Annotated in this window: 52 protein-coding genes, 1 rRNA gene, 4 pseudogenes and 1 riboswitch (1 of these 58 running past the window's edge); of the genes and pseudogenes, 37 read left to right on the top strand and 20 right to left on the bottom strand. The window is 73.7% G+C overall.

The genetic code is table 11. From position 1 onward, the window contains the following. Positions 1–145 precede the first annotated feature (145 nt). From rrf to GTY84_RS14525, 11 genes and pseudogenes are all read left to right on the top strand, one after another. A 5S ribosomal RNA gene (gene rrf / locus GTY84_RS14475) occupies positions 146–262 on the top strand. Between the two features lie 112 nt (positions 263–374). Continuing rightward, complete coding sequence (locus GTY84_RS14480; protein ID WP_161226673.1) at positions 375–998, top strand: CDP-alcohol phosphatidyltransferase family protein; 624 nt, start codon at positions 375–377, stop codon at positions 996–998. A 101-nt stretch (positions 999–1,099) separates the two neighbouring features. After that, entirely contained in the window at positions 1,100–3,595 is a 2,496-nt protein-coding gene (locus GTY84_RS14485; protein ID WP_161226674.1) for a mannose-1-phosphate guanyltransferase, read from the top strand. A 212-nt stretch (positions 3,596–3,807) separates the two neighbouring features. Next, entirely contained in the window at positions 3,808–4,707 is a 900-nt protein-coding gene (locus GTY84_RS14490) for a DUF881 domain-containing protein (RefSeq protein WP_202551145.1), read from the top strand. Next, positions 4,704–5,036: a small basic family protein gene (locus tag GTY84_RS14495; RefSeq protein WP_003977440.1), complete on the top strand. Its 333-nt coding sequence runs from the start codon at positions 4,704–4,706 to the stop codon at positions 5,034–5,036. Before GTY84_RS14490 ends, GTY84_RS14495 begins: the two co-directional genes overlap by 4 nt. Positions 5,037–5,041: 5 nt before the next feature. Then, the gene (locus GTY84_RS14500; protein WP_161226675.1) at positions 5,042–5,875 is read left to right on the top strand and encodes a DUF881 domain-containing protein; all 834 of its coding nucleotides are present in this window, start codon (positions 5,042–5,044) and stop codon (positions 5,873–5,875) included. Between the two features lie 61 nt (positions 5,876–5,936). After that, positions 5,937–6,863: an FHA domain-containing protein gene (locus GTY84_RS14505; protein ID WP_161226676.1), complete on the top strand. Its 927-nt coding sequence runs from the start codon at positions 5,937–5,939 to the stop codon at positions 6,861–6,863. A 40-nt stretch (positions 6,864–6,903) separates the two neighbouring features. After that, positions 6,904–7,641 carry a MerR family transcriptional regulator gene (locus GTY84_RS14510; RefSeq protein WP_161226677.1) on the top strand — a complete coding sequence of 246 codons (738 nt, stop codon included), beginning with the start codon at positions 6,904–6,906 and terminating at the stop codon, positions 7,639–7,641. A 98-nt stretch (positions 7,642–7,739) separates the two neighbouring features. Then, positions 7,740–8,213: a bifunctional nuclease family protein gene (locus GTY84_RS14515; protein WP_161226678.1), complete on the top strand. Its 474-nt coding sequence runs from the start codon at positions 7,740–7,742 to the stop codon at positions 8,211–8,213. A 160-nt stretch (positions 8,214–8,373) separates the two neighbouring features. Continuing rightward, positions 8,374–9,021, top strand: a complete 648-nt coding sequence (locus GTY84_RS14520; RefSeq protein ID WP_161226679.1) for a MerR family transcriptional regulator — start codon at positions 8,374–8,376, stop codon at positions 9,019–9,021. Positions 9,022–9,103: 82 nt separating this feature from the next. Continuing rightward, positions 9,104–10,498: pseudogene (locus GTY84_RS14525) on the top strand (DNA polymerase IV); the annotation flags it as partial. A gap of 269 nt (positions 10,499–10,767) precedes the next feature. Here the strand turns inward: GTY84_RS14525 and GTY84_RS14530 are convergent. Further along, positions 10,768–11,145, bottom strand: a complete 378-nt coding sequence (locus GTY84_RS14530; RefSeq protein WP_345943432.1) for a PRC-barrel domain-containing protein — start codon at positions 11,143–11,145, stop codon at positions 10,768–10,770. Positions 11,146–11,302: 157 nt separating this feature from the next. Further along, positions 11,303–11,398: riboswitch (glycine riboswitch) on the top strand. Positions 11,399–11,578: 180 nt separating this feature from the next. On the opposite strand from GTY84_RS14530, the gene gcvP reads away from it, so the two are divergent. After that, positions 11,579–14,464 (top strand): aminomethyl-transferring glycine dehydrogenase, encoded by a 2,886-nt coding sequence (gene gcvP / locus GTY84_RS14535; RefSeq protein ID WP_161226682.1) that lies wholly within the window; start codon positions 11,579–11,581, stop codon positions 14,462–14,464. Between the two features lie 131 nt (positions 14,465–14,595). Here the strand turns inward: gcvP and GTY84_RS14540 are convergent, their stop codons facing one another. Together GTY84_RS14540 and GTY84_RS14545 are read right to left on the bottom strand one after the other, a co-directional pair. Beyond that, a complete protein-coding gene (locus GTY84_RS14540) occupies positions 14,596–14,799 on the bottom strand; it encodes a DUF5999 family protein (RefSeq protein ID WP_161226683.1) in 204 nt (67 codons plus the stop codon). A 314-nt stretch (positions 14,800–15,113) separates the two neighbouring features. Beyond that, positions 15,114–15,710 (bottom strand): hypothetical protein, encoded by a 597-nt coding sequence (locus tag GTY84_RS14545; RefSeq protein ID WP_161226684.1) that lies wholly within the window; start codon positions 15,708–15,710, stop codon positions 15,114–15,116. 565 nt (positions 15,711–16,275) lie between these two features. Here GTY84_RS14545 and GTY84_RS14550 point away from each other — a divergent pair. Both GTY84_RS14550 and GTY84_RS14555 read left to right on the top strand, forming a co-directional pair. Beyond that, a complete protein-coding gene (locus GTY84_RS14550) occupies positions 16,276–17,793 on the top strand; it encodes a glutamate--cysteine ligase (RefSeq protein WP_161226685.1) in 1,518 nt (505 codons plus the stop codon). Positions 17,794–18,313: 520 nt separating this feature from the next. Next, positions 18,314–19,054, top strand: coding sequence for a type II CAAX endopeptidase family protein (locus GTY84_RS14555; RefSeq protein ID WP_161226946.1), 741 nt, complete (start codon positions 18,314–18,316; stop codon positions 19,052–19,054). A 145-nt stretch (positions 19,055–19,199) separates the two neighbouring features. On the opposite strand, the gene GTY84_RS14560 is transcribed toward GTY84_RS14555, so the two are convergent. After that, positions 19,200–20,009 carry a PhzF family phenazine biosynthesis protein gene (locus GTY84_RS14560; protein WP_161226686.1) on the bottom strand — a complete coding sequence of 270 codons (810 nt, stop codon included), beginning with the start codon at positions 20,007–20,009 and terminating at the stop codon, positions 19,200–19,202. Positions 20,010–20,164: 155 nt separating this feature from the next. Here GTY84_RS14560 and GTY84_RS14565 point away from each other — a divergent pair, with 155 nt between their 5' ends. From GTY84_RS14565 to GTY84_RS14575, 3 genes are all read left to right on the top strand, one after another. Further along, on the top strand, positions 20,165–20,989 hold the full coding sequence (locus tag GTY84_RS14565; protein ID WP_237532279.1) for a HEAT repeat domain-containing protein: 825 nt from the start codon (positions 20,165–20,167) through the stop codon (positions 20,987–20,989). 6 nt (positions 20,990–20,995) lie between these two features. Continuing rightward, positions 20,996–22,000 carry a MerR family transcriptional regulator gene (locus GTY84_RS14570; protein WP_161226687.1) on the top strand — a complete coding sequence of 335 codons (1,005 nt, stop codon included), beginning with the start codon at positions 20,996–20,998 and terminating at the stop codon, positions 21,998–22,000. Positions 22,001–22,183: 183 nt separating this feature from the next. Continuing rightward, positions 22,184–22,615 carry a VOC family protein gene (locus GTY84_RS14575; protein ID WP_161226688.1) on the top strand — a complete coding sequence of 144 codons (432 nt, stop codon included), beginning with the start codon at positions 22,184–22,186 and terminating at the stop codon, positions 22,613–22,615. Positions 22,616–23,107: 492 nt separating this feature from the next. Here the strand turns inward: GTY84_RS14575 and GTY84_RS14580 are convergent, their stop codons facing one another. Together GTY84_RS14580 and GTY84_RS14585 are read right to left on the bottom strand one after the other, a co-directional pair. Beyond that, on the bottom strand, positions 23,108–23,533 hold the full coding sequence (locus tag GTY84_RS14580) for a VOC family protein (RefSeq protein WP_161226689.1): 426 nt from the start codon (positions 23,531–23,533) through the stop codon (positions 23,108–23,110). Between the two features lie 76 nt (positions 23,534–23,609). Further along, positions 23,610–24,275 (bottom strand): annotated as a pseudogene (locus GTY84_RS14585) (GNAT family N-acetyltransferase); the annotation flags it as partial. Here GTY84_RS14585 and GTY84_RS14590 point away from each other — a divergent pair. Further along, positions 24,260–24,946 (top strand): annotated as a pseudogene (locus GTY84_RS14590) (transposase); the annotation flags it as partial. The pseudogenes GTY84_RS14585 and GTY84_RS14590 overlap by 16 nt on opposite strands. Before the next feature lie 18 nt (positions 24,947–24,964). On the opposite strand, the gene GTY84_RS14595 reads toward GTY84_RS14590, so the two are convergent. Further along, a complete protein-coding gene (locus tag GTY84_RS14595) occupies positions 24,965–25,204 on the bottom strand; it encodes a hypothetical protein (protein ID WP_202551147.1) in 240 nt (79 codons plus the stop codon). Between the two features lie 433 nt (positions 25,205–25,637). On the opposite strand from GTY84_RS14595, the gene GTY84_RS14600 reads away from it, so the two are divergent. The 5 genes from GTY84_RS14600 to GTY84_RS14620 all read left to right on the top strand — a co-directional run bounded on the left by GTY84_RS14600 (position 25,638) and on the right by GTY84_RS14620 (position 29,533). Continuing rightward, a complete protein-coding gene (locus GTY84_RS14600) occupies positions 25,638–25,796 on the top strand; it encodes a hypothetical protein (protein WP_161226690.1) in 159 nt (52 codons plus the stop codon). Positions 25,797–25,811: 15 nt separating this feature from the next. Then, positions 25,812–26,369 carry a DUF3291 domain-containing protein gene (locus GTY84_RS14605; RefSeq protein ID WP_161226691.1) on the top strand — a complete coding sequence of 186 codons (558 nt, stop codon included), beginning with the start codon at positions 25,812–25,814 and terminating at the stop codon, positions 26,367–26,369. 194 nt (positions 26,370–26,563) lie between these two features. Next, positions 26,564–27,199, top strand: a complete 636-nt coding sequence (locus GTY84_RS14610; protein ID WP_161226692.1) for a PadR family transcriptional regulator — start codon at positions 26,564–26,566, stop codon at positions 27,197–27,199. A 709-nt stretch (positions 27,200–27,908) separates the two neighbouring features. Continuing rightward, a complete protein-coding gene (locus GTY84_RS14615; protein ID WP_161226693.1) occupies positions 27,909–28,448 on the top strand; it encodes a Clp protease N-terminal domain-containing protein in 540 nt (179 codons plus the stop codon). Between the two features lie 92 nt (positions 28,449–28,540). Beyond that, entirely contained in the window at positions 28,541–29,533 is a 993-nt protein-coding gene (locus GTY84_RS14620; protein WP_202551160.1) for an EamA family transporter, read from the top strand. Positions 29,534–30,013: 480 nt separating this feature from the next. Here GTY84_RS14620 and GTY84_RS14625 read toward each other — a convergent pair whose 3' ends face one another. Next, positions 30,014–30,793, bottom strand: a complete 780-nt coding sequence (locus GTY84_RS14625) for a pyridoxamine 5'-phosphate oxidase family protein (RefSeq protein WP_161226695.1) — start codon at positions 30,791–30,793, stop codon at positions 30,014–30,016. Positions 30,794–30,828: 35 nt separating this feature from the next. Between GTY84_RS14625 and GTY84_RS14630 the strand changes: the two genes are divergently transcribed. Next, positions 30,829–32,160 carry an aminotransferase class I/II-fold pyridoxal phosphate-dependent enzyme gene (locus GTY84_RS14630; RefSeq protein WP_345943433.1) on the top strand — a complete coding sequence of 444 codons (1,332 nt, stop codon included), beginning with the start codon at positions 30,829–30,831 and terminating at the stop codon, positions 32,158–32,160. Positions 32,161–32,213: 53 nt separating this feature from the next. Here GTY84_RS14630 and GTY84_RS14635 read toward each other — a convergent pair whose 3' ends face one another. Further along, positions 32,214–33,338, bottom strand: a complete 1,125-nt coding sequence (locus tag GTY84_RS14635) for a DMT family transporter (RefSeq protein WP_161226697.1) — start codon at positions 33,336–33,338, stop codon at positions 32,214–32,216. Positions 33,339–33,413: 75 nt separating this feature from the next. Here GTY84_RS14635 and GTY84_RS14640 point away from each other — a divergent pair, with 75 nt between their 5' ends. Further along, complete coding sequence (locus tag GTY84_RS14640) at positions 33,414–34,316, top strand: LysR family transcriptional regulator (protein ID WP_161226698.1); 903 nt, start codon at positions 33,414–33,416, stop codon at positions 34,314–34,316. Positions 34,317–34,431: 115 nt separating this feature from the next. Here GTY84_RS14640 and GTY84_RS14645 read toward each other — a convergent pair whose 3' ends face one another. The 7 genes from GTY84_RS14645 to GTY84_RS14675 all read right to left on the bottom strand — a co-directional run bounded on the left by GTY84_RS14645 (position 34,432) and on the right by GTY84_RS14675 (position 41,154). Further along, the gene (locus GTY84_RS14645) at positions 34,432–34,947 is read right to left on the bottom strand and encodes a lytic polysaccharide monooxygenase auxiliary activity family 9 protein (protein ID WP_161226699.1); all 516 of its coding nucleotides are present in this window, start codon (positions 34,945–34,947) and stop codon (positions 34,432–34,434) included. A gap of 808 nt (positions 34,948–35,755) precedes the next feature. Further along, on the bottom strand, positions 35,756–36,109 hold the full coding sequence (locus tag GTY84_RS14650) for a hypothetical protein (RefSeq protein WP_161226700.1): 354 nt from the start codon (positions 36,107–36,109) through the stop codon (positions 35,756–35,758). After that, complete coding sequence (locus GTY84_RS14655; protein WP_345943434.1) at positions 36,106–36,630, bottom strand: DUF6232 family protein; 525 nt, start codon at positions 36,628–36,630, stop codon at positions 36,106–36,108. Before GTY84_RS14655 ends, GTY84_RS14650 begins: the two co-directional genes overlap by 4 nt. Before the next feature lie 513 nt (positions 36,631–37,143). Then, positions 37,144–37,899, bottom strand: a complete 756-nt coding sequence (locus GTY84_RS14660) for an ATP-binding cassette domain-containing protein (RefSeq protein ID WP_161226701.1) — start codon at positions 37,897–37,899, stop codon at positions 37,144–37,146. Next, complete coding sequence (locus GTY84_RS14665; protein WP_161226702.1) at positions 37,896–38,963, bottom strand: iron chelate uptake ABC transporter family permease subunit; 1,068 nt, start codon at positions 38,961–38,963, stop codon at positions 37,896–37,898. Before GTY84_RS14665 ends, GTY84_RS14660 begins: the two co-directional genes overlap by 4 nt. Then, the gene (locus tag GTY84_RS14670; RefSeq protein ID WP_161226703.1) at positions 38,956–39,987 is read right to left on the bottom strand and encodes an iron chelate uptake ABC transporter family permease subunit; all 1,032 of its coding nucleotides are present in this window, start codon (positions 39,985–39,987) and stop codon (positions 38,956–38,958) included. The genes GTY84_RS14665 and GTY84_RS14670 overlap by 8 nt, the downstream gene beginning before the upstream one ends. Positions 39,988–40,146: 159 nt before the next feature. Then, positions 40,147–41,154 (bottom strand): ABC transporter substrate-binding protein, encoded by a 1,008-nt coding sequence (locus tag GTY84_RS14675; RefSeq protein WP_161226704.1) that lies wholly within the window; start codon positions 41,152–41,154, stop codon positions 40,147–40,149. Between the two features lie 578 nt (positions 41,155–41,732). Between GTY84_RS14675 and GTY84_RS14680 the strand changes: the two genes are divergently transcribed. The 8 genes from GTY84_RS14680 (at position 41,733) to GTY84_RS14715 (ending at position 49,031) form a co-directional block, all read left to right on the top strand. Then, positions 41,733–42,488 (top strand): HipA family kinase, encoded by a 756-nt coding sequence (locus tag GTY84_RS14680; RefSeq protein WP_161226951.1) that lies wholly within the window; start codon positions 41,733–41,735, stop codon positions 42,486–42,488. Then, the gene (locus GTY84_RS14685; RefSeq protein ID WP_161226705.1) at positions 42,485–42,868 is read left to right on the top strand and encodes a DUF3037 domain-containing protein; all 384 of its coding nucleotides are present in this window, start codon (positions 42,485–42,487) and stop codon (positions 42,866–42,868) included. Before GTY84_RS14680 ends, GTY84_RS14685 begins: the two co-directional genes overlap by 4 nt. 339 nt (positions 42,869–43,207) lie before the next feature. Further along, positions 43,208–43,669, top strand: coding sequence for a hypothetical protein (locus tag GTY84_RS14690; RefSeq protein ID WP_161226706.1), 462 nt, complete (start codon positions 43,208–43,210; stop codon positions 43,667–43,669). A gap of 380 nt (positions 43,670–44,049) precedes the next feature. Beyond that, positions 44,050–44,811, top strand: a complete 762-nt coding sequence (gene fabG, locus GTY84_RS14695) for a 3-oxoacyl-ACP reductase FabG (protein WP_161226707.1) — start codon at positions 44,050–44,052, stop codon at positions 44,809–44,811. Positions 44,812–44,823: 12 nt separating this feature from the next. Further along, complete coding sequence (locus GTY84_RS14700) at positions 44,824–45,591, top strand: SDR family oxidoreductase (RefSeq protein ID WP_161226708.1); 768 nt, start codon at positions 44,824–44,826, stop codon at positions 45,589–45,591. 175 nt (positions 45,592–45,766) lie between these two features. Next, on the top strand, positions 45,767–47,353 hold the full coding sequence (locus GTY84_RS14705) for an ABC transporter substrate-binding protein (protein ID WP_161226709.1): 1,587 nt from the start codon (positions 45,767–45,769) through the stop codon (positions 47,351–47,353). Positions 47,354–47,478: 125 nt separating this feature from the next. After that, positions 47,479–48,162: a uracil-DNA glycosylase gene (gene ung, locus GTY84_RS14710; protein WP_161226710.1), complete on the top strand. Its 684-nt coding sequence runs from the start codon at positions 47,479–47,481 to the stop codon at positions 48,160–48,162. A gap of 245 nt (positions 48,163–48,407) precedes the next feature. Further along, the gene (locus GTY84_RS14715) at positions 48,408–49,031 is read left to right on the top strand and encodes a hypothetical protein (RefSeq protein WP_161226711.1); all 624 of its coding nucleotides are present in this window, start codon (positions 48,408–48,410) and stop codon (positions 49,029–49,031) included. 235 nt (positions 49,032–49,266) lie between these two features. On the opposite strand, the gene GTY84_RS33005 is transcribed toward GTY84_RS14715, so the two are convergent. Continuing rightward, complete coding sequence (locus tag GTY84_RS33005; RefSeq protein WP_202551149.1) at positions 49,267–49,449, bottom strand: hypothetical protein; 183 nt, start codon at positions 49,447–49,449, stop codon at positions 49,267–49,269. Positions 49,450–49,879: 430 nt separating this feature from the next. Then, positions 49,880–50,392: a DinB family protein gene (locus GTY84_RS14725; protein WP_161226713.1), complete on the bottom strand. Its 513-nt coding sequence runs from the start codon at positions 50,390–50,392 to the stop codon at positions 49,880–49,882. 335 nt (positions 50,393–50,727) lie between these two features. Between GTY84_RS14725 and GTY84_RS14730 the strand changes: the two genes are divergently transcribed. After that, a complete protein-coding gene (locus tag GTY84_RS14730) occupies positions 50,728–51,633 on the top strand; it encodes a Gfo/Idh/MocA family oxidoreductase (RefSeq protein WP_161226714.1) in 906 nt (301 codons plus the stop codon). Here GTY84_RS14730 and lnt read toward each other — a convergent pair. Then, the gene (gene lnt, locus GTY84_RS14735) at positions 51,557–53,131 is read right to left on the bottom strand and encodes an apolipoprotein N-acyltransferase (RefSeq protein WP_161226715.1); all 1,575 of its coding nucleotides are present in this window, start codon (positions 53,129–53,131) and stop codon (positions 51,557–51,559) included. The genes GTY84_RS14730 and lnt overlap by 77 nt on opposite strands. 147 nt (positions 53,132–53,278) lie before the next feature. Between lnt and GTY84_RS14740 the strand changes: the two are divergent. The 3 genes and pseudogenes from GTY84_RS14740 to GTY84_RS14750 form a co-directional block, all read left to right on the top strand. Beyond that, positions 53,279–53,795 (top strand): annotated as a pseudogene (locus GTY84_RS14740) (DUF4291 family protein); the annotation flags it as partial. Positions 53,796–53,979: 184 nt separating this feature from the next. Then, entirely contained in the window at positions 53,980–54,720 is a 741-nt protein-coding gene (locus tag GTY84_RS14745) for an SDR family oxidoreductase (protein ID WP_161226952.1), read from the top strand. Between the two features lie 692 nt (positions 54,721–55,412). Beyond that, on the top strand, positions 55,413–55,793 hold the full coding sequence (locus tag GTY84_RS14750; protein WP_161226716.1) for a hypothetical protein: 381 nt from the start codon (positions 55,413–55,415) through the stop codon (positions 55,791–55,793). Positions 55,794–55,975: 182 nt separating this feature from the next. On the opposite strand, the gene GTY84_RS34950 is transcribed toward GTY84_RS14750, so the two are convergent. Beyond that, positions 55,976–56,060: the final stretch of a transposase gene (locus GTY84_RS34950; RefSeq protein WP_345943435.1), read on the bottom strand. 446 nt of this gene lie beyond the right edge of the window; the window shows 85 of its 531 coding nt (coding positions 447–531); its start codon lies beyond the right edge, outside the window; the stop codon is at positions 55,976–55,978.

Here is a 56,060-nt window from a genome sequence, read left to right on the forward strand (position 1 = left end):
AGATATGGAAGCACCGTGAGGTGTGGAGTTGACTGGTACTAATAGGCCGAGGGCTTGTCCTCAGTTGCTCGCGTCCACTGTGTTGGTTCTGAAACCACGAACGACCGGCCCCTGATTTGGGGTTGCGGGTTGTGTTTCATAGTGTTTCGGTGGTCATAGCGTAGGGGAAACGCCCGGTTACATTCCGAACCCGGAAGCTAAGCTCTACAGCGCCGATGGTACTGCAGGGGGGACCCTGTGGGAGAGTAGGACGCCGCCGAACTCCTTTTGAATAAGCTCCGGCTCCCGGGTCAAGAACCCGGGAGCCGGAGCTTTTTTGCGTTGGGGTAGGGTCAGGGGGCATCATCGGCCCTTTCCGTCCAGGAGGCTCCCGCGTGGAGGTCCAGGAGACCCGCGTGCAGACCGACCGGGTCCTCACCATCCCGAACATCCTCAGCATGGCGCGTCTCCTCGGCGTACCCCTCTTCCTGTGGCTGATTCTCCGGCCGGAGTTCGGTGGCCCGAAGAGCGATGGCTGGGCACTTCTGGTGCTCGCGCTGAGCGGTGTCAGTGACTACCTGGACGGCAAGCTCGCCCGGCGCTGGAACCAGATCAGCAGCCTCGGCCGGCTCCTCGACCCAGCGGCCGACCGCCTCTACATCCTGTCGACGCTGCTCGGCCTCACCTGGCGCGAGATCCTGCCCCTCTGGCTGACCCTCGTCCTGCTGGCGCGGGAGGCCGTCCTGCTGGTGATGGTCGGCGTGCTCCGGCGCCACGGATACCCGCCGCCGCAGGTGAACTTCCTCGGCAAGGCGGCCACCTTCAATCTCATGTACGCCTTCCCGTTGCTCCTGCTCAGCGACGGGGGCGGATGGATCGCGTCACTCGCCGCCGTTTTCGGCTGGGCGTTCGCCGGATGGGGTACAACCCTGTACTGGTGGGCAGGAGTGCTCTACGTGGTGCAGGTCCGCCGTCTCATCCGTGCGGACACCACGGCCGACCGAACTCGTCGAACGTGAGGCCCCCTGGCAGCCGGATGGCCCGCGCCCCCGATGTGCGGGACAATCAGGACGGGTGAAGTCGGCTGGACCGTCATCTCTTGGAGGAGGACGCTTCCGACATGAAGGCCGTCGTGATGGCCGGAGGCGAGGGCACACGCCTTCGCCCCATGACCTCAAGCATGCCCAAGCCGCTCCTGCCGGTCGTCAACCGGCCGATCATGGAGCACGTGCTGCGGCTGCTCAAGCGGCATGGGCTCAACGAGACCGTGGTCACCGTCCAGTTCCTGGCCTCGCTGGTCAAGAACTACTTCGGTGACGGCGAAGAGCTCGGCATGGAACTCACCTATGCCAACGAGGAGAAGCCACTCGGTACCGCGGGAAGCGTCAAGAACGCCGAAGCGGCCCTGAAGGACGATGCTTTCCTCGTCATCTCCGGCGACGCCCTGACCGACTTCGACCTGACCGACCTCATCACCTTCCACAAGGAGAAGGGCGCGCTCGTCACCGTCTGTCTGACGCGCGTGCCCAACCCGCTGGAATTCGGCATCACCATCGTCGACGAAGAGGGAAAGGTCGAACGCTTCCTGGAGAAGCCGACCTGGGGTCAGGTCTTCTCGGACACCGTCAACACCGGCATCTACGTCATGGAGCCCGAGGTCTTCGACTACGTCGACCCCGATGTGCCCGTGGACTGGTCCGGTGACGTCTTCCCGCAGCTCATGAAGGAGGGCAAGCCCGTCTACGGCTATGTCGCCGAGGGCTACTGGGAGGACGTGGGCACCCACGAGAGCTATGTGAAGGCCCAGGCCGACGTCCTGGAGGGCAAGGTCGACGTCGACATCGACGGCTTCGAGATCTCCCCCGGCGTCTGGGTCGCCGAGGGCGCCGAGGTGCACCCCGACGCGGTGCTCCGCGGCCCCCTCTACATCGGTGACTACGCCAAGGTCGAGGCCGGCGCGGAGATCCGCGAGCACACCGTCGTGGGCTCCAACGTGGTCGTCAAGAGCGGTGCCTTCCTCCACAAGGCCGTCGTCCACGACAACGTGTACGTCGGACCGCACAGCAACCTCCGCGGCTGCGTCGTCGGCAAGAACACGGACATCATGCGCGCGGCCCGGGTCGAGGACGGCGCGGTCATCGGCGACGAGTGCCTGGTCGGTGAGGAATCGATCATCCAGGGCAATGTGCGCGTCTACCCCTTCAAGACCATCGAGGCCGGCGCCTTCGTCAACACCTCGGTGATCTGGGAGTCGCGGGGCCAGGCGCACCTCTTCGGCGCCCGTGGGGTCTCCGGCATCCTCAACGTGGAGATCACGCCGGAGCTGGCCGTCCGGCTCGCCGGCGCCTACGCGACCACCCTGAAGAAGGGGTCCACCGTCACCACCGCCCGCGACCACTCCCGGGGCGCCCGGGCCCTCAAGCGGGCGGTGATCTCGGCCCTCCAGGCGAGCGCCATCGACGTGCGGGACCTGGAGAACGTGCCGCTGCCCGTGGCGCGGCAGCAGACCGCGCGGGGCAGCGCCGGCGGGATCATGATCCGCACCACGACCGGGGTCCCGGACTCGGTCGACATCATGTTCTTCGACGGCCGGGGCGCCGACCTGTCCCAGGGCAGTCAGCGCAAGCTCGACCGGGTGTTCGCGCGGCAGGAGTACCGGCGGGCGTTCCCCGGTGAGATCGGTGACCTCCACTTCCCCGCCAGCGTCTTCGACTCGTACACCGGATCGCTGCTGCGCAACGTCGACACCACCGGGATCGCGGAGTCGGGCCTCAAGGTCGTCGTCGACGCCTCCAACGGCAGCGCCGGGCTGGTACTGCCCAGCCTGCTGGGCAAGCTGGGCGTCGACTCGCTGACCATCAACCCCGGCCTGGACGAGGCCCGGCCGACCGAGACCGGCGAGATGCGGCGCTCGGGGCTGGTGCGCCTCGGCGAGATCGTGGCGTCCTCCCGGGCCGCGTTCGGCGTGCGGTTCGACCCGGTCGGGGAGCGGCTCTCGCTCGTCGACGAGAAGGGATGGATCATCGAGGACGACCGGGCCCTGCTGGTGATGCTGGACCTGGTCGCGGCCGAACGGCGCAGCGGGCGGGTGGCGCTGCCGGTGACCACCACCAGGATCGCCGAGCAGGTGGCCGCCTACCACGGCACCCAGGTCGAGTGGACCACCACCTCGCCCGACGACCTGACCCGGGTCGGCGGCGAGGAGGGCACCATCTTCGGCGGCGACGGCAAGGGCGGCTTCATCGTCCCCGAGTTCAGCCGCGTCTACGACGGCACGGCCGCCTTCGTCCGGCTCATCGGTCTGGTGGCCAGGACACAGCTCACCCTGAGCCAGATCGACGCGCGCATCCCCGGGGCCCACGTCCTCAAGCGGGACCTGGCGACACCGTGGGCGGTCAAGGGACTGGTGATGCGGAGGGTCGTGGAGGCCGCCGGGGACCGGTTCGTGGACACCACCGACGGGGTGCGCGTGGTCGAGTCCGACGGCCGCTGGGTCATGGTCCTGCCGGACCCGGCCGAGGCGGTCACCCACCTGTGGGCCGAGGGCCCCGACGACGCCTCCGCGCGGGCCCTGCTGGACGAGTGGGCGGCGATCGTGGAGAGCGCCGGCCAGTAGGCGGCCCGCTCCGTCCCGCCCTCCGCGGCGGGGCCGGAGCCCGGGGCCGGGGCCCGCCCGGGGCGGCCCGGCCCCGCACCTCCTTCCGATGCCCGGACCGGCCCGTTCCGGCCCCGCCCGGCCCTCCCCGCCGGTGCCGGCGGGACGCTCCCGAGCGCCCCGCCCGGTGCGCGGGTGGGGCCATTCGGAGGTAGGGGCGTCGGCGTGCGACGATGTGCGGCATGCCGCAGCAACCCCCCGTTCGGAGCACCCCCACGCGGCCCGTACGCCCCGACGCCTCCATGTCGTTGCTGACCAACGTCATGGACCACAGCCTGGACGACGGATACGCCGAAGCCGCCGCGCGCAAGCGCGCCGAGGGCGCCGGCGGACTCCCCAGGACCCTGCGCGCCAAGCTCGGGCTCGCCACCGGTCTGGTCCTCGCCGCCCTGGTCGTCACCGTCGGCGCGGCACAGGCCCGGGTCTCGGCCCCCGTCATCGCCAAGGAGCGCGAGGAGCTGATCGACCGCGTCGAGGGGGAGACCGCGGCGGCCGACGAGCTGGAGCGGAAGGTCGACGAGCTGCGCGCCGAGGTCGGCGCCCGGCAGCGGGAGGCCCTCGCGAGCACCGGCGACGACGCCTCCGATCTGATGGGCGTACTGTCCGGTGCCGTGGCCGTGCGGGGCCCCGGGGTGAAGCTGGTCGTCGACGACGCCAAGGACGTCTCCGCCGGCGACGGACGGCCGCGCGGCACCTCCGGGTTCGCCGACACCGGCCGGGTCCGGGACCGGGACATGCAGCGGGTGGTCAACGGGCTCTGGGAGGCGGGCGCCGAGGCCGTCTCGATCAACGGGCGGCGGCTGACCGCGCTGTCCGCGATCAGGGCCGCCGGTGACGCCGTACTGGTCGACAACAAGCCGCTGGTGCCGCCGTACACGGTGCTCGCGCTGGGGGACGGGGAGCGGCTCCGCGACGGCTTCCGGGACAGCGCCGACGGGCTCTATCTGAACGCCCTCCAGCAGAACTACGGCATCCGGACGGCTCTCTCCGCCAAGGACGACCTCCGGCTCCCGGCCGCACCGAGCGTGATCGTACGTACCGCACAGCCGATAACCGAGAAGGGCACATCGTGATCGCCGTACTGGGCCTCGTCGTGGGAGTCGTGGCCGGACTGCTGGTCCGGCCGGAGGTGCCGGCGGCCGTCGAACCCTATCTGCCGATCGCCGTGGTCGCGGCGCTCGACGCCGTCTTCGGCGGGCTGAGGGCCATGCTCGACGGCATCTTCGACGACAAGGTCTTCGTGGTGTCGTTCCTGTCGAACGTCGTGGTCGCCGCGCTGATCGTGTTCCTGGGCGACAAGCTGGGCGTGGGGGCGCAGCTCTCCACGGGCGTCGTGGTCGTCCTCGGCATCCGGATCTTCTCCAACGCGGCGGCCATCCGTCGGCACGTGTTCCGGGCGTGAGGCCGATGAGCGATCACGACGGACTGCCCGCGCATCCCCTGCGCAAGGAACTGCCCGCGGAGGTGCCCCCGCCGCCGTCCCCGCCGGACGAGGACGGGGGCGGTGCCGGAACGCCGCTGACCGGCCGTCAGCGGCTGGCCGCCGGGTTGTGGCCGCCGCGCGTCACCCGGGCCCAACTCATCGTCGCCCTGCTGTTGTTCGGCCTGGGCTTCGGCCTGGCCGTGCAGGTGGCGTCCAACAGCGACAGCGGCAGCGCCCTGCGCGGGGCCCGCCAGGAGGATCTCGTCCGCATCCTCGATGAACTCGACGACCGGACCCAACGTCTTGAAGACGAGAAGCAGGGCCTCGAGAAGCAGCGGGACGAGCTGGCCAACAGCTCGGACCAGGCGGAGGAGGCCCGCAGGCAGACGCTGGAGAAGGAGCGGCAACTCGGTGTCCTGGCGGGCACCGTGGCCGCGAAGGGACCCGGCATCACGATGACGATCGAGGACACGAAGGGCATGGTCGAGGCGGACATGCTGCTCGACGCGATCCAGGAGCTCCGCGCGGCCGGCGCGGAGGCGATCCAGGTCAACGGCGTACGGGTGGTGGCCGGCACCTATCTGACGGACACCGACACGAGCGTGGCCGTCGACGGGAACAAGATCACCCCGCCCTATCGTTTCCAGGTCATCGGCGAGCCGCGGGACCTGGAACCGGCGCTCAACATCCCGGGAGGCGTGGTGCAGACTCTGGAGAAGGAACAGGCCACCGTCACCGTCGAGCGCTCCACCGGCATTGTCGTGGACGCCTTGCGAGCAGCGAAGCGGCCTGACTACGCTCGGTCGTCCTCCCGGTGAACCGGGGGTGCATGGTGATCGTCGGACGAGGGCATGAGGTTGCGGGGGGTCGACGCACCGATTGGGTGGTGCGTGGTGGAAACTGTCCGGTGGAGACGGACGTTGTAAGAGTGTCCGGGTCGGCCAGTGCGGTCAGTCAGGGTTCGTCCTGCCCCACGGGCGGGTCTGTTTCGGTCAAGGGGAATCGCCCGTGAAGTTGTTTGCGAAGTTGTTCGGCAAGAGCGCGCGAGAGGGCAGCGACAACGCCACCGCCCGCCATAGCGCACAGCCCGACGCGGAAGGGCCGCGTCCGCTGTTCCGGGACCAGGTCGGCGGCGGTGCCGCCGGTGGTCACGGCGCGTCGTCCGTTGACCCCGCTCAGTCCGGCGGCATAGGTTTCGGTCAGCCGCAGGCCCCCGGCGCGTACGCGCCCGGCGCCCCGGCGGGGCAGCCGCGGCAGGGGGGTGCGCCCGTGTCGGCCCTGGTGTGCACGAGGTGCGGTCACCAGAACGCGGAGAACAGCCGCTTCTGCTCCAACTGCGGCGCGCCGCTGCGCCCCGGCGCGATCCCGGAGCGTGCCTCCGAGACGACGTCGACGATCTCCATCTCGGGCCTGGAGGCGTACGACGCCGAGGCCACCGGGCAGACCGCGATGCCGTCGCTGTCCCCCGAGGCACAGGCCGCCGTGGACGCCCTGCCGCTGGGCTCGGCGCTCCTGGTGGTGCGCCGCGGTCCGAACTCGGGCAGCCGCTTCCTGCTGGACGGGGAGCTGACCACCGCGGGGCGTCATCCGCAGAGCGACATCTTCCTGGACGACGTCACGGTCTCCCGTCGGCACGTGGAGTTCCGGCGCGGTCCGGACGGCTCGTTCACGGTGGCCGACGTCGGCAGCCTGAACGGCACGTACGTCAACCGCGAGCGGATCGACCAGGTCGCCCTGTCCAACGGTGACGAGGTGCAGATCGGCAAGTACCGGCTGGTCTTCCACGCGAGCCAGCGAGGTTACTGACCGGCCCCCGGGCTCCGTCCGGGGACCCCAGGGAAGGGCCATGCGTCAAACACCGAGCGGCGGTGCCGGACACGGCGCCGCCGCCACGGACCGGGGACTGATGAGCATCGGCGCGGTGCTGAACGCGCTGCGCGACGAGTTCCCGGACGTCACGATCTCCAAGATCCGGTTCCTGGAGGCGGAGGGGCTCGTCGAACCGCGGCGGACCCCGGCCGGCTACCGCAAGTTCGACGCGCGCGACGTCGAGCGCCTCGGCCATGTGCTGCGCATGCAGCGGGACCACTACCTGCCGCTGAAGGTCATCCGGGAGCACCTGGACGCCGTGGAGCGCGGCGAGGCGGTGCGGCTGCCCGCGCTGGGGCGGCCGCGGGAGGGCGAGGAGGCGCACGAGGCCGCCGAGGGGCCCACGGCGGCGCGCATCGGGCGGGCCGAGCTGCTGGCCGCCGCCGGGATCGAGGAGCGGGAACTGGCCGAATGGGAGTCGTACGGGCTCGTCGTCCCACTGGCCGACGGGGTGTACGACGCCGAGGCGGTCACCGTGGCCTCGCTCGTCGTCCAGCTCGGGCGCTTCGGGATCGAGCCCCGGCACCTGAGGGTGATGAAGGCCGCCGCGGACCGGGAGGCCGGCCTGGTGGACCAGGTGGTCGCCCCGCTCAAGCGCCACCGCAACCCGCAGACCAGGGCCCTCGCCGAGGCCCGCACCAAGGAGCTGGCCGGCCTGGCCGTGCGGCTGCACGCCGCGCTGGTGCGCAGCGCGCTCGGGGTCCGGCTGCCCTGAGCCGGTCCGCCCGGAACAGGACGGACCTGTGGGCCGTTTCGCCCACCCGTTCCCGGTCCGACTACCCAAACGTCCCGGGCACGGCCTAGGGTTGCTGTGTGAACGAGCTCGATGTCGTAGGTGTCCGGGTCGAGATGCCCTCCAACCAACCGATCGTGCTGTTGCGCGAGGTGGGCGGCGACCGCTACCTCCCCATCTGGATCGGGCCGGGGGAGGCGACGGCCATCGCCTTCGCCCAGCAGGGCATGGCCCCCGCCCGGCCGCTGACCCACGACCTGTTCAAGGACGTGCTGGAGGCCGTCGGCCAGGAGCTCACCGAGGTGCGCATCACGGACCTGCGCGAGGGGGTCTTCTTCGCCGAACTGGTCTTCGCCAGCGGGGTCGAGGTCAGCGCGCGGCCGTCCGACGCGATAGCGCTGGCCCTGCGCACCGGTACCCCGATCTACGGCACCGACGAGGTGCTGGACGACGCGGGCATCGCGATCCCGGACGAGCAGGAGGACGAGGTCGAGAAGTTCCGCGAGTTCCTCGACCAGATCTCGCCGGAGGACTTCGGCAGCGGTAACCAGTGACCGCCCCCGCCGGGCCGCATTCGACTAGCCTTTCCCGGTGGTGGGTCACGCGAAACCACTCGAAGGGTGATTATCACTCGGCGTGCCGAGTGTGGCGATCGTTGACGCACCCTTGGTGACTGCCTACCGTCGAGGAGGCAGGTCAAGGACGGAGGTCGGCGTGAGGATCAGCGGCGACGGTACGGCCGGGGACACCACCCCCGGCCGAGGTCTCGGGGTGGGCGGTCCCTACGGGCTCCACCAGGGCGCGGCCGACCCCGTTCCGCAGCGGTCCCCGGCCGTGCCGGGCAGCGGAGGGGCGACGGCCATGACGTCCGAGCAGATCGGCTACCGCGGCCCGACGGCCTGCGCGGCAGCGGGCATCACCTATCGGCAGCTCGACTACTGGGCCCGTACGGGCCTCGTCGAGCCCAGTGTGCGGCCGGCCCACGGGTCCGGCACCCAGCGCCTGTACAGCTTCCGCGACGTCGTCGTGCTGAAGATCGTCAAGCGGTTCCTGGACACCGGGGTGTCGCTGCAGAACATCCGCACCACCGTCCGGCACCTGCGGGACCGGGGCTTCAGGGACCTGGAGCGGATGACGCTGATGTGCGACGGCGCCACGGTCTACGAGTGCACCTCGCCGGACGAGGTGCACTCCCTGCTCCAGGGCGGCCAGGGCATCTTCGGCATCGCCGTGGGCGTGGTCTGGCGGGATGTCGAGAGCGCGCTGTCCCAGCTGCACGGCGAGCGGGTGGACACCGGGGAGACCCTGGTCGGCCACCACCCCGCGGACGAGCTGGCCCGGCGCCGCAACCGGGCGGTGTGAGCCCGGGGGCGGCCCGGTGACCGCCCTTGGGCGCGGGGCCGCCCCGGTGCCGTTGTCAGTGCCGTGGGGCAGCATCGGAGGAGTGAGAACCGCACCCACGATCCTGCACCTCGACATGGACGCCTTCTACGCCTCGGTGGAACAGGCGTCCAAGCCGAGCCTGCGCGGGAAGGCCGTGGTCGTGGGCGGGCTCGGACCGCGCGGCGTGGTGGCCACGGCGTCCTACGAGGCCAGGGTCTTCGGGGTGCACTCGGCGATGCCGATGGGCCAGGCCCGCCGGCTCGCGCCGCACGCGGCGTACCTCGTCCCGCGCTTCGCGCTGTACCGCTCGGTCAGCGAGCAGGTGATGCGGCTGCTGCGGCTGCTGTCGCCGCTCGTGGAGCCGCTGAGCCTGGACGAGGCGTTCGTGGACCTGGAGGCCGCCGGAGCGGCCCGGGACGAGGCGTCGGCGCGGCTGGCGGGGGAGAAGCTGCGCCGGGACATCCGGGCGGTCACCGGGCTGACCGGGTCCGTGGGGCTGGCCGCCTCCAAGATGCTCGCCAAGATCGCCTCCGAGGAGGCCAAGCCCGACGGGCTGGTGCTGGTCCGTCCCGGCACCGAGCGGTCCCTGCTGGAGCCGATGCCCGTGCGCACCCTGCCCGGCGTGGGACCGGCCACCGGCGACCACCTGCGCCGGGCGGGCATCGCCACGGTCGGGGAGCTGGCCGAGGCGGGCGAGGACGAGCTGGTCCGGCTGCTGGGCAGGGCCCACGGGCACGCGCTGTACGCCATGGCGCTGGCGCGCGACGAGCGGCCGGTGGTGGCCGAGCGGGAGACCAAGTCGGTGTCGGTCGAGGACACCTACGACGTGGACATCCACGACCGGGTGCGGGTCGGCACGGAGGTGCGGCGGCTGGCCGAGCGGTGCGTGCGCAGGCTGCGCGGGTCCGGGCTGTCCGGGCGGACCATCGTGCTCAAGGTGCGGCGCTACGACTTCTCCACGCTGACCCGCTCCGAGACGCTGCGCGGGCCGACGGACGATCCGGCGGTGGTGCGGGAGGCGGCGGCCCGGCTGCTGGACTCCGTGGACACCACCGGAGGGGTGCGGCTGCTCGGCGTGGGGGTCACCGGGCTCGCCGACTACACGCAGGAGGACCTGTTCGCCCAGGCCGCGGGCGAGCGCGCGGCGGAGGCCGAGGAGGAGGCGGACGAGGGGCCCGCCGAGGAGCGGCCGGAGGTCCCCGCCGAGCGCCGCTGGCCGTCGGGGCACGATGTGCGCCACGCGGAGCACGGGCACGGGTGGGTGCAGGGCAGCGGCGTCGGGAGGGTCACCGTGCGCTTCGAGACGCCGTACTCGCCGCCCGGCCGGGTGCGGACCTTCGCCGTGGACGACCCCGGCCTGGCACCGGCCGAACCGCTGCCGCTGGTCGAGACGGTTCCGTCGGCCGGGCAGGAGTACCCGGCCGGACCGGGGTCCCCTCTGGCCGTACCGGCCTCCGGCGGGTCCGGGGGCGGCCGGGACGGGGGCTGGGCGCGGGACGACGGGGGGAGGACGCCGTACGGCGACGGGCACTCACTGCCACCGGACGGCCGGGCAGGCGCGCCGGCGCCCGGCGGCGCGGGGAGCGCGCCGGACGGCGGAGCCGGGGGAGAGGGCGCCGGGGCGGCCGCGGACCGGGGGAGCGGTGCCCCGGGGCGGGGCGACGCGGGGGGCGGCGCACGGGGGCGCGGGGGAGGCGGCGCCGGGGGAGGTGAGGACCGCGGAGGTCAGGACTCCTCGTTGCCCCGGCCCGCCAGCTTCCCGAAGTCGCGGTCCGGCGGCAGGGGGCCGGCGGCCACGTCGAGACCGTAGTGGTGGTAGAGCTGGAGCTCCTGCTCCGGCGAGAGGTGGCGCCCGACGCCGAAGTCCGGGGCCTCCTTGATCAGGGCCCGGTCGAAGGGCACCCGCAGGGTGCCGTCCACCAGCTCGCTGGGCTCCAGGGGCACGAAGGCGTCCCGGCTGAACAGGCCGGTGCGGATGGCCGCCCACTCGGGCAGCCCGGTGGCGTCGTCGAGATAGACCTCGTCGACGGTGCCGATCCGGGTCCCGCCGCGGTCGAACGCCTTGCGGCCGATCAGACTGCGCGGATCTATGTCGGTACGCACGGGCCCTCCACTGGGTCGCACCGGGGTCGCGGACCGTCCGGTGAAACATCCTTTCGGTCATACGAAAGTGCACTTTGGCCCGGTCGGCCACTCGGCGGCGGTCCGGGTGCTCGAAGGGTTGTTCGACGTTCTCGCTGGTAAGCTGGCAGGTGGCCGCTGACCCCGTGCGGGAGAGTCCTCCAGACACCATCGGAGGCGCCGAAGGAGCAACTCCTCCCCGGAATCTCTCAGGCCCACGTACCGCACGGACGAGGTCACTCTGGAAAGCAGGGCGGGTGTCGACGGCGTCCGCCCTCACCGACGGTGAAAGCCGGTGACCGTCCCAGGACGGCCCCCGGTGAAACTCTCAGGTTGAGATGACAGAGGGGGAGGCCGTCCGGGCACCCGAGCCGTGGTGCCCTCGCAGGTCGCGTCAGACCAGGAGGCCTCCGCAATGACCGCCCACCGCATTCCGCTCGCCCGGCTCGAACAGGCCGCGCCGTTCGAGCAGCGTCACATCGGCCCCGACCACGAGGCCCGGGCCAAGATGCTCGCGCAGGTCGGCTACGGCTCGCTGGACGACCTCACGGCCGCCGCCGTGCCGGACGTCATCAAGAACGCCGAGGCGCTGAACCTGCCGGAGGCCCGCTCCGAGGCCGAGGTGCTGGCTGAACTGCGCTCCCTGGCCGAGCGCAACCAGGTCCTCGACTCCATGATCGGCCTCGGCTACTACGGCACCTTCACCCCGCCGGTCATCCTGCGCAACGTCATGGAGAACCCGGCCTGGTACACCGCCTACACGCCGTACCAGCCGGAGATCTCCCAGGGCCGCCTGGAGGCCCTGCTCAACTTCCAGACGATGGTCGCCGACCTCACCGGGCTGCCCACCTCCGGCGCCTCGCTGCTCGACGAGGGCACCGCCGCCGCCGAGGCGATGGCTCTCTCCCGGCGCATGGGCAGGAACAAGAAGGGCCTGTTCCTCGTCGACGCGGACGCCCTGCCGCAGACCGTCGCCGTCATCCGCACCCGCGCCGAACCCACCGGTGTCGAGGTCGTCGTCGCCGACCTCAGCGACGGCATCCCCGCCGAGGTCGCCGAGCGGGAGATCAACGGCGTCCTGCTCCAGTACCCGGGTGCCTCCGGTGCCGTCCGCGACCTCGGGCCCGTGATCGACCGGGCCCACGAACTCGGCGCCCTCGTCACCGTCGCCGCCGACCTCCTCGCCCTCACCCTGCTGACCCCGCCCGGCGAGCTGGGCGCCGACATCGCCGTCGGCACCACGCAGCGCTTCGGCGTCCCGATGGGCTTCGGCGGCCCGCACGCCGGCTACATGGCCGTCCACGAGAAGTTCGCCCGCAGCCTGCCCGGCCGCCTCGTCGGCGTCTCCGTCGACGCCGACGGCGACCGCGCCTACCGGCTCGCCCTGCAGACCCGCGAGCAGCACATCCGCCGCGAGAAGGCCACCAGCAACATCTGCACCGCGCAGGTCCTGCTCGCCGTCATGGCCGGCATGTACGCCGTCTACCACGGGCCCGAGGGGCTGCGCTCCATCGCCCGGCGCACCCACCGCTACGCGGCCCTCACCGCCGCCGGGCTCGCCGCGGGCGGTGTGGAGATCGTCCACGGCGCCTACTTCGACACGGTCACCGCGCGGGTGCCGGGCCGGGCCGCCGAGATCGTGAACGCCGCCCGTGACAACGGCCTCAACCTGTGGCGGGCCGACGCCGACCACGTCTCCTTCGCCTGCGACGAGACCACCACGCGCGCCCAGGTCGGCGGCGTGTGGAGCGCCTTCGGCGTCGAGGCGGACATCGAGGAGCTGGACGCGTCCGCCGCCGACGCGCTCCCCGGTGAGCTGCTGCGCTCCGACGACTTCCTCACCCACCCCGTCTTCCACCAGCACCGCTCCGAGACCGCGATGCTGCGCTACCTGCGCCGCCTCGCGGACCGGGACTACGCCCTGGACCGCGGCATGATCCCGCTGGGCTCGTGCACCATGAAGCTCAACGCGACCACCGAGATGGAGCCGGTCACCTGGCCCGAGTTCGGCGCGCTGCACCCCTTCGCCCCCGCCGAGCAGGCACAGGGCTATCTGACGCTCATCCGCGAGCTGGAGGAGCGGCTCGCGGAGGTCACCGGGTACGACACGGTCTCGCTCCAGCCCAACGCCGGTTCGCAGGGCGAGTTCGCCGGTCTGCTCGCGGTGCGCGGCTACCACCGCGCCAACGGCGAAGAGAAGCGCACGGTCTGCCTGATCCCCTCCTCCGCGCACGGCACCAACGCGGCCAGCGCCGTGATGGCCGGCATGAAGGTCGTCGTGGTCCGGACCGCCGAGGACGGCGAGGTCGACGTCGAGGACCTGCGGGCCAAGATCGAGAAGCACCGCGACGAGCTGGCCGTGCTGATGATCACCTACCCCTCCACCCACGGCGTCTTCGAGGAGCACGTCGCCGACATCTGCGCCCGGGTCCACGACGCGGGCGGCCAGGTCTACGTGGACGGCGCCAACCTCAACGCCCTGGTCGGCCTCGCCAAGCCGGGCCACTTCGGCGGGGACGTCTCCCACCTGAACCTGCACAAGACGTTCTGCATCCCGCACGGCGGCGGCGGCCCCGGCGTCGGCCCGGTGGCCGTGCGCTCGCACCTGGCGCCGTACCTGCCGAACCACCCGCTCCAGGCCGCGGCCGGTCCGGCGACGGGTGTGGGCCCGGTCTCGGCGGCCCCGTGGGGCTCGGCGGGCATCCTGCCCATCTCCTGGTCGTACGTCCGGCTGATGGGCGGCGAGGGGCTCAAGCGGGCCACCCAGGTGGCCGTGCTGTCCGCCAACTACATCGCCAAGCGGCTGGAGCCGCACTTCCCGGTCCTCTACACCGGACCGGGAAGTCTGGTCGCCCACGAGTGCATCATCGACCTGCGCGAGCTGACCCGGACGACCGGGGTGAGCGTCGACGACGTCGCCAAGCGGCTCATCGACTACGGCTTCCACGCGCCGACGATGTCCTTCCCGGTGCCCGGCACGCTGATGATCGAGCCGACCGAGTCCGAGGACCTGGCCGAGCTGGACCGCTTCTGCGACGCCATGATCGCCATCCGCGCGGAGATCGAGAAGGTCGGCTCCGGCGCCTGGCCGGCCGAGGACAACCCGCTGCGCGCCGCTCCGCACACCGCCGCCGCCCTCGGCGGTGACTGGGACCACGCCTACTCGCGCGAGGAGGCCGTTTTCCCGGCCGGGGTGAGTGCCGCGGACAAGTACTGGCCGCCGGTGCGCCGCGTCGACCAGGCCTACGGCGACCGCAACCTCGTCTGCTCCTGCCCGCCGCTGGAGGCGTACGAGGACTGACGGACCGGACGGGCGCCGGTACCGCCGGACGGGCGGGACGGGTGCCGTCCACCACGGGGTGAGGGCCCCGCCGCGCCGGACGGCGCGGCGGGGCCCTCACCCGTTCGGAGCACCGGGCGGGACCCCGGTGCTCAGGCGGCCGCCACCAGCCCCGTGCCGAGGGGCCTGCGCGGGGCGATGGCCCGCCCGTCCGGCAGCAGTTCGCCGGTGTCCTCGAAGAGGACGACGCCGTTGCACAGCAGGCTCCAGCCCTGTTCCGGGTGGTGCGCCACGAGGCGCGCGGACTCCCGGTCCGCGGAGTCGGCTGTCGGGCAGGCTGGCTGGTGCTGGCACATGGGCGGGATCTCTCGCTCCGAGGTGATGGGTGGGTGTGCTGTCCGGTCCGTTCCGCGGCGTGAAGCGTCGTTCATGGCCGCCACCCCCGTGGTGATGAGTCGGTCGGAACCCCAGTGTTGCCCCGCGGGCGCCGATCCGCAGGCATTTCGGCGGACCGCTGCCCACCCGTGGGGAACGTGTCACCCCGGCGGGCGGCCCGGTCCCGCCGCATCCTCCGTCCGGGTGGTGCGGGATGGCCCGGAGGGACTACGCCACACGGTCCGCCGGCCGCCGGGGACGTCGCCCCGGCGGCCGGCGCCGTGACCGGATCACCTCACCGCGGTGCTCCTGCCGGGGTGTGCAGGAGCGGGGTCCGGGTCACCCGGTGGGTCAGGACCGGCAACAGCTCGGCGACCTGGTGCGGCCGGTGGGCGGCGATGCCCGGAGGGGCCGGCGCCAGCGGGACGAGCAGATCGGCGGGGGCGGGGCGGCCGGTGCCGGCGTCGGTGGCGCAGTCGCCGTGCAGCCACAGCGTGAGCATGTACAGGCCGGGCACGGACAGCAGCCGCGGCTGGTAGGGCTCGGGCAGCGACTCCGCCTGGCGCAGGGCGTGTTCGGTCGAGGTGACGTAGGGGCCCTCGAAGAAGTGCGAGAACCTCCAGCCGTCCGCGGTCAGGACGGTCTCCGCCGCCGCCACCGCGACCTCGCCCCGGCGGAGCAGGAAGCGCCAGCCGGTGAGCCGGGTCCGGGTCACACCCTCGGCGGTGGCCGCCTCCAGGACGTGGACGGGCAGGGCCAGTTCGGGCACGGCCGGGCCCCGGCCGTCGAGCAGGGCGGGGGTGCGGGCCTCGCGGGCCGCGGCGGGCGACGAGAGCGCCGTCCGGACGGTGCGCAGGGCGGGCGCGGGAGCCGGGGGGACATGCAGCGGCATGATGGGTCGCCTCTCATTCGAAGGCACGGCGGCACGAGGGGAGAGCGGGGCGGACGACGCTGTCAGCTCACGAGGTGGGGACGGGAGGAGCCCGGGGTCCGGGAGAGCTGAGGGGGACGGGGCCTGCCGGGCGCCGGTGCCGTCGACAGGATCGGTCCCTCGACCGCGGACGCCGGTCTGCTGCCGTATGCGGGAAGTTTATACGACACGTGTTCGGAACGGGTTTCGGGTAGCCGTTCCCGGTAAGGAGAACAAGTGCGCATCAGGTCGTCGATTTGCGGGATAAATCCAGATTTCCGAACGGGTGTGAGGCGATGACCTCGGGGAATGTTCACCGAACGGTCGGCCGAATGTCGGCGACATTTTACGCGATTTACGGGTCGGGACCCCGGAATCCGTATCCCCGTCATGCCCGGTGAATGTGCCACCGGTCACCCGGACACAGCGTAGCGGCTGCCGGGGCCGCGTGGGGACGTTATCGATCGCCCGGGCTGGGCATCATCCACCCTGACCGGCGCACCGGCCGCCGGATCAGCCCCGCACCGTCAGGAGAAGGGACGCTTCCATGGGCGAGAAGGTCGTGGCGGGTCAGTTCGACCTGTCCGATCGACAGCGCTACCGCGACAAGCTCCAGCGGTGCCTGACGGGTCTGGAACGGCTCCTTGCGGAGAAACGATTCGACCGCCCCAAGAACCTGATGGGGCTGGAGATCGAACTGAATCTCGTGGGTGCCGACGGGATGCCGAGAATGTTGAATGCGCAAGTCCTCGAACGGATCGCGAGCCGTGACTTCCAGACGGAACTCGCGATGTTCAATCTGGAAGTGAACGTGGCACCGCACCGGCTCGGCGGCCGGGTATTCGACCGGCTCGCCGAGGAGATCCGCACGTCACTGGCGTATGCGGACCGGAAGGCCGGCGAGATCGACGCGGGAATCGCGATGATCGGAATTCTGCCGACCCTCGACCGGGACGACCTGGTCTCCTCCAACCTCTCCGCCGTCGACCGCTACGCCCTGCTCAACGACCAGATGGTGGCGGCCCGCGGAGAGGAATTCACCCTCGACATCGACGGCATCGAGCGCCTCGTCTGCACATCGAAGTCCATCGCCCCCGAAGCCGCGTGTACCTCCGTACAACTCCATCTCCAGGTCACCCCCGACCGTTTCGCGGACGTGTGGAACGCGGCGCAGGCCGTCGCGGGCCCGCAGATCGCCCTCGGCGCCAACGCGCCGTTCCTGTTCGGCCGGGAGCTGTGGCGCGAGTCCCGGCCGCCGCTGTTCCAGCAGTCCACCGACACCCGGCCGCCGGAGCTCCAGGCCCAGGGGGTGCGCCCGCGCACCTGGTTCGGCGAGCGCTGGGTGACCTCGGCGTACGACCTGTTCGAGGAGAACCGGCGGTACTACCCGGCGCTGCTGCCGATCTGCGACGACGAGGACCCGCTGGAGGTGCTGGACGCGGGCGGCGTCCCCCGGCTCGCCGAACTCGTCCTGCACAACGGCACGGTCTACCGCTGGAACCGCCCGGTGTACGACGTAGCCGACGGCGTGCCCCATCTGCGCGTCGAGAACCGGGTCCTGCCCGCGGGGCCGACCGTGGTCGACGTCATCGCCAACGCCGCCTTCTACTACGGCGTCGTGCGCGCCCTGGCGGAGGAGCCCCGGCCGGTGTGGACCCGGCTGCCCTTCGAGGCGGCGGCCGCCAACTTCGACGCCGCGTGCCGCCACGGCATCGAGGCCCGCTTCGAATGGCCCCGGCGGGGCAGGCTGGGGGGCACCACCCGGGTCGACGCGGCCGTCCTGGTCCGTGACGAACTGCTGCCGCTGGCCGCCGCCGGGCTGGACGCCTGGGGCGTGGAGCCCGCCGACCGGGACCTCTACCTCGGGGTGATCGAGGAGCGGTGCCGCCGCCGGGTCAACGGCGCGACCTGGCAGGCGGCCACCTTCCACCACGCCCGGGAGACCGGGCTGACCAGGGAGGAGGCGCTGGCCGCCACGACACGGCGGTACCGGGAGCTGATGCACGACGGCGCGCCGGTGCACCAGTGGCCGGTGGGCGTCTTCGAGGCGACCCCGTCGCGCTGAGGACCGGCGACGGGCGCGTGCCGCCCGGCTGTCGGAGGCCGGGCCCGGCAGGGCCGCGCCCGTACCGGCCCCGGTGCCCGTACCGGCCCCGGTGCCCGTACCGGCCCCGGTGCCCGTACCGGNGCCCGTACCGGCCCCGGTGCCCGTACCGGCCCCGGTGCCCGTACCGGCCCCGGTGCCCGTACCGGGCCCGTGCCCGCACCGGCCCCCCTGTCCGCACTCGCCCCGTGCCCGCACCGGCGCCCGGATGCCGGGACGGGAGGAGACGGCGCGGGCGCGAACGCGCCCGGACGGGCCGGGGCGGCGGGGCGGTGCCCGGCGGCCGACCCGTCCGGGCGCCGCGGGGCGGTGCCGGTGCGTTTCGCCGGGCCCGGTGTCCGGCGGCCCATACTGATCGGGCAAGCTGTGATGCCCGGACGAGGCACGTGCGCATGGCGGAGGCGGAACGGTGGCGGAAACATCCCCTGGGCGGGCCTACCCGGAGGAGTCCCTCCCCGTGGACGGGACGGTCCGGCGCCGGATGCTGCGCGACGAGACGGTGCTGGTGCTGGCCCTCTCGCTCGGCGCGAGCGGCGTCTCCGCCCTGATCAGTTTCATCGGCTCGGTCACCCGGCCCGGCGGCCTCAAGGACCAGGCCGCCACCCTCAACGCCTCCGCCGCCCCGGGCCGCCCCTGGCTGGATCTGGCCTGGCAGCTGTTCGGGATCACCACGGCCCTCGTCCCCGTCGCGCTCGTCGCCCACTTCCTGCTGCGCGAACGGCAGAGCCTGCGCACGCTCGGTTTCGACCGCACCCGGCCCCGGACCGACCTCGGCCGGGGCGCGCTGGTCGCCGCCGCCATCGGCAGCACCGGCATCGCCTTCTACCTGGCCGCACGCGGCCTCGGGTTCAACCTCACCGTCGTGCCCGAGGCGCTGCCCTCCGTCTGGTGGAAGTACCCCGTGCTGATCCTCTCCGCGGTGCAGAACTCGGTGCTGGAGGAGGTCATCGTCGTCGGCTACCTGCTGCGCCGCCTCGACCAGCTCGGCTGGTCGCCGCGCGCGTCGATGGCGGGCAGTGCGGTGCTGCGCGGGTCGTACCACCTCTACCAGGGCATCGGCGGCTTCATCGGCAACGTGGTGATGGGCGTCGTCTTCGTGTACCTGTACCGCCGGTGGGGCCGGGTGGGCCCGCTCGTCGTGGCGCACTCGCTGCTCGACATCGGGGCCTTCGTGGGATACGGCCTGCTGGCCGGCAAGGTGGGCTGGCTGCCCACGGCCTGACGGGGCGGCGACGGCCGGCCCGGCGGGGCGCGTACGGCCGCGCGGTGCTCCCCGGGGCGTACGCGCCGCCCCGGGGTACGCCCCGTGCCCCGTTCACGGGTCCGGGGCTCCCGTCCCGCCGCCGGGCCCCTTCCGGGGACGGTGCTCAGGCCAGGAGTTCGCCGTCGATGACCGTCACCGCGTGCCCGCCGAGCAGGGTGCGGTCGCCGCGCACCTCCGTACGGACCCGGCCCGTACGGGCCGAGAGCTGCACCCCGGTCAGCACGGGGCGGCGCAGGCGCTGGGACCAGTAGGGGGCGAGCGCCGTGTGGGCGCTGCCGGTGACGGGGTCCTCGTCGATGCCGACCTTGGGGAAGAAGCAGCGGGAGACGAAGTCGTGGTCCCCGGACGGGTCCTGGGCGGCGGCGGTGACGATGACGCCGCGGTCCGAGAGCACCGCCAGCGCCCTGAGGTCCGGCGCCAGAGCGCGGACCGTGCGCTCGTCCACGACCTCGACCAGCAGGTCCCCGACGCCCGGCCCGGTGTCCAGGACGGTGAGGGGCTCGGCCCCCAGCGCCCCGGTGAGGCCGGGCGGTGCCGCCACGGGGGTGAGGGGGGCGGTGGGGAAGTCGAGGGTGATCATGCCGTCGTCCCCGGGCAGGGCGGCCACCACACCGCTGCGGGTGGCGAACCGCACCGGGCCCTCGTGGACGCCGGTGGTCCGCAGCACGTGGGCGGTGGCCAGCGTGGCGTGGCCGCACATGGCCACCTCGGTGACGGGTGTGAACCAGCGCAGTGCCCAGTCGGCGTCCCCGCCCTCGGGCAGACGGTGGGCGAACGCCGTCTCGGCGTGGTTGACCTCCCGAGCGATCCGCTGGAGCCGGTCGTCGTCGGGGAAGTCGTCCAGGAGCAGGACTCCGGCGGGGTTTCCGGTGAAGGGCCGGTCGGTGAAGGCGTCGACGATTCGAATGCGCATGCACTGACGCTAGAGCCTGCGCGGCCCACCGTGCGGGGGAGGGTGCGTCCTCGCGCCTCCGGGCGACCGGATCAGGCCGTGCGGCGCGGCCCGTGGGCGCCGCTTGACCCTGACACCGTGACAAGGTCTTCACTGGGGTCCAGGAGGTGGTCCCGATGACCATGCCCCCACGGGGCCCACGCCCGAAGACCCGCACGGACCAGGGCGCGCAGGGCCGGACCGGCCCGGCCGCGCTCGGCCGCGTCGACGCGCACCACCGCACGGACGCGGACACGCGACGCCGGACCGGCACGGACACACGGCGGAGCACTCCCGCGCACCGCCACACGGACACCGACGCCCGGCGGGCGCTCCGGGCACTGGAGCACGGCGACCCGTCGGTCCGGCTGAAGGCGGCGATGGCGGTGGGGACCGCACCGGACCCGCGGTTCGTGGAACCGCTCGTCATCCGGTGCGGGATCGAACCCGAGTTCTTCGTGCGGGAGACCCTGACCTGGGCACTCACCCGGCACGCCGACGAGGCGACGGTGCCCCGGCTCATCGCCGAGCTCGGCCAGGACCGGCCGCAGGCGCGGAGCCAGGCGCTGCACACGCTGTCCAAGATCGGGGACCGGCGGGCCTGGCCGGCGCTCACCCGGGAGCTGCTGGCCGACCCCGACGAGGAGGTGGCGCGGGCCGCCTGGCGCGCGGCGGTCGCCCTCGTGCCGGAGGGCGGACGGGCGGAACTGGCCGGGGTCCTCGCCACGCGGTTGGGGCGCGGGGAGCACCGGACGCGGGCGAGCCTCAGCCGGGCACTGGTCGCGCTCGGGGAGGTGGTGCTGCCGGTACTGGCCGCCGCGACGGGCGATCCCGACCCGCGGGTGCGGCACCACGCCGTCGCGACGGAACGGCTGTGGCACGATCCCGAGGCGGGGTTCGAGTCCGCCGTCGAGGAGGCGAAGCGCGTCGTGGCCCTCGGCGGGACCGGGCGGGAGGAGTGACGGGGCGTGCGGATCGGTGAGGTGGCGCGGCGCTCCGGGGTCAGCGCCCGGATGCTCCGGCACTACGAGTCGCTGGGCCTGGTGCGGCCGAGCGGACGCACCGGCGGCGGCTACCGGGAGTACTCCGACGAGGACATCCGGCGGATCTTCCACGTCGAGAGCCTGCGGTCGCTGGGGCTGTCCCTGCGGGACGTCGGCCGCGCGCTGGACGATCCCTCCTTCGAACCGTCCGCGCTGGTCGGCGACCTCGTCCGGCGCACGGCCGAGCGCGTCGCGGCGGAGACGGAACTGCTCACCCTGCTGCGCCGGATCGCCGCGTCCGGGCCCACGGGCTGGGACGACGTGCTGCGCAGCGTCGCGCTGCTCCGGGCGCTGGGCTCGGGGAGCGCCGGGACGCGCCAGAGCGCGGCGCTGTCCTCGGCCGACGAGGCGTCCGTACCGGTGGAGGCCCTGGCCCAGGCGCTGCTGGACGAGGCGGACCCGCATGTCGCCGGGGCCCTGCGATGGGCCCTGGCGCACGGGGGCGGCGACGCGGCGGCCGCGCTCGCCCGGGGCCTCGGCTCGCCCGACGCGGAGGTGCGCGGGCGGGCCGTCCGGGCGGTCGTCGAGATCCCGGGCGCGGAGGCGACCGCGCTGCTGCGCGCGGCCCTGGCCGATCCCGACCGCACGGTCCGGGGGCGGGCGGCGCTGGCGCTCGGCGCGCGCGGTGCGGCCGAGGCGGTGCCGGTGCTCGTCGAACTGGTGGTGGAGGGTGTGCTCGACGTCGACGCGGCCGACGCGCTGAGCGCTCTGGCGGCCGACCCGGCGCTCGCGGAACGCGTCGCCGCCGCCCTCGTCGGCCGCCTCGCCGAGGACACCGCCGGGCCGTCGGTCCGACGGCGGCTGACCCAGGCGCTCGCGGACGTCCCCGGCCCCACGGCGTCCCGTGCCCTCGCCCGTCTGTCCGGCGACGGGGACCGCGCCGTCGCCCTCACCGCGGCGTACGTCCTGCGGCTGCGGAAGACCCGCTGACCGCGGCGTGGCAGCGGCGGGGCGCTGGGCCGAGCGGGCCGGGCGGCCGTGGGGCGGCGGGGCGGTGGGCCGTGGGGCCGGGCTCGGTGACGGGCGCGGACACCGCCCCGGCTGCTGCTTTCGGGCCGCCCGGCGGTGGGAATTCCGGTTCAGCCGTTGGTCCCGCGCCACTACGGTGGGGCCATGGACTCGGTCAGGCAGTTCCAGGTCACCTTCGACTGCGCGGAGCCCGCGCGGGTCGGCCGCTTCTGGTGCGCGGTGCTGGGGTACGACCCAGTGGTGCCCCGAGGGTTCGACACCTGGGAGGCGTACGAGGGTTCGCTCCCGGCGGGTGACCGGGGGGCGTGGTTCGCCTGTGCCGACCCCACCGGAGTGGGCCCGCGGCTGTACCTCCAGCGTGTTCCCGAGGGCAAGACGGTGAAGAACCGGCTCCACCTGGACGTGCGGGTCGGCACCGGCCTGGTGGGTGGGGAACGCCTCGCGGCACTGGAGGCGGAGTGCGCGCGGCTGGTCGGGCTGGGCGGGGAGCGGGTGGTGCTGCTGCCCGCCGACGGGGAGAACGAGTCGTGTCTCGTCATGCGGGACGTCGAGGGCAACGAGTTCTGCCTCGACTGAGGCGGCCGCGACCGCGACCGGGCCCGCCCGGACCGCGGGGGCGCCTGGGCGGCTGGACGCGGTGGGGACCGAGCGGGTGCGCCGCCGGGGACAGGACCGCGGAGGGGGCCGCGAGGGGTACGTCCACCGTGGGCGCCGGGAGGCCGGGCTCTGTTCCCGGTGGCTGCCGTCGTCCGTCGTCCGTCGTCCGTCGTCCGTCGTCCGTCGTCCGTTGTCCGTCGTCCGGGGCCGGTGGGGCGGAGCGGGCGCCGGGGCTTTACCGGTCGGCTTGTCGTGGCGGGGGATCCGCGACGGGGCGCCGCCGCCCTCCGCGCACACGCCCACGCTGCTCACGGCCCGTGGGCGTTCCCACCGGGACTTCAGAGGGGGCCGGGAAGCCCGGTGAGAACGCCGTCGGCCGTCACCGTGCGCGCCGGGGCCATGGGGTCCGTCGGGCGGGCCGTCGCGCACTCTCCCCGCCGGAGCGGGCGTTCGCGCCCGGGATTCCCACGATCAGTCGAGGCAGAACTCGTTGCCCTCGATGTCCAGCATCGGAATGCACGCGTCGTGGCCGTCGTACAGCGTGCGGACGTGGACCGCGCCGAGCGGGACGAGCCGGGCGCACTCCGCCTCCAGCGTGGCGAGGCGTTCCCCGCCCACCAGGCCGGTCCCGACCCGCACGTCCAGGTGCAGCCGGTTCTTCACCGACTTCCCCTCCGGAACGCGCCGGAAGCGCAGACGCGGGCCCACGCCGGTGGGGTCGGCGCAGGCGCACCACGCGTCCCGTTCCCCGGGCGGTCGCGTGTCCCGGTAGGCGTCCCACGAGGCGAATCCCTCCGGCGGCGCGAGGACGTATCCGAGCACCTCGCACCAGAAGCGCGCCAGGCGCGCGGGTTCCGCGCAGTCGACGGTGACCTGGAACCGCTTGATCGGCGTCATCGGGCCAGGGTAGGGGCGCTGTCCCGTCGACGGGCAGGGCCGGGGGCGGCGTGGGCGGCTCCCCCGGCCCGTCCGCTCAGCTCCAGGTCATGTTGATCTCACCGCCGAAGGCGACGTATCCGGCGCGACGGAAGGCCTCGGCCATCGGTACGTTGCCGAGGTCCGTGGACGCGCGGACACGGGGGACATTCCGCTCGGCGAGGACGCGGGTGCCCTCGGCGAGCAGATCGTCGACGTGGCCGTTACCGCGGTGGGCGGGGAGGACGGCGATGTAGGCGATGATCGCGTTGTAGCCGTTGTGCGCGGGCAGGACGAACCCCACCGGTTCCCCGTCGGGCAGTGTCGCGATCCGCCACCAGTCCCGAGGGCTCGTGTACTGGGCGAGTTCGTCCTCGTAGTGCCTGGTGGCCGCCTCCCGGGGGGACATCCGGGTCAGGTCGGCGCGGCCGTGGGCGTCCAGCGTGCCGTCCAGGACCAGGGCCATCAGGGACACGAGTTCCCCGGCGTCGACGACCCGCCGGAAGGCGAGCCGTCCGGTGGTCCCGGGGAGGGGGGATTCCGGACGCCATTCCAGACGCAGCCGTTCGACGAGGGGCCGGGCACCGGTCCGTTCCAGCACGGCGAGGCGGCTCTCGACGGCTTGCCGGGACGGCGTGTCCCCGCGCCAGTCCGGCGGGACGAACCGGCTGTACTCCGGGGGAGGCGAACCCGGCGCGAGGGTGGCGGCCGTGGCGGTTGCAACACCCGGCTGTCCTCGCCCTGCTGGAGCGGTTCGGGTCACCGGCCCAGATCCGCAAGGCAGGCCGCCGGCGGCTGGTCACGCTGCTGCGGCCGAAGGCGCCGCGGATGGCCGAGCGACTGGTGGAAGACATATTCACCGCGCTGGACGAGCAGACCGTGGTGGTTCCCGGCACCGAAGCGGCCGCCCTAATCGTCCCGAGCCTGGCCGGCTCGCTCGCCGCCGTCCTCGACCAGCGCAAGCTCCTGGCCAGCCGGATCGAGGAACTGCTGAAGGCCCACCCTCTTTCCCAGGTCCTGATCTCAATGCCGGGCGTCGGGATCAGGACCGGAGCCAGGATCCTCATCGAGGTCGGCGACGGCAGCAGCTTCCCCTCCGCCGCCCACCTCGCCGCCTACGCAGGGCTCGCCCCGGCAACCCGCAATTCGGGCTCCTCGATCCGAGGCGAACAGCCATCCCGGAGGGGAAACAAGCAGCTCAAACGGGCCTTCTTTCTCTCCGCGTTCGCAGCCCTGGGAGACCCGGCCTCCAGGGCCTACTACGACAAGAAGGTCAGCCAGGGCAAGCACCACACCCAGGCTCTGCTCTGCCTCGCCCGACGCCGGGCCGACGTCCTCTTCGCGATGCTCCGCGACGGAACCTTCTACGAGCCTCAACCCGCCACCGCCAGATGAGGAGGTCAAACCGATCTGTCAGTCCTCCGGCCGCAACCACTGACGAGCCGCCTCAAGCCGCCGGTCGTAATCAGGCGCGAACAGCTCGGGCAGCGCCTTGTCCAACGTCCCGGCGATCCGATGGATCGGCGCCCAGACCGCCGGATCGTCGACGACACGACTGAGGTCCGTCATCTGGAGCTTCTCCAGCCAATGCGACAGCACCAGCGCCTCATCAGCCGTGAGCTCGATCGTGATCTGACTATCGCCCATGCCCATCCCTACACCTCGGCCCCCACCCTCGACCACCCGAACCTACTGGCCTCCGGCCTTGACCAAATACATAGGGGCACCCCCCCCGGGCGGCGGACCCGTGCGCGGCGCACGGAAGCGTCCGGCGCTTCGGGCGCGGGGCGGGCCGGTGGGGCCGGGAGACGGCGGCCGTCCGGAACCGTGACGACGGATCCCGTTGCCGTGACGACGGGCGTGGTGGGCGGACCGATGCCCCCGGGTCGCCGAGGGCCGCTGCGGACTCCGGGCCGCGCCGCCGCCCCGGCCCCCGTGAGACCCGTCCGGGAGGCCATTCGGGCAGGGAGAACGCAACTTCGACAGGACCTCCGGAGGCGGCTACCTTCACCCGCGTTCCCCGTCGATCGTGAACGGCCGCACCGGAGTTCCCCGGCCGAGCCGCCCGCGACGGGGCGCGTCGGCCGTGCCCCGGGCGTCCTCGCCGCCGCACGAGCCGTCCGAGCCGCACGAGCCGTCCGAGCCGCACGAGTCGGCCGAGCCGCACGAGTCGGCCGAGCCGCACGAGTCGGCCGAGCCGTTCGCGCCGCCCGAGTCGGCCCGGACGGCACCGGGCACCCACTGAACCAGGGAGATACGCATGCCCCGTCTCGCTCTGTACACCTTCGGCGTCCTGAAGTCGCCGCTCGCCGATCCCGCCCCGCTCACGCGCGAGTTGCACGACAGGGGGGAGGTCGTCTACCGGGCGATCGGCGGGCAGTCCGGATACCTCGCGCACGCCGAAGCGGCGGACGGCGGCAGGGGAACGCACTTCGAGCTGGACTGGGGCGCGTGGGGGGAGTTCGCCGTACCGGCCTGGTACGGCAGGGGCCGTACCGCGGGGACCACCGCCCTGGCCGCGACCCTCTCGCTCTGGACCGGCCTGCGCCCCGCCTTCCGCGCCGTGCACAGCGGCCCGCACCGTGAGGCGCTGAACCGGCGTCACGACTGGTTCGAGAGGACCGGGCACCCGGCCCACGTGTGCTGGTGGGACGCCGACGGCGGGACACCGACCTGGCAGGACGGCGTGTCCCGGCTGGAACACCTCCACGCCCACGGCCCCGCGCCGCACGCCTTCACCCTCCGCCACGCGTTCGCCCCCGACGGAACGCCGACCAGGGCCACGGACGCCGGGCCGCGCGGTGACCGCGGCCGCTGATCGGAAAGCCGGAACGGTCCGGGCCCGCCGTTCGCCCGTTCGCCCGTTCGCTCGGTCGGACGGTCGGACGGTCGGACGGTGGGGGACAGGGGGCGGTGCGGGCCTGGGGCGCTCCTGGCGGGGTTGTCGATGCGACTTCTCCGATATATCGTTGAAGCATCGCGACAGATCGACGATTGAATGGAGTGGTGACCATGCGCAGCCATGGATACGAGCGGGGGCACGGCGGACACGAGTGCGGGGGCGGTCCGCATGGGCGGCGGTTCGAGGGCGGGCGCGCGGCGTTCGGGCCCTTCGGGCCGGGTGGCCCGGGCGGACCCGGAGGGCCCTTCGGGCCGGGCTTCGGTGCCGGGCCCTGGGGCGGCCGGGGCCGTGGCGGGCCCAGGGGCAGGGCGCGGCGCGGTGACGTACGCGCGTCGATCCTCGCCCTGCTCAAGGAGCGGCCCATGCACGGCTACGAGATGATCCGGGAGATCACCGAGCGCAGCGGCGGGGCGTGGAAGCCCAGCCCCGGTTCGGTGTACCCCACCCTCCAACTGCTGGAGGACGAGGGGCTGATCGTCAGCGAGAGCGAGGGCGGCAAGAAGCTGTTCTCCCTCACCGACACCGGCCGCACGGCCGCCGAAGAGGTGTCCGAGGCGCCCTGGGAGGAGGCCTCGCGCGGCGTCGACTGGGAGGCGCTGCACGACGTCCGGCAGGCCGGGTTCGGGCTGATGGAGGCCTTCGGCCAGGTCTGGAAGGCCGGCAGCAAGGAGCAGCGGGAGAAGGCCCTCGCGGTCATCGGCGACGCCCGCAAGAAGCTGTACCTCATCCTGGCCGACGAGGACTGACCCGCCGGGGCCCCTGCCCCGGATCCCGGATGCCGGGGCGCGGTGTGCAGAGTGCCCGCGGCGGCGAGACGGTGAGACGGACAGTCGTGGTCCGCCCTCGGGGGTGGGGATGGGGCTCCCCGGGGTGGGGATGCGGCCCCCGGACGGATCCCTCGCCCGGATCGGCGCCGCGTTCTCCGGAACGGAGCGGAGCGGAGCGGAAGGCGCCGCGCGGTCCCGGGGCTGGAACGGGCCGACGCGCGGGACGCGCCGGGGCGTCGGCCGCCGCGCCGGTCCCGGGCCCACGGTCCTTTTGGCCCCGGCACGGCGCCCGGGCTCGTCCCTCGACTTCCGCGCCTCCGCACGGTTCCCGGCCCGCGCCCAGCGCTCCGAAGCGCCCTCCCGTGGGCCGGGAACCCCGGGTACGCCCCGGGCCCGCAAGCCGCCGTCGCCCGTCGGCGGCGCCCCGTGTCTCAGGGCTCCCCCCGTCCGGGAGCGGGCCTGCCCCGCCCGGACCGGCAGCCCGGCGGCGCGCCGCCGGATGCGCGAGGGGTCGTACGAGGAGCGGTGACCGGGGGCGAGGCAAGGCGGCGCGCGACCGTCGGGGGGAATCGGCGTGATCTCATCCGCGAGGAGGATATTCCGGACGGCCTGATCCCCTCCCCGTGGGACGCGCGAATGCTCCCCGCCGGGGATGTGCCGGGCCGGAAGGGCTGGTGAGGTGGGTGGTGTGCAACCCCGTATCCCCCGGCAGCCGGCCGTCGCGCAGGACGGCCCTCGCCCGGCAGGCAATGACGCCGATGTCCGGTTCGGTGCCGCGCTGGCACCCGTGGTCTCCGGTGCGCGCCGAAGAGCCGTGCGGGACGGGGACCGGCAGATCGACACGGCTCATCTGCTGCACTCCCTCCTGGAGTACGACCCCGAGGCGTGCGCCGTCCTCGGGGAGGGACCGCGGCCGGCCCGTCTCCTCGGCTATCTCGTGCAGCGCAGCATCGGCTACGGGCTCCGCTGGCAGAGCGCCGTCGAGGACTCCGCAGCCCTGCCGGTGGTGATCGGCGCCGACGGCTTCTCGCCACTGGCCGCCGCCGCGATGGAGTACGCGGCCCGGCGCGCCGAGGGGCGCGGGGCGGCGTGGGCCTGCGGTCTCGATCTGCTGGCCGCTCTCGTCATGGACCCGCAGGCGCGGGCCGTGGAGGTGCTCGGCCGGGCCGCCCTCGCCCCCGACGAGATCCTGACCCGCGTCCTGGAGCGGCTCGAACCGACCCCCTGACCCGGCCCGGCGGCTCGCCGGGGCCGCCGCCACGAGTCAGGTGCCACGGGGGTGACGCTCATGTCGTCCCCTGTCATCATGTGCCCGTGCACATGTCTGACAGCGTCCGCGGCGGTCCGCGGAACGGCGTGGGGCTCGGCCTCGCGCTCGGTTCCGCGGTCGCGTTCGGCGGTTCCGGGGTGGCGGCCAAGCCGCTGATCGAAGCGGGGCTCGACCCGCTGCACGTGGTGTGGCTGCGGGTCGCGGGCGCGGCGCTGGTGATGCTGCCGCTCGCCGTGCGCCACCGCGCGCTGGTCCGGCGCTGCCCCGGGCTGCTGGCCGGGTTCGGGCTGTTCGCCGTCGCCGGGGTCCAGGCCTGCTACTTCGCCGCGATCTCCCGCATCCCCGTCGGGGTCGCGCTGCTCGTCGAGTACCTGGCGCCCGCGCTGGTGCTGGGCTGGGTGCGGTTCGTCCAGCGGCGGCCGGTGACACGGGCCGCCGCGTTCGGGGTGGTGCTCGCGGTGGGCGGGCTCGCCTGCGTCGTGGAGGTCTGGTCCGGGCTCGGCTTCGACGCGCTCGGGCTGCTGCTCGCGCTCGGCGCCGCCTGCTGCCAGGTCGGCTACTTCGTCCTGGCCGACCGGGGCGGCGACGCCGGGGACGCGGCGCCCGACCCGCTCGGCGTCATCGCGTACGGGCTGCTCGTCGGAGCGGTGGTGCTCACTGCGGTCGCCCGCCCCTGGGACATGGACTGGTCGCTGCTCGCGGGCTCCGTCCCGATGGACGGCACCCCCGTCGTCGCCGGGCTGCTGCTGGCCTGGATCGTCCTCGTCGCCACGGTGCTCGCCTACGTCAGCGGCGTGCTCTCGGTGCGGCGGCTCTCGCCGCAGGTCGCGGGGGTGGTGGCGTGTCTGGAGGCGGTCATCGCCACCGTCCTGGCCTGGGTGCTGCTCGGTGAGCACCTGTCGACGCCGCAGATCATCGGCGGGGGAGTGGTCCTCGCGGGAGCCCTCATCGCCCAGTCGTCGGCGCCCGCGCGGGGCTCGTCCGAGCCGGTGGCCGGCGGAGGGCCCGAACGGGAGCTGTCCGGGCGGAGCACGGCGGCCTGAGCGCACCGCGCGGGGGCCGCCGCCGGCCACCCCCCGTCGACGACGCCTCGATCCCCCCTCGTGCGACCGGCCGGCGTCGGCGGGGTCCTCCGGGCCGGGCGCGTCCCGCGATCCGGGTTCCCGAGGGCCGCGCCGTTCCGCGTTCCCCCCCCGCGTTGCCGCGTCGCCGTGTCGCCGAGGGGCCGGGTGATCGGTCGGCCCCGGCCGGCCGACGGGCGTGGGCCGCTGACGGCGACCGACCGTGGCCCGGACCGGCCGCTGGTGCCGTCCGGCTTTTGGGCCCGATCGGCCGTGGACCACCACTCGCCGTGGGCCGGGACCAGCCGTGGACCGTCACGGGCCGCGGATCACCACCGGCTCCGCCACCCCCGGTCGCCGCGCCGGCCGCACCGACGTCCGCCGCCTCAGCGCCCCCGCGCTCCCCGTCGCCGCCCGCCCCGCACCCTACGAAGCCCGTGCGCCCGCCGGGAGCCCCCCGGCTCAGATCACGTCGGAGGGGACCAGCGCCGCCAGATAGTCCGGCACCGGGGTCCCGGGGGCCAGGCGGGGGTCGGGCACGGGGGTGCCGTAACCCTTGCGCAGGGGCAGCAGGCCCGCCCAGTGGGGGAGGCCGTAGTCCTCGGGCTCGTCGTTCACCCCGCCGGTGCGGAGCTTGGCCGAGACCTCGTCCAGGTCGAGGCGGATGACGGCGGTGGCCGCCAGCTCCCTGCGGTCGGCCGGCCGGCAGTCGGCCGACCGGCCCGGCACCGCGTGGTCGACGAGGGCGTCCAGGGCGACGTTCCGCTCCTCGGGGTCGGTCACCTCGTGAGCGGTGCCGTGCACCATGACCGAGCGGTAGTTGACCGAGTGGTGGAAGCCCGAGCGGGCCAGCACCAGCGCGTCCACGTGCGTCACCGTCAGGCACACCGGCAGCCCCGGGTCGGCCCGGCCGGTCATCAGCAGCGGGCGCGAGCCCGTCGAGCCGTGCACGTAGAGGCGCTCGCCGACCCGGGCGTACAGCGTCGGCAGCACCACGGGCGCGCCGTCGCGCACGAAGCCGAGGTGGCAGACGTATCCCTCGTCGAGTATCGCGTGCACCACCTCCCTGTCGTACGAGGCCCGGCCCGGGGAGCGGGAGGGCACCGTGCGGTCGGTGGGGGTGTAGGCGGCCGGTCCGGGCGGTGCCGTCCCGGCGCGCGGTGGCCGGGCGGGCGCCGGGTGTCCGCCGGGCGCGGTGCCGTCCGCGCGTGGGCCGGGTGCCGCCGGTTCCTGGGTACCCATGGCGTCCTCCATTGCACTAGTGCATAATGTTGTTTGTGCTAGGAGAGTATCGGATCACGGGGCGGGGCGCGGCGGAGATTTCCGCGAGCGTCGAACGAGCTGTGGGCGCGGGGCGGTTGGAGCCCGGGCAGGCCCTGCCGCCGATGCGGGAGCTGGCCGAGCGGCTCGGGGTGAACCCCAACACCGTCGCCGCCGCCTACCGCACGCTGCGCGAGCGCGGAGTCATCGAGACGGCCGGGCGGCGGGGCAGCCGGGTGCGGGCGAAGCCGGCCACCACCGGGCGGGGCTTCATCCGGGTCGAGGTGACCGAGGGGGTGCGCGACGTGTCCGAGGGCAATCCGGACCCGGCGCTGCTGCCGCCACTGGGTCCGGCGTTCGCCGCGGCGGCGGCCGAGGGCGACCGCAGCCCGGTGCTCTACGGGCAGGAGCCCGTGGAGCCCGAGCTGGCCCGTCTGGCCAGGGCCGACATGGACGCCGACGGGGTCCCGGAGGGGCCCGTGGCGGTGGCGTCCGGTTCGCTGGACGCGCTGGAGCGGGTGCTCGCCGCCCATCTGCGGCCCGGTGACGTCGTCGCCGTCGAGGACCCCGGCTGGGGCGGCCTCCTCGACCTCGTCCCCGCCCTCGGCCTGCGCACGGCCGCCGTCGGTGTCGACGAGGAGGGGCCGCGCCCCGACGAGGTGCGCCGCGCGCTGGCCGCCGGTGCCCGGGCCCTCGTCGTCACCGATCGCGCGCAGAACCCGACCGGCGCCGCGCTGAGCGCCGCCCGCGCACGGGCCCTGCGGCGGGTGCTGCGGGAGCATCCGCAGACCCTGCTCATCGAGGACGACCACGGTCACCGGATCGTCGACCTGCCCCTGCACCCCCTGGCCGGAACGACGCACCACTGGGCCTTCGTGCGCTCCGCCGCCAAGGCGTGCGGCCCCGACCTGAGGCTCGCGGTGCTGACCGGGGACGGTGTCACCCTCGACCGGGTGCGCGGCCGGCAGCGGCTCGGCCCGGGCTGGGTCAGCCGCGTCACCCAGCGCGCGGTGGCCCGGCTCTGGGCCGACGGCGCGGTGGACACCGTCGCGGTGGCCCGGGCGTACGGGGCCCGGCGGAACGCGCTGCTGGAGGCCCTCGCGGAGCGCGGGGTCGAGGCCCACGGACGCAGCGGGATGAACGTGTGGGTCCCCGTGCCGGACGAGACCGGCGCCGTGGCCCGGCTGCTGCAGGCGGGATGGGCGGTGGCCCCCGGCGCCCGCTTCCGGGTCGCCGCCCCGCCCGGCGTCCGGATCACCGTCTCCACGCTGGCCGAGGAGGAGGCCGGTGCCCTCGCCGACGCGGTCGCCTCGGCGCTGGGGCGCGGTGCGGGGCCGAGCCGCGCCTGACGGGTGCCCGGCGCGCCGGTCCGCGCGGGGCACCCGCGCGTGCCGGGCGTCGGCTACGGCCGAGGGGTCGGCTGCCGGGTCTCCCGCTGCGGCGCCCGCCGGTGCGGTGCCCCTTGGCGGGGTACCGCCTGCCGCGCGCGCTCGGGGCGCGTCGTCCCGTGGTCGGGGCCCTTCAGACCCGGTGCGTCCTGTTCCGGTGCGGCCCGGTGCGGTGCCTCCCGCCCGTTCGCCCGCAGCCGCGACGCCGCTGCCGCGGGGGCGCGCCCGGCCCTGGGGTGGGCCTGGGTCAGGGCCGCGCCCGCGAGCACGACCGCCGCCCCGACCGGCGCGGACCACGACAACTTCTCACCGAGCAGCAGCACCCCGGCCGCCGTGGCGATCACCGGCGTGAAGTAGGTGACCATCTGCGCCGTCGTCGGGCCGACCTCGGCGACCAGGTCGTACTGGACCAGGAAGGCCAGGCCGGTGCCGAGGGCACCCAGAGCCATGACCGCCAGCACCGGCGCCACCGGAAAGGCCTCCGGCATCGAGGTGAACAGCGGTGTCACCACGGCCAGTTGCGCCGTCGCCAGCAGCAGTTGCGCGCCGGACAGCGACAGGTGGGAGTGACGGGAGCCGGCCAGAGTGCGCCGCACGTAGATCCAGCCCACCGGATAGCAGAACGACGCCCCCAGGGCCAGCGCGGTCCCCTTCGGGTCCAGGCCGTTGAAGCCCTGCCAGACGCCCAGCACCGTCAGCACCCCGAGGAAGCCGATGCCCAGCCCCGCCACCCGGACCCGGGTCGGCCGGTCCTCCGAGAGGGCGACCAGGGAAAGGGCCATGCCCCACAGCGGTGAGGTGGCGTTGCAGATGCCGGCGATCGAGGAGGGGATCGTCAGCTCCGAGAAGGCGAACAGGGAGAAGGGGAGCGCGTTCAGCAGGAACCCCGCGACCGCGAGGTGCGCCCAGGTCCGCCCGCCGCGCGGCAGCCGCTCCCGCCTCACCGCCATGGCCGCGGCGAGCACCGCCGTGCCGAAGGCCAGCCGGCCCAGCGTGACCTGGAACGGGGCGAAGCTGTCCGTGCCCACCTTCATGAACAGGAAGCTGAATCCCCAGACGAGGGAGAGGGCGCCGAAGCGCACGCGCCAGTCGAAGAGGCGGCGGGGAGCGGCGGGGTCGGTGGTGATGCTGCTGGTCATGAGGGCAACGATGCGGCAAGCCCTCTTCGTAGCACAATCGAATCTTCGCACTGGGTATCTCGTAGTATCGCTTATATGTTGAACCTGGAGCGCCTTCGCACCCTCGACGCCCTCTCCCGGCACGGCTCGGTCAGCGGCGCGGCCGGGGCGCTGCACATCACCACGTCGGCCGTCTCCCAGCAGATGTCCAAACTGGAGCGCGAGGTCGGACAGCGGCTGCTGGCGAAGAACGGCCGGGGGGTGCGCCTCACCGACGCGGGACGGCTGCTCGCCGAGCACGCGGCGCGCATCCTCTCCCAGGTGGAGCTGGCCGAGGCCGACCTGGAGGCGCAGCGCGGACAGGTCGCCGGAGAGCTGCGGCTGGCCGCCTTCCCCACCGCCGCCCGCGGACTGTTCCCCGCCGCGCTGGCCGCCCTGCGCGCCGAGCACCCGGCGCTGCGCCTGCGCTCCACTGAGCTGGAGCCCGAGCGGGGGGTGGCGGGTGTGGTGCGCGGCGACTTCGACCTGGCGGTCGTCCTGGACTGGTACAACAAGCCGATGCCGCTGCCCGACGGGCTGGTCAAGGCGCCCCTGCTGGACGACCCGGCCGATGTGGCGATGCCCGCGGGCCACCGGCTGGCCCACCGGGAGGAGGTGGACCTCGCGGAGTTCGCGGACGACGAGTGGATCACCTGGGGCGAGGGGGAGTTCTGCCACGAGTGGCTGATGTTCACCCTGCGCTCCCGGGGCATCGAGCCCATCCTCGGCCACCGCGCCGCCGAGACGCACACCCAGCTCGGGCTGGTCGCGGAGGGGCTCGGGGTGTGCATCGCCCCGCTGCTCGGCCGCCATCCGATGCCCGCCGGGGTCGTCACGCTCCCGCTGCGCCAGCGGGTGCGCCGGCATGTGTACGTCGTCTGGCGGGCGGACGCCGACCGGCGGCCCTCGATCCGGGCGGCGGTCGGGGCGCTCCAGGCCGTGGCCGGGCGGCTGGGCTGAGAGGCCCGCCGCCGGAGGAACGCGGGGGCCGCACGCCCCGGCAGGATGTACGGCCTGCCGGGACGTGCGGCCCGGGGTGTGCGGCGGTCGGCCGCCGGAGGGTCCGCGCGGGTGATCAGCGGATGTCGACGTCGATGCAGGCGTAGAAGGCGTTCGCGGTGTCGGCGATGTTCCACACCGCCAGGACCTTCTGCTTGCCCGTGATCGAGCCGAAGTTCACCTGGTGGGTGACGGTCGCGCCCGGCTGACGGCCCCCGTCGTTGAACTCGGCGACCTTGGTCGCGCCGACGTAGTACTGCCAGGTGCTGGTGGCGTGACGCGCCGTCAGGCGCCAGTTGAAGGCCGTGGTCCGGGAGACGGGCGTGACCTTCCAGCCCTTCGCGTCGTTGTCGAGGTCCGCGAAGGCGGCGTTTCCGCCGCTGCAGCTGCGCAGCCCCTTGGGGCCCTCGACGCTCTGCGGCTCCCACTTGATGGAGCCGCAGGAGACGGTGCCCGCCGCGCACTGGGCCTGACGGCTGGGGGGCGAGGTGATGTAGCCGTGCGCCTGCGCCGTGCCGGCCGACAGGCCGACCGTCAGGAGCGGGGCGATACCGGCACCCAGAACGATGGCCAGCGTCCTCTTGTTCCTCATGGGTTCTCCTTGGTGGGGGGATATGAGGTCGCGCACCGGGCGCGCCGTGGCGGCGCCCGACGGGAGAGCGGCACGTCCTGGGGACGGACCGCCCGCGCGTGTCGTACGTGGGGAGGGGGGTGACGACCGCGCGGTACTGCCGCTCTGTTCTTGGTCTAGACCATACGGACCGGAAAGAAGGGGTCAAGGGTGCCGGAGGGAGGGAACCCGGGAGGCGCCCCTTTCGCGTCAGTCGCCGACAGGGGGCGCGGGCGTGGTTTAGGCGCAGGCCCGGCGGCGCCTCCGCGCGGGCCGGTGCTCACCGTCCCACCGTCCGAACGCGCCGTCATCCGGCCGGAATTCATCCCTCCGATCCCTGCGCCGGAGACCCCGGCGGAGACGGCCGGGGGAGGGTTCCCGGCCAACTGACCGGTCGGGCACGGTGGTGCCCGGGTGGGGCCGGGGTGGGGCCGGGTGCCCCGGCCGGACGCCGCACGGCGCGCCCGGTCGCAGCGGGACCGCGGCGGCCGTCGCGGGGAAGAGCCGCGGGGGCGGGGCGGCGCAGCCCCGTCGCCCCGCGCCGCGTCGGGACGGCGGACGCCCGGCCCGGACGCCGGCGACGCGGCGGGCGGACCGGGCGTGACGGGAGTGATGGGGGTGGCAGATGCGACGGTGCGACGGGAGCGACGGGAGCAACGGGAGTGACGGGAGCGTCGGAGCCGTGCGGCCCTGGGGGCCGTCGAGGGCGGGGCCGTGCGGCCTCCTTGAGGGAGTGCGCCGGGAGGGGCGCCCCCGGACCGGTCCTCAGGAACCCACAAGAAGCGGCCGGTCAGCCGCCCAGCAGCTCGATGACCGCCCGTACCGCCTCGGCCACCGGCTGCCCCACGGCTCCCAGGGTGCTGACGACGCCGGCGACGGTCACCAGGGCCCGGTGGCGTTCCTGCGCGGAGACGGCTGCCGCGGGGTTGAGGGCGGGGAGCGAGTCGGCGACGAGCTGCGCGTTGGGCCCGTCGAGCCGGACGCGCAGGTCCTCGATCATCCGGTGGAGTTCACCGATGGCCGTGACCACGGCGGGCGCCAACTGCTCGGCCCCGTTGCCGTTCTGGTGCTTGACCATGCCGATGCTGTCCCGGGTGCCGTGCATGTTCACGGAATCGCCGTAGTAGTAGTGGTTCCCGCTCATGCTGCCTTCCCCACGTTTCCGCTGCCGCCGTACATGTTGACGTTGTCACCGAAGTAGTAGTTGTTCGGTGAGTGGGTGATGCACTCGACCGTCACCCGGAACTCCGTCTCGGGATGGTCGATGGCGTGGGAGATGTCGCCGACGAGCCGGTCCAGGTGGTGCGGGTGCACGCTCGTCACCACTCCGGTGGACGCCCCGGCGGTCTCGACGGCCAGCACGTAGTAGGACTTGGCGGTGAGCACCGTGATCAGGTCGACGGCGCAGAGCGCCACGACCCCCAGCGCGAGGAACCAGAGCCAGCCCAGCAAGGGGCTGCTGCCCTCGCTGAGGGCGGAACCTATCGCCGCGGGCAGCGAGATGATCACCGCCACGGCGACCGTCATGCCGACCCGCCTGACGAAGCGCAGGACCGCCTCCTTGCGCTTCGGCCGCAGAGTGAAGGTGTGGACCCGGGCGATGTTGTGCAACGGGTAGGCCGCCCGGCCGATCCACAGGGTCCTCTTGCTGATGCGCAGTTCCACGGAGGCGGCGAGCCCTGCGGGTGGCGGGGGCGGGACAAGTCCCGTGGGCGGCGGGGGCGGTGGGGGCCCGGCGGACAGGGGCGGGTGCCCGGGGCGTTCCGGTGGTTGGACGGCCGCCATCCTTCCTCCTTGGGAAGAGGGCTGAGGGTACGAGTGGGGAAAGGGCCCTCCGGCACCTCGACGGGTGGGAAGGAAGGCTCACAGTACGCCACAAGTGCCGTGCGGCGGCGTGGAGTTATTCGTCGCTGCGGTCCGGACGGAGCGCGTTCCGGGACCAGTGCGTCCGGAGCGGAGGACGTTCCGGCGGGAAGCGGGAAGCGGGAAGCGGGAAGCGGGAAGCGGGAAGCGGGAAGCGGGAGCCGGGGCCCGCGGGCCGGAGGGCGTGGAGGGGGGCCCGGACGGTGGCGGCCTCCGTCGGCCGTCCCCGGCGGGACGGCCGACGCCGTGCCGGGGACCCGTCCCGGACGGTGCGGTCCGTGGACCGGGCAGCCGGTGCGGACCCCGGCGGCGGAGTCAGTAGTAGACCGCGATCCGGCCCCGGGGTCCGTCGACGACCTCCACGGGGGTGTCGAAGATGTCCGTGAGAACGTCGTCGCGCATGATCTCGTCCGGGCCGCCGAAGTGGCGCACGGTCCCGTTCTTGACCGCGCAGATGCGGTCGGCGTAATGGCCCGCGAAGTTGATGTCGTGCAGCACGATCACGATGGTGCGTCCCAGCTCGGCGGCGGCGCGCCGCAGGTGCTGCATCATCTGGACGGAGTGCCGCATGTCGAGGTTGTTGAGCGGTTCGTCCAGCAGCAGGTAGTCGGTGTCCTGGGCGAGCACCATCGCGACGTACGCCCGCTGACGCTGGCCGCCGGAGAGTTCGTCGAGGTAGCGGCCCTCCAGTTCGCCCAGTCCCAGGAAGTCGATGGAGCGGCTGATGACCTCCTCGTCCTGGCGGGTCAGACGCCCCTGCGAGTGGGGGAACCGCCCGAAACCGACGAGCTGGCGCACGGTGAGGCGGGTGACGAAGTGGTTCTCCTGGCGCAGGATCGAGACGATCCTGGCGAGGTCCTTCGAGTCGGTGCGGACGATGTCGTAGCCGGCGATCTCGATCGTCCCCGAGTCGATGCCCAGCAGCCGCCCGATCATCGTCAGCAGGGTCGACTTCCCGGCGCCGTTGGGCCCGACGAGCGCGGTGATGCCGCCCGCCGGGATGGTGAGGTCGACGGGGCCGATCGCGACCTCGCTGGTGTACCGCTTGGCGACCCGGGTGAGGGTGATCACAGCCGTCCCTTTCGCAGGATGTGGACGAGGAAGAACGTGCCACCGACGATCTCGATGATCACGCCGACCGAACCGGCCGCGTAGAAGAGGTGCTTGAGGACGAAGTAGGCGCCGCCCAGCACGACGACGCCGGTGAGCCAGGCGACGGGGAACACATAGCGGTGGTCGTGGGTGTCGGCGAGCTGGTAGGCGAGCATCGCGACGAGGAACCCGAAGAACGTCATCGGTCCGATGAGCGAGGTGGAGACGGCCATCAGGACCGCGACGAGCAGCAGCACCGCGATCGTCCGGCGGCGGTGGTTCAGCCCGAGGTTGGTGGCGGCCTCGCGGCCGAGCGCGAGCACGTTCAGCCGGCGGCTGCCCGCCCACAGCAGCCCGCCCGCGACGGCGGCGACCGGGAGCGAGACGGCCAGGTAACTGGCGTCGGCGTTGGCGATGCTGCCGATCAGGCGCGCGGTGAGCACGTCGAACTCGGTGGGGGTGAGCAGCCGTTGCATGAAGGTGGCCAGCGCCCCGAGGCCGCCGCCGAGGATGATCCCGATCAGCAGCATGATCTGGAGGTTGCCGTACTTGCCCGACAGCAGCCAGCTGTAGAGCAGGGCGGCGAAGGCGACCATGAGCACGACCTGCGCCACGAACTGCCACACGCCCTGCACGGCGGTGATCCCGGCGGTGCCGAGGAAGAAGACGGCGCCGGTCTGGACCACCCGGTAGAGGGACTCGAACCCCATGATCGAGGGGGTGATGATGCGGTTGTTCGTCACCGTCTGGAACGCGACCGTCGCCAGCGCCTGGCAGAACGCGACGACGACGATGATGACGACGCTCGTCGCCCGCAGTTCGGCGATGCGCCGGAAGCCGGGGGTGCCGAAGGGCATCGGGTTGTCCCAGGCCAGGATGCCGATCACGACGAGCACGCTGAGCGCTGCCAGCGTGCCGAGGACGCCCCAGTACCGGCGCCGCGCCCGCGCCGTGGGCAGCGCGCCGGAGCGGCGGTCCCGGCGGGGCGCGGGGGGGAGGACCGGGGAGGTGGGGGCGGTGGGGGCGATGGTGCGGTCAGCCATGGCGACGCTGCCTCAGCAGGAGGGAGATGAACACGACCGAGCCGACGACCGCGAGGATCAGCGCGACCGGCACCTCGAAGGGCATGACGATCAGGCGGCCGATGATGTCGCAGACCGTCACCGAGGCGATGCCGGCCAGGCACACCCAGGGGAGGTTCGAGCGGAGGTCGTCGCCGCGGAACAGGGAGACCACGTTGGGCACGATGAGGCCGAGGAAGGGCAGATTGCCGACGACGACCGTGACGATGCCGGTGGCGAGGGCGATGAGCCCGGTGCCCAGCAGCACGACCCGCTGGTAGTTCAGACCGACGTTGGTGGCGATGTCCTGCCCGAGCCCCGCCACGGTGAAGCGGTCGGCGGCGACGAACACGGCCACCACGACGACCGCGACCACCCACAGCGGTTCGTACTGGCCGCGCAGCACCGAGGTGAACGAGCCGAGGAACCACACGCCCATGCTCTGGAGCATGTTCGTGGACAGCGCGATGTAGGAGGAGACCGCGCCGACCACGGCGCCGAGCATCATGCCCACGATGGGGACGATGATCGAGGAGCGCAGGGTGATCCGGCGCAGGAACAGGAAGAAGACCATCGTCCCGGCGAAGGCGGTGACGACCGCGCCGGTCATCTTCAGCAGCAGCGACGCCCCGGGCGCGAGGATCGTGATCAGCAGCAGCCCGAGCCCGGCCCACTCCGTCGTGCCGGTGGTGGTCGGTTCGACGAAACGATTCTGCGTGAGCTGCTGCATCACCAGGCCCGACATCGCCATCGCCGCTCCGGCCAGCACGAGCGCGATGGTGCGGGGGACACGGGTGATGGCGAACATCTCGGCCCCGTCCTCCCCGCCGAAGATGTCGTAGACCCCGATGAAGAGGGACAGGACGACCAGGCCCGCGGTCACGAGCAGGCCGATCAGCAGCGGCCAGGTGAACAGGCGGGTCGCGGGAACGCGGGCACGCGAGTGCCCGGCGTCCGGGCGTGGGTGGCGCTCGGCTGCCGGGGCGTCGTGGAGCGGGACGGTCATGCGGGTGCGCTCTCGGTCGGGGACGGGGCGGTCCGGCCGGGGCCGGGGCTCGGAGCGGTGCCGGCGGTGGCGGGCCGCCCGGGCGGGCGGGCCGCGGGCCGGGCCGGGCGCGGGTGCGCCGGTCCGGCCCGCGGCCCGAAGGGGGTCGGGCCCGTCGGCTCAGGCGTTGGCCTCCAGCTTGTCGGCGAGGCCGTTGAAGAAGGCGGTGTAGGTCTGGATGCCCTCGTTCAGGTAGGTGAGCTGCGGGAAGTACACGATGTTGCCGTTCTTGACGGCGGGGACGTTCTTCAGGGCCTCGGACTTCGCCAGCATCTCGTTGGCGGGGACGTAGGACTCCGACGTTCCCGCGCTGACGGCCGCGTCCCGGTCGAGGGCGATGATCACGTCGGGCTTCGCGGCGGCGATCGCCTCGACGGAGATGTCGTCGCCCTGGTGGTCACTGGAGCCGTCGGTCTTGATCGCGGGCGTGAGGCCGAGGATGTCGAAGACCGGGCCGACCGTGCGGCCGGTGCCCGGCGCGGCGTAGTTGATCTCGCCGCCCGAGGTGATCACGCCGATCACGCTGCTCTTGGGGTCGTAGACCTTCTTGACGCGCGCGACCGAGGCGTCGAAGTCCTCGACGAGCTTCTTCGCGTCCTTCTCGTGGCCGAAGATCTTCCCCAGGGTCTCCACCTGCCGCTTCAGCTCCTCGTCGAAGGGCTTGTCCTCGCGGGGGTCCAGCTCCACGATCGCCGCGTCGGGGGCGAGCTTCTTCAGGTCCTTGTAGAAGGAGGAGAAGCGCTGCCCGTTGACGATCAGGTCGGGCTCGACCGCGACGACCGCCTCCAGGTCCGGCTCGTTGTGCAAGCCCAGGTTCACGATCGACTTGTCGCTCTTGTAGGGGTTGTCCGTCGCGATCAGGTCGACCGGGGCGGCGCTCAGCTTGATGCCCCAGTCGGAGAGGGTCTGGAACGTGCGGTTGTCGGTGGCGACGACGCTCTTCGCCGGCAGCTTCACCTTCTGCGTCCCGTGGTTGTCCTCGACCTCGACCGTCTTGGCCGCGGTCGCCTTGGCGGCGCCCTTCGAGTCCTTCCCGTCGGAGTCACCGCCCGCGCATCCGGCAAGACCGAACGTCAGGACGGTCGAGACCGCGGTGACGGCGAGGAGGTGGCGGCGCTGGGTGAGCATGGTGCGGGAACTCCATTCCGGCGGGTGGCGTCGGTGCGCGGCGTGGCGACGACGGAACTCGGGGCAGACGCGAGCGTTCCGGTACGGAAGGACCTGCGTCGAGGTAAGCCTAGCCTTACCTTATCCATGCCTTGATGCGGGGTGGTAGCCCGGGTTCCGTTTCTGTCCGTGGGTGATGGCGGGCGCAGGGGGCGGGGCGCGGCGCGGCTCTGACGAGGGGTGACGCCGGTGGGGCGGGGTGTCCCGTCCGGGGCCTCGGAGAGGGAGGCGTCGTGACCGTGTCCCGCCGGGGGAGAAGGGGGAGCCCCCGCGGGGGAGACCGGAGGGGGCGTCGGGGCCCTGGTGCGATGACCCGGGCGCACCTCGTGGGTGATCACCCCCGGTTACTATGCTCACCTCACGCCGGAGAGCGGCGGCGGGCCGCGTGGCACCGGCGGCGGGTCGCCCGGGAGCGCGGAGCGGCGTGAGCCGCTCACCGCCCCCGGAAGGCGCCCGCGCCGCGGCCGACGGATCCCGCCCCCCGCGTTCCGGAGGCGTCCTCGCGGATCGCGGGGCTGAAGAGATGGGTGGCCCGGAAAGTGTTGGACGACGTCGTGGCGACCCGATATGTCGCGCCCCTGCGCGAGGGCGGCTCGCTCCCCGGGATCGTCGAGGCCGACGACCTCGGGCTGTACGTCCTGAAGTTCACCGGGGCCGGTCAGGGCCGCAAGACCCTCGTCGCCGAGGTGATCTGCGGCGAACTGGCCCGGCGCCTCGGCCTGCGGGTGCCCCGGCTGGTGACCGTCGCCCTCGATCCCGTACTGGGGCTCGCGGAGCCCGACCCGCAGGTGCAGGGGCTGCTGAAGTCCAGCGGCGGCACCAACCTGGGCATGGAGTTCCTGTCCGGCGCCCTCGGCTTCGACCCGCTCGCCTTCACCGTCCCCCGCGAGGAGGCCGGGCGCGTCCTCTGGTTCGACGCGCTCGTCAACAACGTGGACCGGTCCTGGCGCAACCCCAACCTGCTGCGCCGGGACGGGGAGACCTGGCTGATCGACCACGGCGCCACCATGATCTGGCACCACAACTGGCCCACCGCCGCCGCGTCCGCCGCCCGCCCCTACGACGCGGGCGACCACGCCCTGCTGCGCTTCGCCCCGGACGTCCGCGCCGCCGCCGCCGATCTCGCCCCGCTCGTCACCGAGGAACTCCTCGCCGAGGTCACCGCCGCCGTCCCGGACGTCTGGCTGGCCGGCGAACCCGGCTTCGACACCCCCGGCGAACTGCGCCGCGCCTACGCCCGGCCCCTGCTCGAACGGGCCGCCACGATCCACGAACGCGTCCAGGGGGACCGATGAGCGAACGGCACGTCTACGAGTACGCGTTGCTGCGCGTCGTCCCCCGCGTGGAGCGGGGCGAGCGGCTCAACGCCGGGGTGATCGTGTACTGCCGCGCCCGGGAGTTCGTCGCCGCGCGCACCCATCTGGACGAGGCCCGGCTGCTGGCGCTCGACCCCCGGGCCGACGTGGCCGGGATCAGGGCGGCACTGGGCGCCGTCGAGGGAGTGTGCGCGGGCGGGGACGCCGCGGGCCAGGCCGCGCCCGACGGCGCCGGGCGTCGCTTCCGCTGGCTGATCGCGCCGCGCTCCACGATCGTGCGGCCGGGCCCGGTGCACACCGGGCTGACCACCGACCCGGCCGCCGAGACCGAGCGGCTGCTCGACCTCCTCGTCCGCTAGGGCCTCTCGTTTGGATCATGCCGGGCTCGCGGGCCCCGGCACCGCACCTCGCCGCGTTGTCGTCGGTCGCCAGGGCCCCGCCTTGACTACCTCCTCCGCCCTGCGACGCCACGGCGCCGGACCCCGCTCCCTGATCCGGCCCGATCCGAACGAAAGACCCTGGACCCGTGTCCCCGGACGGCGCCGCGGGACGCCGGCCGGGAGCCGGCGCCCCCGAGGCGGAAGCGATCCGGGCGGAGGGTTCCGGTCCGGCCCGCGGGTGGCGCGGACCGCCGTCGGCGGCGCAGCACGAGCGCCGCGGTCAGCGCGGCGGCCGCGACGCAGGCCGCGCCGACGCCCGTGTCCCAGCCGCTCGGCCCGGTGCCGGACCCGCCGCCCACCCCGCCGTCCACGCCCCGCGTCGGCGCGGCGCCCGCCGTGGCGCCGACGGTGACCGGTGGCGGGACCGGCAGGACGGGCGGCGCCGATCCGGCGGGCGGCGGCGGGGTGGCCGAGGCCGTGGGCCGGGGGCGCGAGGTGCTCGACGTGGTGGGCAGCGAAGAGGGCGGGGGCGACGCCGCACGGGCCGGACGGCCGCCGGTGCCCCCGGCGTCCGGGGCCAGTGGGGGCCTGAGCACCGGACCGCCGTCCGGGACGGCCCGGGCCGTCCACGGGGCGAGGGTGGTCCGGCCGGTCAGGGCCTGGGCGGGGGCGGCCGGAGCGGTGATCGCCGCCATCGCGATCACCATGCCGACGGCACCGGTGCGAGGGCGCATGGACGCCTCCTTTTCGGGCCGTGAGGGGCTCGCCCCTCGACGCTAGGACGCCTCCGCCCCGCACGCGGTCCGGGCCGGACGCGGTGCCGCCCGGCGCGGCCGGTCACCGGCGGACCGGACCCGCCCCGGCGCGGCGCCGCGCGGCCCCCGTCCACCTGCGCCGATCCGCGCGCGCCGCCTCCCGCGGTCCCGGAGCGCGGCGGATGCCGGGGCCCGGTCCGGCAGCGGCGCCCGCGCTGGGCCGAACGGGGGAGGTCCCGGCGGGCCCGCTCCGCCGCGGCCGGTGAATGGATCACACCCGCCGGTGTCCCGTTGACACCGCGTGCCAGGGCTTCTAGCGTCACGTCTGTCGGAGGTACTAAGCGGTCGCTCACCGGGGGGCGTCCCCGGGCACCGACCGCATCCCCGAGGACGAGGAGAAGCAGCATGTCCACCACTGAGCAGCGGGTCGCCGTCGTCACCGGCGCCGCGCGCGGCATCGGCGCCGCCACGGCGGTCCGCCTGGCCGCCGAGGGCCGGGCCGTGGCCGTGATCGACCTCGACGAGGCAGCCTGCGCGGACACCGTCGCGCGGATCGCCGCGGCGGGCGGCACGGCCCTCGCCGTCGGCTGCGACGTCTCCGACGAGGCGGCGGTGGAGGCCGCCGTCGCCCGGATCGCCGGGGAACTCGGCCCGCCCGTCGTCCTCGTCAACAACGCGGGTGTCCTGCGCGACAACCTGCTGTTCAGGATGAGCGCCGCGGACTGGGACACCGTGATGAACGTGCACCTGCGCGGCGCCTTCCTGATGACCAGGGCGTGCCAGGAGCACATGGTGGACGCCGGGTTCGGCCGGATCGTCAACCTGTCCTCCTCCTCCGCCCTCGGCAACCGGGGCCAGGCCAACTACGCCGCCGCCAAGGCCGGGCTCCAGGGACTCACCAAGACCCTCGCCAAGGAACTGGGCAAGTTCGGGGTGACCGCGAACGCCGTCGCCCCCGGCTTCATCGCGACCGACATGACCGCCGCCACCGCCGAGCGGGTCGGGATGGGCTTCGAGGAGTTCAAGGCCGCCGCCGCCACCCGGATCCCGGTGCAGCGCGTCGGCGAGCCCGAGGACATCGCCAACGCCATCGCCTTCTTCACCGGCGACGCCGCCGGGTTCGTCTCCGGCCAGGTGCTGTACGTGGCCGGCGGGCCGCTCGACTAGGGGGCGGGGACCATGACTTCCGTACAGCCGCCCGAGCCGTCGGGCCGGGCCGCCATCGTCACCGGCGCCAGCCGCGGCATCGGCTACGGCGTCGCCGAGGCCCTCGTCGCGCGAGGCGACCGGGTCTGCATCACGGGCCGCGACGAGGACGCCCTGCGGGCGGCCGTCGAACGGCTCGGCGCCGACCGGGTGATCGGCGTGCCCGGCAGGGCGCACGACGAGGACCACCGCGCGCACGCCGTCGAGCGGACCATGGAGGCCTTCGGCCGGGTCGACTTCCTCGTCAACAACGCCGGGACGAACCCGGTGTTCGGGCCCGTCGCCGACCTCGACCTGAACGTGGCGCGCAAGGTGTTCGAGATCAACGTGGTCTCCGCGCTCGGCTTCGCCCAGCGCACCTGGCACGCCTGGCAGAAGGAGAACGGCGGGGCGATCGTCAACATCGCCTCCGTCGCGGGGCTGTCGCCCTCGCCCTCCATCGCCGCCTACGGCGTGAGCAAGGCCGCCCTGATCAACCTGACCGCGCAGCTCGCCCACGAGTTCGCGCCCGGGGTGCGGGTCAACGCCATCGCCCCGGCGGTGGTGAAGACCCGGTTCGCCGCCGCCCTCTACGAGGGCCGCGAGGAGGAGGCCGCCGCGGCCTACCCCCTGGGCCGGCTCGGCGCCCCGTCCGACATCGGGGGCGCGGCGGCCTTCCTCACCTCGGCCCAGGCCGACTGGATCACCGGCCAGACCCTGGTGGTCGACGGGGGGATCTTCCTCAACGCGGGGGTGGGCTGAGCCCCGGCCGGGGTACGGGCGCGAGCGCCCGTACCCCGTTCTCTTGATCGTTAAGGTCATGACAACGTAGTCGGCGGGTAAAAGATCAAAAGGGCGCGTTCGCAAGGGAGTTCAGGCGCATAACGCTGCGGTATGGTCTGCCAACCCTTGGTATGGCGGATCGAGGAGCGTGCGCGTGTTCAACCGGAGACGATGCCTGCGGCGGGTGGCGGCCATCGCGTCCATATCGACATTGGTCAGTGGATGCGGCCTGCTGTCGTCCGGTCCCTCCGGGGACGACGAGCCGATCATCGTGGGGAGCACCAGCTTCCCCAGCACGCTCGATCCCGCGGCCTCCTGGGACAACTCCTGGGAACTCTTCCGCAACATCTACCAGACGCTCCTGAGCTACCCCAACGGCGCCTCGGCGCCCCAGCCCGACGCGGCCGAGCAGTGCGGGTTCGCCGACAACGCGAACCGGGTGTACCGCTGCGAGCTGCGCAAGGGGCTCAAGTTCTCCAACGGCGACACCCTGGACGCCGAGGCGGTCAAGCACTCCATCGACCGCATCCGGAAGATCGACGTCAACGGCGGCCCGGCCGGTCTGCTGGGCAGCCTCGACCGGGTCCAGGCGGCCGGGGACCGCGAGGTGATCTTCCATCTCAACAAGGCCGACGCCACCTTCCCGTTCGTCCTCGCCACACCCGCCATGTCGATCGTCGACCCCGCCGTCTACCCGGCCGACGCGCTGCGCGAGGACGGCGAGGTCGTCGGCTCCGGGCCGTACACCCTCCAGACGTACAAGGAGGGGAAGAAGGCCGAACTCGTCCGCAACGACCACTACAAGGGGTACGCGGACCGCCGCAACGGGGCGGTGACGATCCGGTACTTCAAGGACTCGGCCGGCATGGTCGCGGCGCTGCACGACAAGGAGATCCAGGTCACCTACCGCGGCCTGGCCGCCGACGACATCATCACCCTCCAGAGCAGCGCCGTCCAGGAGCGGAACTACCGGCTCGTCGAGAGCGCGGGCACGGAGATCAGCTATCTGGTCTTCAACCCCAAGGACCCCTGGGCGGGCCGCAAGCCCGTGCGCCAGGCGGTCGCCCAGGTCATCGACCGGGCCGCCATCGCCCACAACGTCTACCGGGGCACCGTCGACCCCCTGTACTCCATGGTCCCCAAGGGGCTCGCCGGCCACACCACGGGCTTCTTCGACGACTACGGCGACCCGAACGTCCCCGCCGCGCGCAAGATCCTCACCGACGCCGGGATCACCGAGCCGGTGCCGCTCACCCTCTGGTACACCACCGACCGCTACGGCTCGGTGACCCGGGTGGAGTTCGAGGAGATCAAGCGCCAGCTCGACGCCTCCGGCCTGTTCACCATCACGCTCAAGAGCCGCCCGTGGAAGGAGTACGTGGAGGGCTACCAGAAGGGCGAGTACCCGGTGTTCGGCCGCGGCTGGTTCCCGGACTTCCCCGATGCCGAGAACTTCATCGCCCCCTTCGTCGGCGACCAGAACGCCCTCGGCACCCCCTACCCGGCGCCCGAGATCACCGGGGTGCTGCTGCCCGAGTCCCGCCGTGAGACCGACCGCGCCAACGTGGTCAAGGAGTTCCGGCGGGCGCAGGAGATCCTCGTGGACGACGCGCGGCTGCTGCCGCTCTGGCAGGGCAAGCAGTACGTGGCGGTGAGCCCGGACATCTCCGGTGCGGAGCGGGCCATGGACCCCTCCATCCTCATGATGATGTGGCAGCTCTACCGCAAGACGAGCTGGTAGCGGCCGGTCCGGAGGGCCCGCCCGGGGCCGGACCGTGGGCCGGGACCGGTGCCGTGAGCCGGTTGTCAGTGGGCGGCTGTAGGTTCGGGGGACCGGAACCAACCGCACATCGTAAGGAAGTTGACGTGACCGACATCGCCATGCTGCCCGAGTCCTGGCGCGACGTGCTCGGCGGCGAACTGCAGAAGCCCTACTTCAAGGAGCTGATGGAGTTCGTCGAGGAGGAGCGGGCGAACGGCCCCGTCTACCCCCCGCGCGAGGAGGTCTTCGCCGCCCTTGAGGCCACCCCCTATGACCGGGTCAAGGTGCTGGTGCTCGGCCAGGACCCGTACCACGGCGAGGGCCAGGGCCACGGGCTGTGCTTCTCCGTCCGTCCCGGGGTGAAGGTCCCGCCGTCGCTGCGCAACATCTACAAGGAGATGCACGCCGAGCTGGACACCCCGGTCCCGGACAACGGCTATCTGATGCCGTGGGCCCGCCAGGGCGTCCTGCTGCTCAACGCGGTGCTCACGGTGCGGGCGGGCGAGGCGAACTCGCACAAGTCCCGGGGCTGGGAGCTGTTCACCGACGCGGTGATCCGCGCCGTGGCCGGGCGCCCCGACCCGTCGGTGTTCGTCCTGTGGGGCAACTACGCGCAGAAGAAGCTGCCGCTGATCGACGAGGACCGCCATGTCGTCGTCAAGGGCGCGCACCCCTCGCCGCTGTCGGCGAAGAAGTTCTTCGGCTCCCGCCCGTTCACCCGGATCAACGAGGCGGTCGCGGCACAGGGCCACGAGGCGATCGACTGGACCATCCCGAACCTGGGCTGACCTCCCCGGCCCGCCCCGGTGAGGGTCCGGGGCCCTTCCTCCGGCCCGTGCGGCGCCCGGGTGCGTTCCGTCCCGCCCGGGCTGGACCGGTCGGAGGCGGGGCGGAGGGGCGGGGCGGGCGCGGACGTCGGGAGCGTGGCGCCGTCGCGGTGGTCGGGCGTGCCGGGCCCCACGCCCTGCGGCACGATCCGGACGAAAGGCCCTAACGTCGGCGAGGACAGCCGACGAGTGGCACGGAGGACGCGGTGGCCCAGGGACAGGAGCGTGCGTCGGCGGACGCCGTGCTCACACGCATCGGTCAGGTCGTCATCCTGCACCACGCGGGTGACCGCGAGGAGGCCCGGCGGCGCTTCCTCGGGCTCTGGGCCGAGATCGGCGAGCACGGCGCACCGCTGCACCGCTGCACCCTGGCCCACTACCTCGCGGACACCCAGGACGACCCTGGCGACGAACTGGCCTGGGATCTGCGGGCGTTGGCCGCGGCCGAGGAACTGACCGGCGGCGACCGGCCCGCCGCCCCCCGCCCTCCCAGTGCTCCCGGTGTCCTCGACGGGCAGCACGGTCCGGCGGGCGGGGGAGCGGTCGGCGATCAGGGGGCGCCCGCGGCCCCGGGCCACCGGGAACGGCTCGCGGTGCGGGCGTTCTATCCGGCGCTGCACCTGAACCTGGCCGCCGACTACGACCGGCTCGGCCGCCGGGACGCCGCCCGGCTGCATCTGCGGCGGGCCCGTCGCGCGGCCGTCCTCCTGGCGGACGACCGCTACGGCGAGGGCGTGCGCGCCGGGATCGACCGCCTGGCGCGGCGAATCGGCGACGACGGCCCGGCGGCGGGGGAGCCGCCCTGGGGCCCGCCCCGACAGCGACCGTAGACCGGGCGGCACGGGCGGTGGGCCCGGTGGCTCCCCGGGGCGGCGACCCGGACGGGTCCGGGACCGCGCCCGGTGCGCCGGGCGTCCCGGCGGCGGTGACCCGGGTGTCCGGAACCGCGTTCCCGGCTCCCCGGGCATCCCGGAGCCGGCTCCCTGGCATCCCGGGCCGGTGTCCCGGCCCGCCGGTTCCCGGCGCGGGCTCCCGGCGCGGGCTCCCGTCGCGATCCGCGCGGGCTCAGTGGCCGTACGCCTGCTCGCAGATGGCCGCCTCGGGGCTGCCCGGCCGCCAGCCGCCCAACTGCCTGCCCAGGGCGCACACATCACCGTTCCCGCCGGAGGCCCCGCCGGTGCCCGGCAGCGCCGGGGGCACCACCCCCGGATGGCCGTCCGTTCCCGGCAGCCACGGCACCCCGGGCACACCGGGGCGGGGCAGGGTGCCGGACCGGCCGCCCGGGGTCTCCCCGGGCGGGGGCGCGGCCGGGGGCGCCGCGCCCCCCGCGCCGCCGCCCGAGGCACGCCGCGGCACGGGCGCGGGGGCGGATGGCGCCGGGGTGCCGCCCGCCGGGGCGCGCGTCCCCCGGGGCGTGGCCGAGGCGCCCGGGTGCGGACCGGACGAGTGGGCACCGGCCGCCGACGGTCCGGACCCCGGGGAGGGCCGGACCGTCATGCAACCGGTCAGGGCCGGGAGGGCCACGGCCACCAGGAGTGCCGAGGCGAGGGTCGTTCGATGCACCCGCGTCACTCTGGCGGCTCCGGCACCCGGTCCGGTGGCGGACCGGGCGGAGGATGCCCCGCACGGGTGATCTCAGGCCCCGTACGGAGTCCCCGGGGGCGGTCCGGGCTGACGGTCAGACGCCGGTGGTCCCGTCCAGGCACTCCCGGATCAGATCGGCGTGCCCGTTGTGCCGGGCGTACTCCTCGATCATGTGGGTGTGGATCCAGCGCAGGGTGGACGGCAAGCCGGTGCGCCGGTGCCGGCCGCGCGAGGGCTCGTCGAGCCGGAACTCCGCCGCGACGGTCCGGGCCGCCGCGATCTCTCCCTGCCAGACCGCGTACGCCCTCTCCCAGGTGTCGGTCCGGGCGGCGTGGAAGTCGCCGTCCGGGTCGTCGTCGGTGTAGTGGAGGGGCGGATGGTCCTCGCCGGCCAGCACCCTGCGGTACCAGTGCCGTTCGACATCGGCCATGTGCCGGACCAGGCCGAGCAGGGACATCTCGGACGGCGGCACGGCGGCCACCCTGAGCCGGCTGTCGGTGAGTCCCTCGCACTTGAGGGCGAGGGTCGACCGGTGGAAGTCCAGCCAACCCTCCAGCATGTCGCGTTCGTTGGCGTCGACGGGGGGCATGGGGCGTTCGATGCTCATCCCCGCATCCTGGCCGACCCCGGGCCGGACCACCACGCGATTTCCACGCCCGGCGCGCCCCCGCGGCCCCGGCGTCCGCGGCATCGTCGCCCGCCGTCCCGGCGGCCGGTCCGCCCCCGCCCGCGCCCCGCTCCAGTGGGCCGGGTGGGACACGGCGGGACGTACCGTGCCGGGGCGTGTGAGGCGCAGGGAACCGTGCGGGTCGGGGCGGGCCGGCCGCCGCAGGGCCGCGGGCTCCGGGGACACGCGGCGGCGGCCCGGCCCGGCCTCCCCCGTATGCTTCGCACCAGCCCGCGACGGGCGGGCGGTAGAGCGGCGGCAGAGGAGCACACCCCGTGAAGGTCGGCTGCATCGGACTCGGCGACATCGCGCAGAAGGCCTATCTCCCGGTCCTCGGCGCTTTGCCCGGCATCGAGCTGCACCTGCAGACCCGCACCCCCGCCACGCTCACCCGGGTGGCCGACGGGCTCCGCCTCCCGGCCGCGCAGCGCCACGCCGACCTGGACGCGCTGATCGCCCAGGGCCTCGACGCCGCCTTCGTCCACGCCCCCACCGAGGCCCACCCGAGGATCACCGAACGGCTCCTGGAGGCCGGGGTCCCCACCTACGTGGACAAGCCCCTCGCCTACGAACTCGCCGACGCCGAACGGCTGGTGGCGCTGGCCGAGGAGCGCGGAACCGGACTCGCCGTCGGCTTCAACCGCCGCCACGCCCCCGGCTACGCCCAGTGCACCGAGCACCCGCGCGACCTGATCATCATGCAGAAGAACCGCACCGGGCTGCCCGAGGACCCCCGCCGGATGATCCTCGACGACTTCATCCACGTCGTCGACACCCTGCGCTTCCTGGCCCCGGGCACGGTCGACGACGTGAGCGTGCGCGCCCGGGTCGAGGACGGGCTGCTCCACCACGTCGTGCTCCAGCTCGGCGGTGACGGCTTCACCGCGATCGGCGTGATGAACCGGCTCAGCGGCTCCACCGAGGAGATCCTGGAGGTCTCCGGGCAGGACACCAAGCGCCAGGTCCTCAACCTGGCCGAGGTCGTCGACCACCGGGGCCAGCCGACGGTGCGGCGGCGCGGGGACTGGGTGCCGGTGGCCCGTCAGCGCGGCATCGAGCAGGCGGTGCTGGCCTTCCTCGACGCGGTGCGGTCCGGGGAGCGGCTCAGCGCCCGGGACGCGCTCGAGACCCACGCGCTGTGCGAACGGGTGGTACGCGCGGTGCTGGAACCCTCCGCCTGATCCGCAGCGCCCGCGCTACCTCGGCCGCCCCCCAGACGGCCAGCGCCAGCAGCGCCGCGCCCACCGCCCAGTCGCCGTGGCGGACGTAGGGCGTGGTGCCCCGGGCGAGCGGCACCTCGTAGATCCGCGCCCCGCCGGCCGCCGTGCCCAGCCGCGGACCGACCGGGGAGCCGTCCGCGCCGTACACCGCGGAGATCCCGGTCAGCGTCGCGTGCACCATCGGGCGGCCGGTCTCGGCGGCGCGCAGCGCGGCCAGCGAGGCGTGCTGCGCGGGCGCCCAGGAGTGCTGGAACGACGAGGTCGCCGACTGCGCCAGCAGCAACTCCGCCCCGGCGGCGGCCAGACGGCGGCTCATGTCGGGAAAGGCGCTCTCGAAGCACACCAGCGGCCCGACGCGCGGCCCGCCCCGCGGGGTCATCACCACCTGCCCGGTGCCGCGCCGCCGGTCCTCGCCCGCCGCCCGGCCCACGGAGGTCGCCCAGCCCAGCAGGGCGCGGGCCGGAACGTACTCCCCGAAGGGCACGAGTCGCATCTTGTCGTACCGGTCGCCGGTGGGGCCCCGGGGGCCGACGAGCACCGAACTCTTGTAGATCCCCGGCCGGTCGGAGCGCCGCGCGTCCACGTTGACCAGGATGTCGGCGCCCGCGCGCCGGGACAGCGCGGCCAGCCGTCGGGCCAGGTCGGGCCGCCCGGCCAGGTCGAAGCCGACGCTGCTCTCGCCCCAGACGACCAGATCGACGTCCTGCCCCGCGAGCCGTTCGGTCAGCCGCTCCTCCAGGTCGAACCGCCGTTCCGCGCTCCGGGGCCCGTCGACCACCCCCGGCTGCACCACGGCGACCGCGACCCGCTGCCCGGTCCCGGGACGCGGCGCCCAGACCCAGGCGGCCGACGCGGCGGCGGCGACGGCGGCCAGCCCCGCCACCGCGGGCACCCGGGCCCGGCGGACCGCGACCAGCACGGCGACGGCCACGTTGACCGCCACCACCAGCAGGCTCAGCAGCCACACCCCGCCGACCGAGGCCAGCCGCAGCGCCGGGGCCACCTGCCACTGCGCGGCGCCCAGCATCCCCCACGGGCCGCCCAGCCCCTGCCAGGAGCGCACCAACTCCACCGCCAGCCAGCCCGACGGCACCACCAGCAGCGCCGCCGCCACCCGGCCCCGGCCGGGCGTCCCGCCCAGCATCCGCCGCACCAGCATCCCCCACGGCGCCCACAGGGCGCCGAGCAGCGTGGCGAGGACGAAGAGGAAGACGTGCAGGCTCGGCAGCAGCCAGTGGTGCATCGCCAGCATGAAGCCGAAGCCGCCGCACCAGCCGTCGTACGCCGCGCGCCGCCGGGTCGGCGCGGACCGGACCAGCAGCAGCCACGGCACCAGCGCCACCCACGCCCACCACCACAGCGCCGGACCCGGGAACGCCGGTACGGGCAGCGCCCCGGCGAGCAGGGCGAGCACCGAGCGGCGCCGGGGGGAGGCGAGCCAGCGGTCACGCGTCGTCATGACGCCTCCCTACCCCGTGGCGCGGGCGGATGTGCGCGTCCGGCACCCGCGCGTTCAGCTCATCACACCGCCGACGGGTCGACCGGGGAGGCTCGGCCCCGGAAGACCGGTGGCCCCGGGACGGGGCGGGGGCCGAGGCTGTCCGCCATGAACGCCCCGCGAGAACCCGCCGTACGCGTCCGGGCCCGCCACACCGGCGGCACGGTCACCGTCCACCGGGCGTACGCCCCCGGATCGGCCTCCCCGCCGCCCGTGACGGCCGCTTCCCCGGCGCCCGGAAGCGGGACCGCATGACCTGGGTCGAGCCGTCGTTCCGGTGGATGACGCACCGCTGCGGACGGTGCCTGAAGAAGGACCGGGAGACGGTCCTCGCCATCGAGATCACCCGCGAGGGCTTCGCCTGGACGCTGCGCCACGCGTGCCTCTCCCAGCATGTCCCCGGACTGCACGGCGACCGCGTCGCGTGGCGGCACGCCCTGCGGCGGGCCCCGTGCGGGTGCGGTGGGACCCCGGGCGCGACCTCCGCCTCGCCCCGCTGCCCCACCGCACGCTGCGGATGGGGCTGACGGGGGAGCCCGCCGAGCGGTTCGCCGACGAGTGGATCGTCGGCATCAAGGACGTGACGCCGCTGGCCGCGGAGATCCACGGGCTGGTGCGCGCCGGACGGACCCGGGGAGGCCGCCGCGCCGCGGCCCGGGGAGCCGCCGCTGCCGCTCGGCGCGAGGGCGCTCGCGCGCCTGGGCGGATGAGACGGCGCGACGCCTGTGCGGGAGCGTGCCCCGCCCCTAGGATGATCGATGATCGATCAAAGGAACGACATCGACATCGACATCGACGGAGGTATCCCCATGACCCGTCCCCTCACGGTCGTCACCGGCGGCAGCCGGGGCATCGGCGCGGCGACCTGTCTGCGGCTCGCGGCCGACGGCCACGACGTGGTCGTCGGCTACGTCCGGGACGGGAGCGCCGCCGGAGAGGTCGTGGCGGGGGTGCGGGAGGCGGGTGGCCGGGCGGTCGCCGTCCGGGCGGACACCTCCGTCGAGGCCGATGTGGACCGCCTCTTCGACCTCGCGGAGGAACGGCTCGGCCCGGTCACCGGACTGGTCAACAACGCGGCGGTGACCGGCCCCCTGGGGCGGCTCGCGGACAGCGACACCGCGGACCTGCGCCGGGTACTGGACGTCAACCTGCTGGGCACGCTGCTCTGCGCCCGCCGCGCCGCGCGGCTGATGACGGCCCGGGGCGGCGGCGCGATCGTGAACGTCTCCTCGGGCGCGGCGACGCTCGGCAGCCCGGGGGAGTACGTGCACTACGCGGCGACGAAGGCCGCCGTGGACACCCTGACCCTGGGCCTGGCCAAGGAGCTGGGTCCGGACGGGGTGCGGGTCAACGCCGTCGCGCCGGGGGTGGTCGACACCGGGATGCACGCGGCGATGGGCGACCCGGGCCGCGCCGGACGGATGGGGCCCGCAGTCCCGCTGGGACGGGCCGGGCGGGCCGAGGAGATCGCGGCGGCCATCGCCTGGCTGCTCTCGCCGGACGCCTCGTACACGACGGGGACGGTGCTGCGGGTGGCGGGCGGGCGCTGAGGACGGCCGCCCCCGGGGCCGCGGGGGCCGGGTCAGGCCGCCGCGATCACCTCGCAGCGGATCGCCGCGGCCCAGTCGACCACCAACGGCTCGTACTCCACGCGCTCCTGGGCCGACGGGGAGCCGCCCGGGCGCCGCCAGAGGGCACGGATCCGGTCGTACGGCTCCGCTGCGGACCGCGGGGAAGCAGGGCTCGGGACATCGGGGGCGGATGGCCGCCTACCGTTCGCGCAACGTCGCGCCGGCGGCCGGGAGTTCCCACGCGCGCTGGAATCCAGCGCGCCGATCGCACTCCGAGCCCTTTGGGTTCGCACCCGACGCGGCGCACCGTGCGGACCAGGTGCGGCTTCGTCCTCTGGCTGCCCCTGCTCTGGAGCTACCCCAGCGGGCGGGCGCGGGAACGGCCCGGCCGAGGAACTCACCTCCCTCCGGCAGGAGGTTGCGGGCCTGCGCCCCGTGGTGGAGGATTTCCGCCCCCCGGCCCGCCGCCGAATCCGAGGCTGTGGTCGGCCTGCGCAAGCGATTGTGAAGTCGACAGCGGCGGCTCAGCCGGGAGATAGGATCACCATCACATGATCATCTGTATCTACTCACCGTGACGTCTTGGCTTGAATCTACTGTCAGGCTCAACTGATCCCACCAGAAGGTCATTGACAACCGGCTTAGCGATGGCCCGCACATGCAAGCGTGCCATGATCATCGGTGCGGCAGCGGCGGCTGTCGGCGTTCTCGCGGTGCCCGCTCAGGCGGCATCGTGGTCCAGCTACATCAAGGATGCCGGAAATGACTTCGAGTCGCGTCGCTGGACCGGCAATGGCGGCTCCACGACGATCGACTTCACCGGCTGCAGCAGAGGTTCCAGTCCGAAACTCGTGTACGTGATGCTCCGCAAGGACACCTTCGGGCCTGACCCGAGGTACGCCAACGCGGCCTACACCAACTGCTTCAACCCCGGCGCCACGTCCAGTGGCACGTGGGCTGACCATGGCAGCGGCGACTACTATTTCGTGATCGACTACGGGTCCAACGTCTACGCCCCGGTGTCGGTCGCTTCGCTGAGCGTCTACTACTGATCGGCAGTCCGCCGGGCCCCGCGGCACACCGTGCCGCGGGGCCCGGCGTACAGGGAGGCTCCTCAATGCTGTTGTCAGGCCACCGCTGTTACCAGCGGTGCCGCTTGGTGGCACGTTCCGTCACGGGTCATGACCCGCAGGACATCGAGCCGACAGCGGGTGAGCGCCGACAGTGCCTGCTCCTACCCTTTGCCTTCGGCGCGTTTGCGTGCGTAGTGGGACTTCGGGCCCGGGCAGCTCTTCAGACTGGGGAGCGCGGACAAGTAC

It is taken from the genome of Streptomyces sp. SID8352 (genome assembly GCF_009862265.1).
Taxonomy (GTDB): domain Bacteria; phylum Actinomycetota; class Actinomycetes; order Streptomycetales; family Streptomycetaceae; genus Streptomyces.

Bases quoted from the DNA above. Each gene is read 5' to 3' on its own strand.
- gcvP (WP_161226682.1), top strand. From the start codon at position 11,579: ATGACCGCCCACCGCATTCCGCTCGCCCGGCTCGAACAGGCCGCGCCG.
- GTY84_RS14540 (WP_161226683.1), bottom strand. From the start codon at position 14,799: ATGTGCCAGCACCAGCCAGCCTGCCCGACAGCCGACTCCGCGGACCGG.
- GTY84_RS14565 (WP_237532279.1), top strand. From the start codon at position 20,165: ATGACCATGCCCCCACGGGGCCCACGCCCGAAGACCCGCACGGACCAG.
- GTY84_RS14700 (WP_161226708.1), top strand. From the start codon at position 44,824: ATGACTTCCGTACAGCCGCCCGAGCCGTCGGGCCGGGCCGCCATCGTC.
- GTY84_RS14490 (WP_202551145.1), top strand. From the start codon at position 3,808: ATGTGCGGCATGCCGCAGCAACCCCCCGTTCGGAGCACCCCCACGCGG.
- GTY84_RS14595 (WP_202551147.1), bottom strand. From the start codon at position 25,204: ATGGGCATGGGCGATAGTCAGATCACGATCGAGCTCACGGCTGATGAG.
- GTY84_RS14750 (WP_161226716.1), top strand. From the start codon at position 55,413: ATGATCATCGGTGCGGCAGCGGCGGCTGTCGGCGTTCTCGCGGTGCCC.
- GTY84_RS14645 (WP_161226699.1), bottom strand. From the start codon at position 34,947: ATGAGGAACAAGAGGACGCTGGCCATCGTTCTGGGTGCCGGTATCGCC.
- GTY84_RS14625 (WP_161226695.1), bottom strand. From the start codon at position 30,793: ATGGGTACCCAGGAACCGGCGGCACCCGGCCCACGCGCGGACGGCACC.
- GTY84_RS14685 (WP_161226705.1), top strand. From the start codon at position 42,485: ATGAGCGAACGGCACGTCTACGAGTACGCGTTGCTGCGCGTCGTCCCC.
- GTY84_RS14640 (WP_161226698.1), top strand. From the start codon at position 33,414: ATGTTGAACCTGGAGCGCCTTCGCACCCTCGACGCCCTCTCCCGGCAC.
- GTY84_RS14485 (WP_161226674.1), top strand. From the start codon at position 1,100: ATGAAGGCCGTCGTGATGGCCGGAGGCGAGGGCACACGCCTTCGCCCC.
- lnt (WP_161226715.1), bottom strand. From the start codon at position 53,131: ATGACGACGCGTGACCGCTGGCTCGCCTCCCCCCGGCGCCGCTCGGTG.
- GTY84_RS14745 (WP_161226952.1), top strand. From the start codon at position 53,980: ATGACCCGTCCCCTCACGGTCGTCACCGGCGGCAGCCGGGGCATCGGC.
- fabG (WP_161226707.1), top strand. From the start codon at position 44,050: ATGTCCACCACTGAGCAGCGGGTCGCCGTCGTCACCGGCGCCGCGCGC.
- GTY84_RS14620 (WP_202551160.1), top strand. From the start codon at position 28,541: ATGTCTGACAGCGTCCGCGGCGGTCCGCGGAACGGCGTGGGGCTCGGC.
- GTY84_RS14550 (WP_161226685.1), top strand. From the start codon at position 16,276: ATGGGCGAGAAGGTCGTGGCGGGTCAGTTCGACCTGTCCGATCGACAG.
- GTY84_RS14610 (WP_161226692.1), top strand. From the start codon at position 26,564: ATGCGCAGCCATGGATACGAGCGGGGGCACGGCGGACACGAGTGCGGG.
- GTY84_RS14725 (WP_161226713.1), bottom strand. From the start codon at position 50,392: ATGAGCATCGAACGCCCCATGCCCCCCGTCGACGCCAACGAACGCGAC.
- GTY84_RS14605 (WP_161226691.1), top strand. From the start codon at position 25,812: ATGCCCCGTCTCGCTCTGTACACCTTCGGCGTCCTGAAGTCGCCGCTC.
- GTY84_RS14670 (WP_161226703.1), bottom strand. From the start codon at position 39,987: ATGACCGTCCCGCTCCACGACGCCCCGGCAGCCGAGCGCCACCCACGC.
- GTY84_RS14500 (WP_161226675.1), top strand. From the start codon at position 5,042: ATGAGCGATCACGACGGACTGCCCGCGCATCCCCTGCGCAAGGAACTG.
- GTY84_RS14510 (WP_161226677.1), top strand. From the start codon at position 6,904: ATGCGTCAAACACCGAGCGGCGGTGCCGGACACGGCGCCGCCGCCACG.
- GTY84_RS14675 (WP_161226704.1), bottom strand. From the start codon at position 41,154: ATGCTCACCCAGCGCCGCCACCTCCTCGCCGTCACCGCGGTCTCGACC.
- GTY84_RS14575 (WP_161226688.1), top strand. From the start codon at position 22,184: ATGGACTCGGTCAGGCAGTTCCAGGTCACCTTCGACTGCGCGGAGCCC.
- GTY84_RS14560 (WP_161226686.1), bottom strand. From the start codon at position 20,009: ATGCGCATTCGAATCGTCGACGCCTTCACCGACCGGCCCTTCACCGGA.
- GTY84_RS14545 (WP_161226684.1), bottom strand. From the start codon at position 15,710: ATGCCGCTGCATGTCCCCCCGGCTCCCGCGCCCGCCCTGCGCACCGTC.
- GTY84_RS14635 (WP_161226697.1), bottom strand. From the start codon at position 33,338: ATGACCAGCAGCATCACCACCGACCCCGCCGCTCCCCGCCGCCTCTTC.
- GTY84_RS14650 (WP_161226700.1), bottom strand. From the start codon at position 36,109: ATGAGCGGGAACCACTACTACTACGGCGATTCCGTGAACATGCACGGC.
- GTY84_RS14580 (WP_161226689.1), bottom strand. From the start codon at position 23,533: ATGACGCCGATCAAGCGGTTCCAGGTCACCGTCGACTGCGCGGAACCC.
- GTY84_RS14555 (WP_161226946.1), top strand. From the start codon at position 18,314: ATGCTGCGCGACGAGACGGTGCTGGTGCTGGCCCTCTCGCTCGGCGCG.
- GTY84_RS14665 (WP_161226702.1), bottom strand. From the start codon at position 38,963: ATGGCTGACCGCACCATCGCCCCCACCGCCCCCACCTCCCCGGTCCTC.